We start from the raw sequence: 54,957 nt of genomic DNA, 5'->3' as shown, positions 1-54,957 counted from the left end.
ATCACGCCGAACCCGGCGCAGCGCCTCGATGCTGCGCTCGTCGACCATTCCGCGGGCCGAGCCGATGTAAAGCAGGCTTCGGATGGCCGCCTCGCGCGGGCCGCCTTCGCCGATCCTGGACCTCAGCTCGGCGATGCGCGCCTCCAGCATGGCCCGGTGCTCGGCGGACATCTCCCGCCGGCGCGAGAGCTCCGATTTCGGATCGATCCCGAGCGCTGCCTGCAGGGCCGGCGAGCCGTAGAGATTGAGAAAGACCGTCTCACTCAGCGCTTCCGTTGCGTCGCGCCAGCTATCGAGTGCGTGGACGATCTGTTTGGACATTTGCTCCTGGAACGCCAGGAACGGGTTATCCTTCGACACCGGCTTGCGCTTGTCCTCGATCTCCTCTGCCACAGACTTGACGGTGGCCATCAGCGGGTTCTGGCTGCTGAAGGCCTCGTACTGCAGCCGCAATGGATGCAGGCTGCGCATCGTCTCCGCCAATTGCGGGCTCACGACTTTCTTGATCCAGGGCTGGACGAACTTCCGGTAGGCCGCCAGATTGATCTCGGAAACGCTCTTGGCGGCGGCGAAACGCCGCTCGTCCTCCGGCGAATTGCTGCCCATCGCCCGAATGTCATCGAGCGTCCGCGCCTCGCAGCGCATGACCCACTTGCCGACGACGAGATCGGAGCTCGTCGTCTCCTCGTCCTTGGCCTCGAAGGTCGCCTCATAGAGCCCCGGCGGCAGCACATCGATCAGATCGATGTTTTCCGAGAATTCCGCATGCTCTTTCTTGGCGACGCCGCCGGAAACGAAAATACCGAGATGGCCGACGCTCTGGTGGACGGTATAGACGATGGTCTGCCCATAGGCCCTGATCTCGTCGACATCAGCGTAGCAATCCAGAATCCAGTCCAGCGCCTGCTGCGGGGGTGTGACGTTGTCACCCTCGGAACAGAACACCAGAATGGGCGATCGAATGTTTCGGAGATCGACCTTCTGGCCGTCGGACATCTCGATCTTGCCCGCGGCCAGGTTGTTGCCGATGAACAATTCATCGACGATGAATTGGATTTCCTCGGCATTCAGATTGACGTGGCCGCCCCACCAGCGCTCGAATTCGAGATAGCGGTCCGCTTCGGTGTCGACCTTGGAATAGACGTTGTACTGCTTGGTCCAGAGCGTGTTCGACGGATTCTGGTTCTCGAAGTTCTGCACCAGCCAGGCGCCGTCGAACTTGCCGGCGCCGAGATCACTGGCAAGCGCGGTCAGCCAGCTTCCCCCCAGCAGTCCGCCCGAATAGCGCATCGGATATTTGCCGTGCACTCCGGCCCAATAGGCCAGCGGCGCGCCGGCGATGATGATCGGCCCGAACAGCTCCGGCCGCAACGACGCCAGGATCATCACGGCCCAGCCGGCCTGGCAATTGCCGATGACGCACGGTTTGCCGTCGGCCTTGGGATGCAGACTGATGACCTTCTCGATGAACAGCGCCTCGGCGCGGGCAATGCGCTCGATGGTCTGGCCCGGCATCGGCTCGGGCAGGAAGCCGATGAAATAGCAGGGGTGCCCCGCTTTCATCGCGACGCCGATCTCACTGTCGGCCTTGAAGCCGCCGATGCCGGGGCCGTGTCCGGCGCGTGGATCGACCACGATGAACGGCCGCCGCTCGGAATCGATCTCGACGCCCTTCGGCGGAATGATGCGGACCAATGCGTAGTTGACCGGCTCGTCGAGCTTGCGGCCGTCAATGATCAGCTCGGCGGCATATTGCAGGACGTGCGGAGCGGTCTGCGCGACGTGCTCGCGATATTGGTCTCCCCGTCGGCGCATAATGTCCAGGAACAGCACGCTTCGCTGTCCCGCGTCGACCAGATATTCGACCGCCGAGGCCACGAGCCCGGACAGGGGGCCACCCGGTAGATTTTGAGTTTCCATCGACATGTTCTGACCTCTCTCGTCCGCGCATCCATTGAGAGCCGCGGAGCGACGGGATACGTTGACTTAGGTCAACGGTCGGCCTGATCGAGACAGCGTCAGCAGACCTGCCGTGGTGACGTCGGGTTGAAGCCGACGGCGAGCACCATCAACTCCTCTCCCGGGAGAAGCTGGCGCAGCGTCCTCACGGGCGCACCTCGCCCCCGTCCTTCTTGAGCCAGATGTTGATGCTCACCAGCAGCACCCAGAACGGGAAGACGACGAGGCTCCAGTCGATGTAGTAGCTTCCGATGAGAAGGATAGCAGCGGCCGCATATCCGCCATAGGCGAGCCAACGCGGCGTGAGCCCCGTGTAGAGGGCGATGGTCGACGTCGTCATCATGAACACGGAGGCGGTCTTGACGAGGTAGATGTTCACCATTCCGTAGGCCAGGCCGCGGCCGAAATGAAAGGTCGCGGAATTGATCAGCACATTCGGCGCCGCGTGGAAGGCCAGAATGACGGCGCCGATGACAGCGGCGGCGGCAAACAACATCGCGAGCAATAGCACAGCGCTGCCGAAGAAAATCGTCGCAAAGAACTGGTCCTCGCGCTCGCCGAGCCGGTCGCGCAGAAAGCCGACGAACCACAGGAAGGCCACGCCTGCGAAGGGCACCAGGTTCAATGCCAAGGCGACGTTGCTGGTCCCGCCATGCAGCCACGCACCCGGCTCGAGCGGATCGGCCGGCACGGACCGCCGCATCAGCCAGAACACCGCGAGAAGCAGCAGCGAAAACAGAATCCCCGCCGCGGCCGCCACGCGCGGAGCTCGCAATTTCGCCCGCGTCAATCCGGTTGCTTGCGTGATCACGAGACCGCCCGCCCCTTTTCGTCCGAGGCTGCCGGGCTCGCCAGGCCGTGGTGATGCGACAAGCCGAGACCCTGCCGATCCTCGATGCGGGCCGCGGCGCGGTCCTGCGCATCGAAGCTCGACCGCTCGATCCCGGAATCGAGATGACCGAGGTAATCGCGAACGAGTTTCGCGCGGTCTCCATCGACGCACTCGGCGAGCTCGGCGAGTGCGGCGCGCAGGCGGCGCATCACCTGGATGGAGGTCGACCCGAACTGCCGGATCTCGTCGAAGGCCAGCGCGAGGTAGTCCTCCCAGGTCGGCATCCGATAGATCACTCTTAGAACGCCATCCTCATCGAAGGCCTGACAGGCATCCAGGTCACATTTGGCCAGCCGCCGCAGCAGATCCTCGATCTGGTCGATGGCCTGCACGGCGGTCGTGGGGTCGTTGATGGCCGGAGACAGCGCCTTGATCGCGACATCGACGAGAAGCCGCATCGCATATTTCGGGTCCTGCTCGAACGTGCGCTGCTCGTCGAGATGAACGCATGCACTCAGCTCCTTCTCCATCACGAGACTATTGGCTCCGTGAGCATGCAGGATCACGCTGTCTTCGAGCAGCGTGTCCCCTACGCCGCACTCTATCATGATGAGACCGTCCATCCGGCAGGCAAGGCCAACCAGCCCGGCGATGTCGATCGACGTCACCGACTGCGGATTGCCGATATGCTTAACCGTCAGCGCCGGCGCACAGGTGGGTCGTTGCGCTGGCGCGGCGTTGCCGGACGTGCGCCACGGGACCGCCTGGTACGCGCTGACGATGACCTGCCGGCCGATATCGCCCAGCGCCTGCAGCACCCGTATGATCTGGAGATTGTTCAAACGCTGGACGAGTTGCGCAAGCATCAACACGCTGGCGACCAGCATGGCCGCGACGATCGCGGCTGAAAGAAATGGCACGCCTTGAGCACCCTGGCGATCGACCCAGGCCAGCGTGGCGAGACTGTACATGAACGTCGCGACGAACATGCCGAGCGAGTGAAACAGCAGCCGGTCGCGCGCGAACCAGACGACCAGGCGGGGCGAATAGACCACGGCGTTGAACTGGACCAGCACGAAGGCGATCGAGAACACGATGCCGGTCAGCGCCATCATGCCCGAGGCAACTGCCGACAAATAGGCCTGTGCGGAGGAGGTCGACAGGTTGAGACTGACGGCCAGGAACGTCGCTTCCAGGCGCGGCACCAGGAAGCCAGCGGCGACGCTCGCAATCGCATAGAGCGTGGGTATCAGCCAAAGCTGCATGCCGCCTCCTTTCACGATGCCCGAATGCCGTCTGGACGGCCGGGCAAGCGACAGCATCCCCGCGCCTTGCGGTCGGTTTGTTGATCTTGATCAACGGTGCCTGACGCAAGCATGGATCAATGAGGGCTCATCGGGCGGACGAAGCGCTCGTCGCGACGGCGCGCCGCGCGCAACGAAGATTGGACCATGAATTCCGCCGCCGATCACGCGCCCTCCTTCGAGACCGCCACCAGCCAGTGGATTCACGTCGTCGGCATCGGCATCGAAATTTTCGGGGTGTTCATCATCGTCATCGGGATCATCTGGTCGGCGCGATACATTTTTGGACAAAACGTCGAGTCCCGCTACGACAGCTATAAGATCAGCATAGGACGATCGCTGTTGCTCGGCCTCGAAGTGCTGGTTGCCGCCGATATCGTGAAGACGATTGCGATCGAGCTGACCTTCGTGAGCCTCGGCCTGCTGGCCGGATTGGTCGTGGTCCGCACCTTCCTGAGCTGGACGCTGACGCTGGAGATCGAAGGCCGCTGGCCTTGGCAGCCGGAGCGCGAGGCCGCGGACCGGGCCCGAGGTCGATAAGAGCAGTTCCCCAATTAGGTGTTTGCTGGCTTTCTAATATCGCTGGCCCCAAGGACAGAGTTGCTTTGGCTATCGAATACCGAGCCATGAACGTCGGGAGCCTCTTACCTTTTGCTTCCGGAGGGACGTAACTCCCGTCGTCTCCATGCCGTACAATTTCTCCCCTGGGAATCTCGCTCGGTGCCAGACGATTTGTTCAACCGGAAAGTGCCGTTATGCCTGATCGCAGCCGCTGACCTTCACCTCGTTCGGCCGCCATGGTGGCGCAACCGAATCGATGGGCTCCGGGCTGACCGAGCTGGAGCTGATGAAAAAGGGCCAGTGGTCGTCAACCAGAGCGATGGTGAACTACCTGCACGGCGACGACGAAGCCAAGCAGCAGAGTCAGCTCAAGCGGATCAGGAAGCGCGGGAAGTGGGCTTGATCGCTCGTGGGCGGCTTGCGAACAGACCGCGAAAATTTGTCGGAAGTGATTCAGCCCGGCTTGTCGGAAGTCGGAATCGTTCGCGGGTTAAATAACTGAAAAGATTGGAGCGGGTGAAGGGAATCGAACCCTCGTATTCAGCTTGGAAGGCTGCTGCTCTACCATTGAGCTACACCCGCGCTACGGGCTCCCTAACACGGCCGGGCGGCGGTCTCAACTGCCGAGGACGCCGCTTTCCGGCGTGTCCTCAACCTTGCGAGTGGCCCTGGTTCCTTCCGGACCCGCCGCCCCTTAACAGCGGCGGCAATGCCGCCTATATTGAAGCCTTCCGAAACCAATGAAAGGAGGTGATCCAGTGTCTCTTACCAAGCGCTGTCACCTCGCTGGGGTCGCCCGCTAAGCTCTGAATAAAGGCTTGGCATCGGGGCGCTCTCAGCCCTGGACCAGCGAGCACGAGATCGGGCGCGACGGGGCTTCCCCGCCGCGCCTTTTTCGTCGGTCGCGCGGCTCAGGCCGGCGACTCGCTCGCAAGCACCTCGCGAATCTTCTCCGACAGCTCCGACTTCCGGTAGGGCTTTCCGAGCAACGCGACGCCGGGATCCAGATGCCCTTCGTGGACGATGGCATTGTCGGTGTAACCGGAGGTGAAAAGCACCCTCACGCCGGGCCGGCGCAGCCGGACGGCGTCGGCCAATTCCCGCCCGTTCATGCCGCCGGGCATGATGACGTCCGTGAACAGGAGATCGAATTTGGCGCCTTGGTCGACCAGCACCAGCGCCGATGCGCCGTCGCCGGCCACGAGCGTGCGATAGCCGAGGCTGCCGAGTTGGGCAATGACATAGCCCTGCACCAGCGGATCGTCCTCGACCACGAGGATCGTCTCTTGCCCACGTGCCGTGACGAGCGGCTGAACCGGCGCCGTCCTGGCCGGTGCCTCGCCCTTCGACCGCGGCAGGAACAGCCGCATCACCGTGCCAACTCCCTCCTCGCTCTCGACGGCGACGGTGCCGCCGGTCTGGCGTGCAAAGCCGTAGACCATGCTGAGCCCGAGCCCAGTGCCGCGACCGACGCCCTTGGTGGTGAAGAACGGCTCGAATACCCGCTCGCGGATGTCGGCCGGGATGCCGTGGCCGGTGTCGCTGACCGCGATCATCACGAAGGCGCCGCGCACGGCATCACCGCTCGTGTCGTCGAGCTCCCGGTTTGCGGTCTCGAGGGTGAGCCTGCCGCCCCCCGGCATCGCGTCACGTGCATTGACGGCGAGGTTGACGATCGCGGAGGAGAGCTGCGAGGGATCGGCCATCGCGGACCAGGCGTCGTCGGCGAGCCGCGTCTCGATCTCGATATGCTCGCCGAGGGTCGGCTTGAGCAGCTTGACGGTCTCGACCACGAGGGCGTTGACGTCGATCTCGCGCGGTTCCAGCGGTTGGCGGCGCGCGAAGGTCAGGAGCTGCGAGGTGATCTCCGCGCCGCGCGCGGCCGCATCGTCGATCAACTGCGCGATCGCGGCGAGCTCTGGCTTGTCCGCGAGCCCGTCCCGGATGATCTCGATGGTGCCGGTGATGACCGTGAGCACGTTGTTGAAATCGTGCGCGACGCCGCCGGTGAGCTGGCCGATCGCGTCCATTTTCTGGGACTGGCGCAGCCGCTCCTCGGTCTCGTGCTGCGCGGTGAGGTCGGTCGCCGACCCGCGATAGCCCATGAAGCGTCCGTCGGCGGCGAAGATCGGCTGGCCGTTGACGCTGAAATGATGCATCCGCCCGGCAGTGTCGCGCCCGCGATATTCGAACTTCCGGAACGGCTCGTGACGGTCCAGCGTTGCCAGGTGCGCGCGCCATTTCTCGGGCTCGGCGTCGGGTCCGAACGCGGCATCGGTGCGGCGCTTGCCGATCAGCGCTTTGGGGTCCATGCCGAAGGCAGCCACCCGGTCGGAGATGTAGGTGAAGCGATGATCCGGACCGGTCTCCCAGAACCAGTCGGAGGCCGTCTCGGCATAGTCGCGGAAACGCTGTTCGCTCGCCCGCGCGTCCTCTTCGGCGCGTCGGCGGATGCTCAGGTCGCGCTCGAGACTTGCATTGGCCTCGCGCAGCTCGCCATAGGCCCGCTCGAGGTTGGCGCACATGGCGTTGAAGGCGTCGACCATCTTGTCCAGCTCGTCGGCATCGTAGGGCGCTCGGCGCTCGAGGCGCAAAGGCGGCGGCGGCCGCGCCAGGTTGTATTTGCTGACGAACTCGGCGATGGCGACCAGATGCCGCGTCACCAGCAGATGGACCATGTAGATGATGAACAGCGAGACCAGGAATGTCTTCGCTGCCTGGCTCACCAGAATGACCAGCGCCCGGTTGAGCAGATGCTGATAGACGTCGGCCAGCGTCGCCTCGACGTGGAGCACGCCGATCTCACGTGCGGCCCCCTGCACGCTGTAGTTCAAGGGATAGTCGCGCGTCACCGCCGAGCGGGCGCTGGGCTCGCCGACCGCAAGACGGATCGGATTGGGACGATCGGCGATCTCGCGCACCTCGGCGGAACGGATGTCGGGCAGCCGCAGGATGCCGTCGAGCTGGAGCTTGAGCTGGTTCTGGTCGAGATTCCACAGGCTCTCGCCGAGGCTGTCGGTCGTGCTGCGGCCGATCTCGTCGAGACGCGTCTCGATGAGCCCGACCTCGCGGTCGTAATCGAGATAGAGCTGGAGCGCCGTCAGCGTCAGCGTCACGGCGGAAGAGAACAGCAGCACGGCGGCGAGCAGCCGCGGCCCGACGCCGCTGCGCGACCAGTTGAAGAGCCGCGACAGCAGCGATGCGAACATCGGAGGCGCGAGCACGGCGCCGATGCCGGTCAGACCGGGCTTCGCAGCCGCCGGCGCGATGGCGGGGCTGCGCTTGGGGTCCTCGTCACCTGCGTTGGCCATGCACCACGTCCCCGAAATGGCGGCTCTGCTCCGGTCCACCGGCTGCAATCTCGAGCCATCCAAGAGTTGAGACGCCTGCCTCGTCACCCGATGCGCGCAATCACCCTTTCGGCCCTTGGGCGGATTGAGGTCGACGGGTCATGTCTTGCGCCCAACAGCAGGATTCCGGCGCAAACTACCACTCCGCATGCTAGAATAACATCGGTGAAAGTCCGGAGTCGCTCGCAGGGCAAGCGGTAACAATTGCCGGCCCCCGGGTGCCCACTTCCGGTAGATCGCGCGGGCGTCCGAACCCAGTGGTAGCAATGCACGACCGAAGGAAACGCTTGATGTGGCGGCTAGTCTTCGCTTGCCTGTCATTGCTCGCGGCCGGTCCGTCGGAGGCGCAGGACTTGATCCGGCTGGCGCGCATCGCCGACATCCCCGATCAATATGTCGGCGGCGAGATGCTGCGGGCTGTCTACGCCAAGCTGAACATCAGGCTGGAGTTCGAGGACGTCCCCGGCAAGCGCGCGCTCGCGCTGTCGAGCGCCGGCGCGGTCGACGGCGAGATCCAGCGGATCGGAACCCTCTCGCGCGACTACCCGACGCTGATCCAGGTCACGCCGGCGATCAACTACATCGAGCCCGCAGTATTCACGACCAAACTCCGGTTCGACGTCGCCGGCTGGGATTCGATCAGAGACTACAGCATCGGCATCGTCCGCGGCGTCGGCTCTTCGGAGGCGGGCACGCGCGGCATGGCCCGCGTCACCGCGACCACCAGCCTCGACAACATGGTCAGGATGCTCGACGCCGACCGTTTCGACGTGATGGTCACCGACCTCTTCAGCGGGCTTGCCGCGGTGAGGAAACTCAATCTGCAGGCCAGGATCTACCCGCTCGCGCCGCCGCTCGAGCGGATCCACATCTACCATTACCTGCACGAACGACATCGCGATCTGGTGCCGAAGGTCGGCAAGGTGATCGCTCAGATGGAGGCGAGCGGCGAATTGGCGGCGCTGCGCGAGGCCTTGGTCAAGCAAGTCCTCGGCACCCAATGACGGCCGTGCGTCAGCCGGTGCGAAGCCGCTCGCGGAGCGCGACGGCTGCGATCAGCATGCCGACGCACCAGGCCACGACTGCGCGGTGAGGCTCTCCGCCGAGCAGCACGGTGAAGAGGCTCGTCAGCAGGCAGGGCACGATGGCCTTCCCCTTCCGGCTCGTCAGTGCGAGCAGGAACGGCATCGCCGCGATCGACATTTGCAGGGCGTCCATGCTGGAAACGGTGTCGTCAGGCTTCAGAAGCCGCAGACGCCGAGTGCACGCGCGCGCTTACCGCGCCGGCTTTCCACGATGCGCTCGCCGCCATTCTCGGCCGAGCTGCCGTAATAGCGATGATGGCCGCTTTGGTCGTGCAGATCGGCCGTTTCCGATTGTCCGGCCCGACGCGCGTCGCAGATGATCTTGCAAACCGTCTTTATCGTGTGGCCCGACATTGCCGCCTCCAGCAGAAATCTTGTTGTTTGTGGTCATCAGTCGCGACCGCTTCCGGCGGCGTTCACGCGGCAAGGGCGCAATCGGGTTTCGGGACGGTTTCGTCGCTTGCGGGCCACGCAATATTTTGCTTCGGGATTGTCGGCACCACCTGCGGTGCTACGTCCTTGGGATCTGTGCAGGAAAACAACGAGGTGACGATGCTGTACGCCATCCTGGCCTACCATGTGGAAGACGAGCTCTTGTCCTGGACGCCGGAGCAGGACGCTGCGGTCGTGGCCAAGGTCATCGAAGTCCAGGCACCCTTGCGGGCAAGCGGACAGTTTGGGCCGGCCGCCCGCCTGGATGAGACCCGAAAGGCCCGCACCTTGCGTGGCCCGGGCGCGGGCATGGTGCTTGACGGCCCGTTTGCCGAGACCAAGGAGCAGCTTCTGGGCTTCCACCTGATGGAATGCTCCACCGAGGAGGAGGCGATCGCGGCGGCGCGGAAGCTGCGTGCGGTTAATCCGACCGCGGTCTACGAAATCCGCCCGGTCAAGCTTTACGTGCCGGCCGATGGGTTCGGCGCGACGTCCGGGTGAGGCCCAGCCTCACGCGCTCGGCCCGGTCCGCGCACCGTAGAAGCGCTGGATCACGAGCCCGCCGAAGGCGATGAACCAAACGAAAGGCGCGACGCGGGGCGCGAACGCCGCCACGATCGTGCCCGGAATGAACACCAGCAGCGGAAACAGCGAGGCCATCATCTCCTGTCGCCAGCCGCCGAGGATGGTCCACCACAGCCAGGCGTTGAGGCCGGCGATCGCGGTCAGGTGCAGGCCGTAGAGCACCGCGACCGCGCTGCTCATGCCGTAATTGGTGTAGAGGCCGTTGGTCACCGGCAGCAGCACGATCGAGAGCAGGAAGAACAAATTCAGGATCACCCCGCCGCGGCTGCCGACGGGCTGACGCGCCAACCGGCGGTGATGGCTGATCCAGAACACGCCCGCGATGATGAAGCTGAGCGCAAAGCCGGCGAGCTTGCCGGAATAGACGTGGGCGAGATCGCCCCAGCCGGGCGGGCTGGTGAACACCGCCGCCTTGGGCAGGTCATAGGCCAGCAGCGTCATGGCGACACCAAAGATGGTGTTGCTCAGCGATTCCAGCCGCCGCATCTCGAACTGGTCGGGCTTGAGCTCGGTCATGTCGGCATGCGCTGCTGGAACTTCGGGCCGTCTTCCCCTAAATCCTAATTCCGGTTCCGTCCAGCCGCATTGCGATTCGCCCCGAGATCGCCGACTCTCGCCCTTTCACCGGGGCGATTCGTGGCGACATATCTGGACACGCTCAATGCGGAGCAGCGCCGCGCCGTGGAGCATGGCGTGGCCGATGGCGCGACCGTGGGCGCTCCCCTGCTCGTCATTGCCGGCGCCGGCTCCGGCAAGACCAACACGCTGGCCCACCGCGTCGCGCATCTGATCGTCGCCGGCGCCGATCCGCGCCGCATCCTCCTGATGACGTTCTCCCGCCGGGCCGCGGCCGAGATGGCCGGCCGCGTCGAGCGCATCGCCCGCAAGGTGCTGGGCGAGAACAACGCCGCGATCATGCGCGATGCGCTGACCTGGGCCGGCACCTTCCACGGCATTGGCGCGCGTCTGTTGCGCGAATATGCCGAACGGATCGGCGTCGATCCTTCGTTCACCATCCACGACCGCGAGGATTCCGCCGACCTGATGAATCTGGTCCGGCACGAGCGCGGTCTGTCGAAGACGGAGAGCCGCTTTCCGGCCAAGGGCACCTGCCTGTCAATCTACTCGCGCTGCGTCAATGCCGAGATGGAGATCGAGAAGGTGCTCGGCCAACACTATCCCTGGTGCGCGGGCTGGGCCGCGGAGTTGAAGGGCCTGTTCGCGGCCTACGTCGAGGCCAAGCAGGCCCAGCACGTGCTCGATTACGACGACCTCCTGCTGTACTGGTCGCAGATGATGAGCGATGCGCCGATCTCGGAAGAAATCGGCGGCCGCTTCGATCACGTGCTGGTCGACGAATACCAGGACACCAACCGCCTGCAATCCTCGATCCTCTTGGCGCTGAAGCCCGACGGACGCGGACTCACCGTGGTCGGCGACGACGCGCAGTCGATCTATTCGTTCCGCGCCGCCACCGTGCGCAACATCCTGGACTTCCCGCAAAGCTTCTCGCCGCGCGCCGAGCTCATCACGCTCGACCGCAACTACCGCTCGACGCAAACCGTGCTGGCGGCGGCCAACGGCGTCATCGGGCTTGCGCGCGAGCGGTTCACCAAAAACCTCTGGACCGACCGCACCGCCTCGCACAAGCCGCAGCTCGTCACCGTCCACGACGAGGCCGACCAGGCGCGCTATATCGTCGAGGAGGTGCTGGCGAACCGCGAGCAAGGCGCGCTGCTCAAGCACCAGGCGGTGCTGTTCCGGACGTCCTCGCATTCCGGCCCGCTGGAGATCGAACTCACTCGCCGCAACATTCCTTTCGTCAAGTTCGGCGGGCTGAAATTCCTCGACGCAGCTCACGTCAAGGACGTGCTGGCGCTGCTGCGCTTTGCCGAGAATCCGCGCGACCGCGTCGCCGGTTTCCGCATCATGCATCTCTTGCCAGGCATCGGGCCTGCCACCGCGCAGCGCGTGCTCGACCAGATGGCGGAGAGCACCGATCCGCTTCACACGCTCGGCCAGCTCCCGGTGCCCGCACGCACCGGCGCGGACTGGACCGACTTCGTCCGCACCGTGGAGAACCTGCGCTATTCGGAATGGCCGGTCGATCTCGAACGCGTGCGGCTCTGGTACGAACCGCATCTCGACCGCATCCACGAGGATTCGGAGACGCGCCGCGCCGACCTGATGCAGCTCGAGCAGATCGCGAGCGGCTATGCCAGCCGCGAAAAATTCCTGACCGAGCTCACGCTCGATCCGCCGGATGCGACCAGCGACAAATCCGGGCCGCCCTTGCGCGACGAGGATTATCTGATCCTCTCCACCATCCACTCCGCCAAGGGCCAGGAGTGGAAGTCGGTGTTCGTGCTCAACGTCGTCGACGGCTGCATGCCGTCCGATCTCGGCGCTGGCACCAGCGCCGAACTGGAAGAGGAGCGCCGGCTGCTCTATGTCGCGATGACGCGCGCCAAGGACGATCTGCACCTCGTCGTTCCCCAGCGCTTCTTCACCCACGGCCAGGCCGCCAAGGGCGACCGCCACGTCTACGCCTCGCGCACCCGCTTCATCCCGGAGCAGCTGGTCCATCTGTTCGAGCGCACCGCCTGGCCGAAGGCCTCGGCGGGGGCGGCGCGATCCGCGGCGCAGGGCCCGAAGATCGACATCGGGGCACGGATGCGCGGGATGTGGCGGTAGTGGCTGGAGCGAGATGAGATCAGCCTCGATTGCAGCAACGACGGAGGTGCGCTCCCTCCCCCGCTTGCGGGGGAGGGTTGGGGAGAGGGTGTCTCCGCAACGGGACACCCCCCAGAGGAGACAACCCTCACCCGGCGCGCGGGACGATGCTCCGCATCGCCCGGGACGCGCCGACCTCTCCCGCAAGCTTGCGGGAGAGGTGAACCTCTCCGCGACCGCTCGATTCAACCCAAAACGATTCCGATTTAGGCATCCAACCGGTCGAATTGGACCTTCCCCGCCTTCATCACCAGCGGGATGTGCTCGCCCTGGCCCAGCAGGCAGGCGACGTCGCGCAGCGGATTGCCGTCGACCACCAGCAAGTCGGCGATCGCTTCGGGCGCGATCCGGCCGAGCTTGCCCTCCATGCCGAGCACCTCGGCGCCGATCACCGTCGCGCTGGCGATGACGGCGCGCGGACCGAGAATCTCGGCGCGGATCCGGAATTCGTCGCTCTGGAGACGCTGGGACGGACCGAGCAGGTCGCTGCCAAATCCCATCTTGACGCCGGCGTCGCGATAGATCGCGAGCGAACGAAGGCCCGCGTCGCGGACATCGGCGATCTTGGCAACGCTCTCGGGCGGCAGGCCGTATTGGGCGCCCTCATTGGCGAGCGCCTCGTAGGTGACGAGCGTCGGCACCACATAGGCGCCCTTCTCGGCCATCAGGCGCGCGGTCTTGGCATCGACCAGATTGCCGTGCTCGATGGTGCGCACGCCGCAGCGCACCGCGCGCTCGATGGCGGCGGCGGTGTAGGCATGGGCGAGCACATAGGTCTGGCGCCCGCGCGCCTCCTCGACGATGGCGCGGATCTCGTCCTCGGAGTAGCCGAAGGCACCGACCGGGTCGGTCGGTGACGCAACGCCGCCGGACGCCATGATCTTGATCTGGTCGGCGCCCATCTGCAGTTCTTCGCGCGCCGCCCGGCGCACGCCATCGACACCGTCGGCAACGCGCGCCAGCGCGCCGACACGCACGCAGCAGGGACACGGCGCGTCGCTGGCGAGATAATCCGAACGCGCCCGCATGTCGCCATGCCCGCCGGTCTGGCTCAGTGCGCGGCCGGAGACGAACAGCCGCGGGCCGTCGGTGAGGCCGGTCTCGATCGCCTGCTTCATCGCATGGCCGGCGCCGCCGGCGTCGCGGACGGTGGTGAAGCCACGCCGCAGCATGCCGCGCAGCAGCAGCGTCGAGCGCAGCGTTACCAGCACGTTCGGCATGTGCACCTGCTGCGACAGGTTGAGCTCGACCGCCACCGCATGCACATGCAGGTCGATCAGACCGGGCATCAGCGTCTTGCCGTTCAGATCGATGGTGCGATCGGCGGTGACCTGAAGCGGCCGGTCGGAGACCTCCTTGATCACATTGTCCTCGACCAGCACGTGATGTCCTTCGAGCAAATCCGGCTGAAGCGGATCGAGCAGAGCGGCATTCGTGAAGAGGATGCTGGGCATGGCGGTTTCCTGTCCGGTCAGGACTGTGTGAGCAGCGCGGGCAAAGCGAATTGGGCGAATGGGAGACACGCAGCGACATCGTCCGCGCCGTACCAGCCCGCCCCATGCAGCAGGTTGAGCGAGCCGAGCGTGCGCCCGCGCCAGCGCACGGGCATGTTGAGCACGCTCTCGCAGCCGAGCGACGCGATCAACTCATGATCAGCGAACACGTTGCGCAGATCATCCCGGGTGCGGCCGATATAGGCCTCGCCGCGGTCGAGCACCGCCTCGGTCCACGGACCCGGCGCGAGGCGCTTGCGCCCGCCCGTCGGGTAAGGTCCGGGAAGATTGGAATAGATCCGCGCCGCTTCCCCGGTGTCGTCGTCATAGGTCAGGATCGTGAACAGCTTGTGCCCGATCGCCGATTTCAAGGCGTCATCCAGCGCCGCGAACAGGGCATTCGGCTGATCCACCCTGCCCTGCGCCGCCGCTACAGCGCAGAGCAGCGGATCGGCTCGGCGTGTCGTCTCCCTCATGCCACTTCGCCCGCGGCAATGTCTTCCAGTGAACGGCCGCGCGTCGGCACGCCCATCACCACGACGGTCAGCGCGCCGATCAGCAGGACGCTGGTGGTAATGCCGAACACGCCGGCAAAGCCGAAATTGGGATAGAGGTAGCCGACCAGGATCGGCGAAATGATCGCGCCGATGCGGCCGATCGCCGAGGCAAGGCCGGCGCCGGTGGTTCGCACCGGCGTCGGAAACACCTCCGCCGTATAGGCATAGACGCCCGCATAGGTGCCGTTCATGAAGAAGGACAGCAAGATACCCGCCACCATGATGTGCTGGTCGCTCTGCGCAAAGGCGAGCCCGAGCGCGCTGGCGCCGCCGAGCACCATGTAGCACGCAATGGTCGCCTGCCGGCCGATCCGCTCGTTGAACCAGGCGGCGCTGAAATAGCCCGGAATCTGCGCGCAATAGATCGCGATCGAATAGGCGAAGCTCTTGGTGATGCTCATGCCGTTCTGGACCAGCAGGCCGGGGATCCAGACGAAGAAGGAATAATAGCTGAAGGTGATCGCGAGCCACATGATCCAGGTCATGATGGTGATGCGCGCCTGGCGGCCGGCGAGCAGCGCGGCGAAATTAGCAAGCAGCGTTCCTCCGGCTGCGGGAGGACTGACCGCATCGACGACCGGCTGCGGCAGCACGCGCCCCTCGCGTGCGAAGCCGGATTCGATCCTGTCGAGCACCGCTTCGGCTTCCTTCGCCCTGCCCCGGCTTTCGAGCCAGCGCGGCGATTCCGGCAGCGCCCTGCGCCACCACAGCAGCATCACGACCGGCACGGCCGTGATCACCAGCACGATGCGCCAGCCGTTCTCATAGGCGGGAACGATGAAGTAGCCGAGCAAGGCGGCGGCGACGAAGCCGAAGGAGAAGAAGCCGGCCAGTGCACCGGTAAAGCTGCCACGGAAGCGCCGCGCCACGAACTCGGCGAGATAGGGCGCGATGATCGCGCTCTCCGCGCCGGTGCCCATGCCGGCAACGACACGGGCGGCAAAGAAGGACGGCCAGCTGTCCACCGCCGCGCTGACGATCGATGCGACACAATAGAGCGCCAGCGCCGACATCATGACCGCGCGGCGGCCGATCAGGTCGCCGAGCGTGCCCGCCAGCAGCGCGCCAAACAGGAAGCCGATATAGGTGCTGCTGCCGAGCACACCGATCTGCACGCTCGTCAGATTCCAGGCGGTGCGCAGCACCGGCAGGATGAACGCCAGCACGGCCGCGTCCATCGCGTCGAACATGTAGCCGAGCCCGCCCATCAACAACAGATGCGTGTGGAAGCGCGCGTATGGCAGGCGCTCGATGCGCGCCGAGATCATCGACATGAAAGTCCCCCTCTGCTGGCGGCCCGGCACTCCGCGGTGGGGAACCATAGACAATGAGATATTATCGTCATAATTTATAATTTTGATCTGTTACATCACTGTGGTGAATGTCCTGTCGTTCCGATCGCTCGACCTCAACCTGCTGAAAGTCTTCGAGGCGCTGATGACCGAGGGCAGCGTCACGCGCGCCGCGAGCGCGCTGACGATGACGCAGCCCGCCGTCAGCAACGCGCTCGCGCGCCTGCGCGCCGCGCTCGGCGATCCCCTGTTCGTCAGGTCCGGCACCGGCATCCGTCCGACCCAGCGCGCCGTGGTGCTATGGGAGCCGATCGGCGAGGCGCTCGAAAGCGTCCGCGGCGCGCTCGACGAGCAGGTGTTCGATCCGCGCCGCGCGCAGACCGAATTCAGCCTGTCGATGTCGGACTACGTCGCCTCGCTGGTGATGCCAAATCTCCTCAATCATTTCGGCAAGGTCGCGCCCAAGGCGCGCGTCCACACCGTTCCCAACACCATTTTGGAGATCGCAGATCAGCTCGAAGACAATCGCGTCGATTGCGTGCTCAGCGTGTACGTCAACGAGGCGCAACAGCCGGCCGCCATCCGCTCGCGCTCGCTGTGGACGGTCTTTCATGCGGCGCGGCCATCCGCTCGCGGCACAAAAGCGGCTGAGCACGCGCAGCTTCCTCGGCGCAGGACATGTCGATGTCAGCCTCGCCGGCAAGACCTTGCCGTCCTACGACCTCTTCCTCGCCTCGCGCGGCCTGTCGCGCAACTTGGTCGCGACCGTCAATCACTACAGCGCCGCCTACGAGGTCGTGCGCCAGTCCGACCTGATCGCCGTGCTGCCGAGCGACCTGCGCTCGCAATCGCGCCACGCGCCGTTCTTGCACGCCATGCCGCTTCCGCTTCGCGCGCCGCCGCGCATCGTCAGCCTGTTCTGGCACCAGCGCAACGACACCGTGCCGGCGCAGCGCTGGCTGCGCGAGACCTTGGTGGGGCTGTTCGCCAAATCCGACTGAAACGCGGCCCCGAGCCCGACACGATCCAAAAAGGAAGCGGTGGGTTTCTCGAAGCCGCATTGTTGCACCAGCCACCGCGGCCTAGCTCCACCGCAAACGATCCCCTCCCACAGTGGACAGGCGCAAGCTGCGCCCACAGAGACCGCAGGCGTGCCGACGATGCGAGCAACCTGGATCGGCTCTGCCATTCCCGCCACTCTTGGAAGACAGCGAAACAGGATGGCGGGTTCGGACATCGTGTAAGCCGGATGGTGTCTGCGCCTCAGAGGAGCGCAGACCTAGGTGCTGGAAGCCGAAGTCAGGCCGTGTCTGCATCCCGGTGCTCCAGATGCTTGCGAACGCGACAGCGGCCGGTTTGGTTCGCGCGATACGATGTGTCACGCTACTTCGGCAAAAGCTATTGACCCGTCCAATGGCTAAGGCAAGATAACCAAACCCACAGTGTGCGCACGCATAACCTTCTCATCGAACACCGCGCTAAGGGTTCAACGGCAAGGGGAGATCATGGGCTTTATCAACATAGGCTACAGCACCTTGCTGGCTAACCATCCAAGCATGACCGACGATTTCAAGACAATGATCAACGGCTCCATAAAGAAATTCCACGACGAACCAGGGCACAAGAATACGTGCGCTTCGAAAATCAGCTGGGCATTCAACCATGTCGACGGTCACTATATCAATTGCGATGGCGACTATGGAAAAGGTGGCGTGCTCGTCAAAAAAGTTCGGTGTCTTATGGACAACGACGGTTGGGAGTATATTTTTTCGACGCTCGATCTTCGGCAGTACCTCAATAACAGGTATGGTTCCGGACAGATGTTTTCGAACACATCCAAAATAGGGAGCCGAAAGGGGGTGATCATCTTTGAACCGACAGACACCAGCACCATCGGTCATACTGACATCTGGGTAGACGGGCAGATACACGATGCTGACTTGTACTTTGGCAGTTGGTATTCGGCCGTGACAAATGACAGGGTCTTTTTTTGGGACCTCAATTCGTAACGCAGTGACGACTGACGCTTCTTGGCGAATGCCCGGCCGGAGGCTGACTTCAAATATTTCTCAAAGGCAACGGCCTGCTGCTCATCCGAGAACGCAACATAAGTCTTGAGCTCCCACCGAGTGAATTTTGACGTGGAGCAACGTCACCAGCATTGTGCTTTTTGAGGCGAGCACGAAGATCGGACGTCAGGCCGACGTGATAGCGTGACAGCCTTCGCTCACTTCACGTCACCTGCACTGATGCTGGCTTGCCTGGCCGTAGCTCGCGAAGCGAGCGAAGGCTGGTGGGGGAGGCAGGACTCGAACCTGCGAAGCCATGAGGCGGCTGATTTACAGTCAGCTCCCTTTGCCACTCGGGACACTCCCCCGCTCGACGGCAGCACAATCGGGCCGGACCTTGCCGGCGGACCGAAGACGGCCATGGAACGTGAAGGCCGCGACAGCCCGGATGGGGGCGCGACCGGGCGCGTTTATGGGCGATGCGGTGGGGCAAAGTCAACCGAGGCGAACAGCTAAAATCGCCCTCGCGGGCACTCAAATTGCCATATTCCGGGACCCGTGACACAAGCGAGCCCATGAAGGATCGAAAATTCGCACCTAGGGGTCCCCGCGGCGGGGCTAAGCCCTTCAACAGGCCCGGGAAATCGGCCGGCCGGCCGGCTTGGCGGGACCGCGATTCGCACTCCGACGGGCCCGTCATCCTCTATGGCTGGCACACCGTCACCATGGCGCTGGCCAATCCTCAGCGCCGGATCCGCAAGCTGACACTGACCGAGAACGCAGCGAAGCGGCTTGCGGACGAGAACATCGCGACCCCAGTCACGCCCGAGATCGTTCGGCCTCAGGAGATCGACCGTCTGCTGTCACCCGACGCCGTGCACCAGGGCCTGCTCGCCGAGGCCGATCCCCTGCCCTCGCCCGATATCGAGACCCTGAAGCAGGAGGGCATGGTGCTGGTGCTCGACCAGATCACCGACCCCCACAATGTCGGCGCCATCCTGCGCTCGGCCGCAGCGTTCGCGGTCAAGGCGATCGTCACCACCGCGCGCCACAGTCCGGAAGCGACCGGCGTGCTGGCGAAGGCCGCCTCCGGCGCGCTCGAATTGGTGCCAATGGTCACCGTGCAAAACCTCGCCCGCGCGCTCACTGCGCTGAACGAGCGCGGCTTCCAGACCGTCGGCCTCGACAGCGAAGGCAGCGAGGACCTCTCGGACGTCGCGTTGCGCGAGCCGCTCGCGCTCGTGTTAGGGGCCGAAGGAAAAGGTTTGCGGCAATTAACCCGCGAGACCTGCAGCGTCGTGGCGCGGCTCGACATGCCCGGCGAGATCAAGAGCCTCAACGTGTCGAATGCCGCCGTGCTCTCGCTCTATGTCGGCGCAAGCCGGCTGGGGCTGATGAAGCGGTAGTGCGTCGCGTTACATCGGAAAGCAAAACGCCCGGCCGCATCGCGCGGACGGGCGTTTCGTAGCTCAACCGATCAGAGATCAGTAATAGCGGCGCAGCACGCGGCGACCGCCGTAGTACGGCGCCGGCGCGTAACGGTGGGCGTAGCCGTAGCGCGGAGCGTGGCCATAGTGCACGCGCGGCAGATAGCCGTAGCGCGGGCCGTAGCCGTAGCGGTACGGACGATAGTACGGGCGGTGATAGGGAGCCACGGCGGCGCGATAGCCGTAACCGTAATTGGCGGGCGCGACGACCGCGTCTTCACGGTAGGTCGGATACGGCGCGAAGGCACCCGGGCCGGTGTAGGTCGGGCCCTGGTTGACGTAGTAATACTGCGTGGTCGGCTCAGCGAGACGCTCATAGGCGGCGCCATAGCCGTAGCCATAGCCGCCGCAGCCGGTGTTGCAGCCGGAATAGACCGGCGCGACCGGCTGGCACGGATCGAAGCCGCAGGCCGCGGCCGGCGCTGCTCCGACGAACATCACGGCAGCCGCCGCGACCAGTCCCGAAATCATCTGACGCATTACTCTCTCCTGTTAATTTCTGTTTGTTGGATTTTGACGTTTCTTAACCCGGCGGCTTGCCGGGGACTTGGACATGCGGCCGCGGTCGCGGAGGCCGCGGACGATCGTTGATCTCGGGCGCGAGGATCACCGGCGGCGGATCGACGGGCACATCCATCTGCGGCGGCAGCGGCGCCGATTGCGCGCCCCAGCTCTGGTGGTAGCTCTCGGCGGGCTTGGGCAATTTGCGGTTCGCGGGCGGCTCGACCTCGAGCCGGCCATAGCCAGGCCGCAGGCCCAGTGTCGGATAATAATGGCCGACATCGTCGGGCTGCCGCTCGGCGATATAGCGTCCGCCATAGATCGTGGGCTGTACCTGCTGGTTCTTGCCCAGGCCCCAGACGCCCTCGACGACGGCATAGGACGCGTCGATATTGTTGATGATGATCGGCACGCCGGGCCGGCCGGGAACGACGACATCGAAGCCGCCGGCAGAAGCCGTCGCAGGCAGTCCGATCAGAAAAGCGGCGAGCGCCACAGCACGCATGAGGAGACCCCGGTTATGCGGCCGCAACCTATCCGATCGCGGCGCAGAGAGGGTTAAGGTCCGCTCACCAACTTCCGGTAAGCCTAATGCGTAAGGATCGCGCGCCGCTCAAATGCTGCAAAGCCGGCTAGCGAAGTGTTAACGGCGCATCGCGCCGCCGCACGGAACCGCGCCGTGCGCTCACATCCGTTTGACCTTCACCTTGCGAAAATCCACCGGTTTCATCGGAACGTCCGGCGCCGCAAGCGTTTAGCCCCCGTCAACAAAATGGGAGCCAACAACCATGAACATCAAACTTCTTGGAGCGACGGCGATTGCGGCGACCATGCTGGCAGGCTCTGCCATGGCGCAGGCCGTCGTCACCAATCCCGGCCGCTGCTCGGCGCAATTCCCCAACGCCAACTGCCAGAATCTCGGCCCTGGAAACCCGTACACCGATCGCGGCTATCGCCACCATCGCCGCGTGTCTTACCGCCAGACCAATGGCGATTGGAATAACGACTGGAACAGGAGCCGCACCGGTTTCTGGCCGACTGACGTCGCGGCCGGCGTAGCCGGCGCCGCAATCGGCACCGCTGGCGCGATTGCCTCAGCGCCGTTCCGCGCCTGGGACAATTCCTATGCCTACGACAATTCGTGGGACAGCCGTGGCTGGGACACCCGCACCTACGCCCAGCGTAACGGCTTCGTCTGTACGCCCGGCACCTGGTTCAAGGGCGAAGATGGACGCCGGCACATCTGCCAGTAAGGCAATCTAAATCGATGCGAGAGATCAGGCGGCCCCGAGGGCCGCCTGATTCATGTCGGCGGCGACGACCTTCGGGTTCTGGCACTTTCCGATCAAGTCTGGTATTGCGGCGCGCACGGGTGGACAGCCCCGGCCCATGCCGGCCCTGCCCGCGTCTTTCAGGCGTCGCCGGCTTAGCTCAGCGGTAGAGCAGCGGTTTTGTAAACCGAAGGTCGGGGGTTCAATCCCCTCAGCCGGCACCACCTTCTGACGCCATCAGCTCGAGCGCTTCGCAGCGCTGCCTTGCTGGAAGTGCTCGGCACCTGTGATCTCCACCCAGCCATGTTTCGACTGCTCGAATACCGATCTGACCGGCGCCGGGAAGTCCGGATCCGCGATCGCGCCAACGGCAACAGCGATCATCCCAGGCAGATGATCGGCTTGCCAATAGACCGTTGAGCCGCAGTCAGGACAGAAATAGCTGCGGACCTTGCCGCCGCTTGCGGCGGTCCGAACGTAAAGCTTTGACGCTCCAGAAATCGTGACGGTCTCTGCGGCGTAGAAAACACCGACACCGAACGGCGCGCCGGTCCGTCGCTGGCAGTCGAGGCAATGACAGGCGACGACCAGCTGCGATGGTCCCGGAAGCGACAACGAAAGCGCACCGCAGCTGCATCTGGCATCGATCATCGATTTGCTCTCCCCTCTGGACGGATGCGAATTGAAAAGGCGGCGCCATCGCTCACCCTCCGTCATTGCGAGGAGCGCTTGCGACGAAGCAATCCAGACTGCCTCCGCGGAAAGACTCTGGATTGCTTCGCTGCGCTCGCAATGACGCGCTTGAGGAGGCGGCCTCGTCTCATCTCCAAACGCGTCGCTGCGCGTCCGGGACACGACGGCTCACTCCGTCCCGGCCTCGAACGCCAGCAGCACGTTGCCGGCGACGCCGCTCCATTGGCCGTAGCCGGAATTGGTGTAGAGCATGCCGCCGGCGATGACGGGCCCGGGGCCGTCGATCGCACCGCCATGGGCGGGGACGCTGTTCACCGCCTTGAAATCCTGTGCGGTGTCGAACTCCCACAAGAGCTTGCCGTCGGTGGCGTAGGCGCGCAGGAAGCCGCTGACGCCACCGGAGAATACGACGCCCGGGATCAGGCTCACCGCCGCCGAGAGCGCTGGGCTACATTGCGGGCGGTCGCCGCAGGCGACCGGCGGCACCTCCATCACGACTTTCCCGCTGGCGAGATCGAGGCCGAACAGGCCGCCGCCTTGTGTGGAATCGAGTTGCCGCGTGCCGTCGCGCTTGAAGCGCACGTCGGAGTTGGCGACATAGATGCGCTCCCCGTCCGCGGCCGAGCCCCATTCGCTGCCGCCGAGCGAACCGCCCTTGCCGATCCGGGTCTGCCACAGGATCTTGCCGCCGTCGTCCGGATCGAGCGCGTGCACGACGCCGGACTTCTGCGCGATGGCGAGCACGCGCCTGCCGTCGCGCAAGGTTGCTAGGATCGGCGACTGGCCGAAATCGTGATCGGGCCCGTGCTCCTCGGGACAATTGGTCTTGTCGGCAGTGAAGCAGGCGACGACGAAGGCGTCCTTGGGCGTGGCCTGCTGTTTCCAGAGCAGCTTGCCGGTCGCGAGCTCGAACGCCAGGATTGCATCGGCGGTCGCGGCCGGCGGATTCGAATAGGAATTGCTCGTCGCGACATAGACCGCGTTGCGCTTGGCATCGATCGTCGGCGCCGACCAGATCGCGGCGCCGGACGGACCGAACAGCTGCGTGCCCCTGGCATTCTTGCCGGTCGGATGCGGCACTTCCGGAATCGTATAGGCCTGCCAGATCGTCTTGCCGGTCGCGGCGTCCAGCGCCACCACGCTGCCGCGGAAGGTGCAGCATTCGTAACTGGCTTGCGAGCCCGCGGCCTCCTCGATCGAGGACACCGGCACGTAGAGCACGCCGGCATGCAGCGTCGGCGCGCCGGTGATGCGCGCGGCCGCATGTTCCTCCACCTTCGTCTTCCAGATCAACGCGCCGGTCAGCGCGTTCACGGCATAGGCGTTGGCACGCAAATCTCCGAAGAAGATCGCGAACTGATCGGAGCCCGGAAGCGGTGCAAAGCTGACCGCGGCACGCACCGCCGCGTCAAGCGCCAACGTCCACAGCGTGCAGCCGCTTCGCGCGTCGAGCGCGTGCACCGTGCGATCGGGACCGCCGATGAACAGCAAGCCGCCGACAATGGTCGGCGGCGCAAAGGACACCGAGCTCCCCGGAAACGCATAAGCCCATTTCAACCGCAAATGCGGCACCTGCGCCGCGGTCAGCCCGGCCATGTCGGCCGGCTGGAAGCGGCTGTTGCCGGCATCGACGCCCCATCCGTTCCAGCGCGGACCGTCGAGGGCTTGCGGAAAGCCGCTCACCTGCTGCGCGCAGCGGCCGTCCGCGTCGGCTGCAACACCGTCAGCCGCGATCTTGCCGGTGACGAAAGACGCTATCGCGCGGCGTTCGGCGTCGCTGCGGTCCTTTGCCATCGCCGCCATGCTGCCGGAGGTCAACGCCCCCAGCACATGGTCGAACGACATCGCCTGCAGTGCGACGCGACCCGGCACGCGGGCCTGCGCATCGCCGTCGTGGCATTGCGCGCAATGCGTTGCATACAGCGCGGCCCCGTCCTGCTGCGCCAGCGCCGGCGCGCTGCACCAGATCAACAGCGCGGCCAGGACAGCACGTACGCTCATGGTGGGCTCCGGCAGGTCACCGCGATACGAGATCGCGACACAACCCAAAGTCTATCGCCGGGGAGATTGCGGAGGCAATGGGCGTTGCACCCCGCTTCTGTCACTCATCCGTGGCCATGCGGTCGCGATCCGGCAACTCGTCCAGCCGCCACAGTCCGAGGCTCTTGTCGCGCCAGCCGCCGTCACCCTCCTCGCACCGCTCGTTGATCAACTCCCGCGGCGCGGGCCAGTCGAACGGCGCCTTCGTCATGTTGAGCGCGCGCCAGTCGCCGTCCTCGCAATCGTAATTGTTCTCGACTTCCGGAAACGTCGTGGCGAGCAGGAATTGCGCGCCGCTTTCGCGAAAACGGGCGGTGACGCGGGCGATGTTCTGAAAACTCAGATGCACCAGACAGTCCCGGCACAGGATCAGATCGGCGCGCGGCAGGGCATCGCGCGTGATATCGGCAGCCAGGAATCGGCCGGCCAGTTCGCCCCTCGCCACACGCCGGTTGTTGGCCGCGATCAGCGACGGCACGATGTCGATGCCGATATAGTCGAGATCGAGCTTGATGCGGCCGATCCAGCCGGCATCGCCGCAGGGCGCATCGAGCAGCGAGCGCGCGCCGAGCCGTTGCGACAGCGGCGGCAGCGCGTCCCGGATCGCGGCGGTGGCCGGATCCTCCGAGCCGAGGCCCGACACCGAGCCGGCGGCGCCCCAGAGATTGGTCCGCTCGATCCGCTCGAACCGCGCAGTGAGATCGAGGCCCGCGAAATTGTCGCGATCGGCGACGAAGCGTTCGTGGGCCAGCACGGGGGGACGATTGGCGATCATGTGATGGGCGCGAGTCCAAATTCCGACGCGGGACATTATACAGCGAACTCCGCCGGTGCCGTTACGGCCATCGTGATGACGGCCCTGTCGTCCGTCATCGCATCGGCATTTCTGCTGGCGCTATAGACGGCATGAGCGACCCGAATACAGGACCGCATCGGAACCAAGGGCGTGCGTCGTTCGTTCTCGATCCATGCGGATCCGGGAAGAAAACCGAAACATGTTTCTGCTGGCGACGGTGACGCTGTGCTGCGGCGCCGTGGCCGGCACATTGACGCTGCTCGAGCCGGTATTTCAGCCGGCCTCCGACCGGCTGGTCGCCGAGCGGGCGGTGATCGACGTGACCCGGATATCGGATCAGACACCGGTCCGGGTGGTGGGCGCGCCGTTCGAGCCCAACGTCAACCCGCGCCAGCGATAGCGCTTAGCGCGGCGATGCCTCCGTGCCCTCCTCGGGCCGGCCATGGGCACGCGCCAATTCCTCCGCGAACGCGATCACCTCCGCCCGCTTGTCGGGCGGTAGCGACAGGAACGCACGGATGAGCCTCAGGCCCGCCACTTCGTCCGACCGTTCTTTTCTGGAATCCATGCGCCTAATGTCGGGCGACCGGGAAAAATATGCAATCCCCTTGCTGACGACCTTGATTCGGCGCAGCCGCTTTGCTGGAATGGGGCACCGCTGAGGTGGACCATGAAGTGGATCAGGGAGCGCGACGCACTAATCGCGCAGACGATGGCCTTCGTTCAATCGGTGACCGGCAGGAAGGATGACCTCCTTGGGCCGGACGCGCCGTCGGATTCTTCGGCGGCAACCGTCGCGGTCGAGGCCGTCATGGTCGAGATCAAGCCGCCACAGCCCCCTCCGCAGCCTCAGCTCATCCAGCTTTCGCCGCAGCGGGCGATCGGTGACTTCCGCACCGAGATGCAAGCCCGCATCGCCAATTTCCGCAAGCATCAAGAGCGGTTCGAGCGCGAGCGCGAGGAATATTGTGCCGAAACCCTGACCAAATTGCGCGCCGCCCTCCGCGACGCCCCCGGCCCACTGGCCAAAAAGTAAGACCGCCTCCCGTCAGAGGGCCTACAGCCAAGACCTACAGCCAAGACCTACAGCCAAGACCTACAGCCAAGACCAAACCAGCCAAAGATTAGCCGCGCAGGCGCCGAATAGCGCCAGCGTCAGCGGCAGGAGCATGTGCCCGCAGGAGGTCTTCAGGTCGCTCGTCATGGCGGAAAACATCCGCTGATTCCGCCGAATGAGTCCCAGGGATTCTTTTTTTCGCGATTCAGGACTCGTTAAGGACTCAGGCCCCGGCAGCCTCGATCACGGTCCCGTGATCGCCACTCACCTGGAACCCGTCGGCATATAAGGTCGTTAACGGGCTTTCCGGGAGCGGGAAGAGATGCCCTACGCCTTGTTTTGCAACGATGCCCAGATCAGCAAGGCATACCCGAGCGAATCCGACATCTGGCAGCTCGCGCAGCGGAGCGGCCTGGTCGTGGACGTCAGCGCCGACGAGGACCGTCCAGGGCCGCGCCGGGTGCTCGACAATGATTACGAGATCAAGCCCTGCCGGGCCGCCCAGGGCGAGGACCCTGCCAAGAACAAGGCCGAGGCCGAGCGCCAGTCCAGGATTGAGCTCGAGCTGAATTCCTGAGGGGCTGCCGGTGGAAGCCGCAGAGTGATCAGGGCGTTGCGGTTGCCAGCGAGGCCTGCTCACCAGCCAGTGCCACGCAGGCTTTGCGGCGATGCAGCCCGCGGATCGCGCCGGTGACCTTCAGCACCTTGCCCGACGGACAGGACGCGTCCTTGACGAAAGCCACCTCGTAAGGTGCCAGCATCAGAGGCTCGGTTTTGAGGATTGTCTGTGCAGAGCACGGCAGGCAGAAAAAGCACGAGAGCACCACTGCCGACACCAAGATACGCATGTCCGTCGTCCCACCAGCCCGGTAATTCTCATATAACGCGTTCCGGAGCGCGAGTTCCGTAAGCGGCAAAAATTATTTTTGCTTTACCCGAGACCCATGACGCGCGTGAGAAGGCGCGCGCCGGAATGTTCGTTTGCAAATGACGCGCCAGATGGTTCACGCATTGCAAATGCCGGGCTGCCCGACCGGGCGCCGGGGGACAAACGAAAGGCCGGCGGAGCCGGCCTTTGCTAGAAGCGTGATCGCGATGGAAGGGTCAGTAGCGCGAGGCCGCCGGACCGCCCCAGCCGAAGCGGTAGTTCACACCGACCTTGACGGTATGCTCGTCCTCCCGGCCGCGAACGCCGACGACGTCGGCGGGACCGGAGGTGAAGGTGGTGCTGCCGAAATTATAATACTGGTACTCGGCCTTGGCGGACCAGTTCGGCGCGAACATGTATTCGAGGCCGGCGCCGACGGTGTAGCCGTCCTTGCTGTTACCGGTCGCGGTGAAGGCCTGCGGCACGCCGGCGATGTTGACGCCGAGATTGTTGTTACGCCAGGCGTAACCGCCCTTGGCGTAAAGCAGCGTCGGTCCCCAGGTGTAGCCGATCCGGCCGGTCACCGATCCGATCTGATCGGTGTTGGAGGTCACCTGCGTGCCCAGCGGGAACGTGACACCGTTGTTGTTGGTCGGCAGCCAGGAATACTGGGCCTCGATACCCACCACCCAATTGGGGGCGAACTGATAGTCGAAGCCGCCCTGCACGCCGCCCATGAAGCGGGCGTCGCTGGACTGGAAGCTGCTGTCGCCGGCAAACGCGCCGCCGACATGACCGCCGATGTAGAAACCGGTCCAGTTATAGATCACCTGCGGCGGCGTATAGGCCGGCGCCTTGGTGTAGGTGCGCGGCTGCATGTCCGCGGCTGCAGCCGGCGCGGCCAGCGCAAGCAAAGCGGCTGCACCCAGCAAAATCGATTTCATGATCATCCCCGTTCTTTCATTAACGACACTCAGGAAACAACGTGGCGTGAATTGGGTTGCTTCGCGGCGATGCCGGAACGCTGATCGTTCGTTACTGTGACGGGGTGGCAACATCGCGATTTTGTTCCATCCGCCGCCCCGCGCCTGACTGTTTTTGTCGCCTGCGCAGGGCCTGCCGTAGCAATTGGTCGCAAGACAAAACCGCCCCGTTCAAAGCTCGCCGAAATGTGATCCAACCGCTCCGGCGATCATCGTTCTAGCACCACGCCATGAAGGCGGGCTTTGCGCTATCGCGTCATCTTTTCGAGTTCCGGAAAGGATACGTAAACCGCGCCGGCACAGAGCTCGCTGGTCCGGTCGACGACGCGGTCCGCTCGTCCGTTGACGAAGATCACAGCGCGTTCCCGCATGGCCTTGTAGCTGCCATCGGTCTCGCGCGGGGTGAAGTGCAGACAGCTCACATACATTTGCCGACCGCCGACTTCGCGCTGGACCGGCTCGGCCATGCTGGCCTCGCGCACGCCGACCGGATTGTTCAGATAGGTGCGCATCAGGGCCAGCGTGTCGCTGCGGAAATTGTCGGGAAACGGTTGCGGCCCTCCAGCCTGGGTCCCGCCGATGAAGGTTGGACGGTCACCATCGCTGCCGAAACAGGCCGCAAGCGCCAGCGGCAAGGCCAGGATCAATGCCGGACGCACAGTATGTTTCGCCAATCGCCCCACAGGTCACGCTCTCCGCTCGATCAGACTCGGAGACGTTCTAGCCGCTAGGTTGTGCAAAGGGAATTCCGTCCGCGGGGCCTTGCGAAGAACGCACCGTCCCGCCGCCGGCGTCTAGCGCTTTCGCGCAAGGCGCCGAGACGGCGGGATGGCCCTGAAGTCCTGGCGCGGCGGCGGGGCAATGCTTGGGATGCCGCCGCGCGCAGGATCAGTCGTTAGCTGCGCTTCTCGGTGGTCGCCGGCTTGGTCAGGTCCGGCTGCGCCTTCAGCGACTTCTTCGACGACAGATGCTTGTGGTGATGGCGATGCGTGCGCACGGCCTTGTGCTCGTCCGGCGTGACCGCCGCGTTCGCATTCATCGCCTTCGACTTGGTATCCACCTTGGCGTTGGCCTTGACGTCGGCCGGCTTGACGGCGGCGTCCGGTTTTGCGGCGGTGGTGGACGCCTTGGTCTGGCTCTGGTCCGCCTTGATGACAGGGGCGGTCGTGGTGGTCTTGCCGGCCTCGGCGGCGAAGGCCGGGGCTGCGATCACGGAAGCTGCGAGCAAGGCTGCGGAAATGGTCTTCAGCATGGTGGTCTCCTCTTGGAAGGATCTCGAGGCGGCGCCCTCTCGCCTACCCTTCGATCGTAGGTCGGAGCCTAGCGGCGGCGCACTGAACCCAATCTGAAGCCCCTTGCAGGCTTCCGTTCATCTCGATGACAAGTTTGTCATCTGCGCCAGGGCGAATGGATCGTGCGATGCGGGAATGTTTTGGCGAGACGGGTGTTCCGGTCTTCGGGCAATCGTGTAGGATCGCCACGTTCCATACGGGAGAATTTAGATGCGCAAACTCGCAATGCTTGTCATGCCGGGACTGGTTGCCATGTCGCTGGCGGCCGCACCGGTGCTGTCCAGCGCCTATGCCGCCGGCGGTGACGAGCCCTCGTCGCCGCCGAAGTCGGACTCCTCGACCAAGAAGGGCAAGAAGAAGAGCTCTTCCGTCAGCGATCCCAAATTCCTCGCCGCCTATCGCACCGCTTACACTGCGATCTACGACAACCACGACTATGCCGGCGCGATCGGTCAGTTGAAGTCGCTGGCGCGCGACGACGTCGCCGACGTCGCCAATCTGATCGGCTACTCCTATCGCAAGCTCGGCGACTACCAATCGTCGAAGGTCTATTACGAGCTGGCGCTGAAGGACGATCCGAACCACGTTCGCACTTGGCAGTATTACGGCCTCTGGCAGCTCGAGCAGGGCAACCGCGAACAGGCGCAGTATCATCTGAACAAGATCGCCTCGCTCGCCGGCACCGACAGCTCCGAATATCGCTCGCTTGCGGCCGCGCTCGACAAGCCGACCGGCGCGACGCTGGTCTACTGAAGCCATCGCAACTTCGAACAGAGTCAACGGGCATAACCTTCGGGTTGTGCCCGTTCCGCTTTCTCGGCTAGCCTCTCGCACCAACCTTCCCCGCAAATCGGTGTGCAATGGATAAATGGCTGCGATCCGCGATCGACTACATCGGACCCTGGATTGAATTCCAACTGACGACAATCCAGCAGCCAGGCGTCGTCGTTGCGTTCGCCCATCGCGGCGAGATCGTCGCCGAGCATGCGTTCGGCCTCGCCAATCTCGACACCGGCGAGAAGCTCACCCCGCGCCACCGCTGCCGGATCGCCTCCCATTCCAAGAGCTTCACCTCGACCGGCATCATGAAGCTGCGCGAGCAGCGCAAGCTCCGGCTCGACGACACGGTCGGCCAATATGTCAGCGGCCTGCATCCGCGCGTCGCCGAGACCACGATCGCACAAGCGCTGTCGCACAGCGCGGGGCTGACGCGCGACGGCGTCGATTCCGGCCAGTTCATCGACCGCCGCCCCTATCTCGCCGCGAAGGAACTGCTCGCGGAATTGAAGCTGCCGACCGCGATCGAGCCCGGCACCCGCTTCAAATATTCCAATCACGGCTTTGGCCTGCTCGGCCTCGTGATCGAGGCGATTGCGAAGGAGCCCTACTCCGTCTGGATCAAGCACGAAATCATCGAGCCCGCAGGGCTTCGCGAGACCGAGCCGGACGCGCCGCTTCCGAAAGGCGCGCCGTTCGCGCGCGGCCACACGCGCAAAGTGCCGCTGGGCGAGCGCTGCGTGATCCCCGGCGACAATCCCACCAACGCGATGGCGTCCGCGACGGGCTTCGCCGCCACTGCCGCCGACACCGCCCGCTTTTTCGCGCAGCTCGCGCCCAATGCGAAGAAGAGCCTGCTGTCGGCCGCAAGTCGCCGCGAGATGACGCGCCACCATTGGCGCATCCCGCAGAGCTTCGAGGGCTATTACGGCCTCGGCGTCAACGCCGGCAGGACCGACGGCTGGGACTGGTTCGGCCATGGTGGCGGCTTCCAGGGCTATATCTCGCGAACCTGCGCGATCCCGGACTGCGAGCTTTCGATCAGCATCCTCAGCAACTCGATCGACGGTGGGGCACCGTTCTGGATGGACGGCGCGATGCAGATCCTGCGCGTCTTCAAGACCCGCGGCGCACCCGACCATCGCCTGCGCGACTGGGCCGGCCGCTGGTGGACGATCTGGGGCGCGACCGACCTCGTCCCAGCGGGCAACCGCGTGCTGGTCGCCAATCCGCAGTTCAACAATCCGTTCATGGATGCCGCCGAGATCGAGGTCACCGGCCGCGACACCGGCAAGCTCGTCTGGGCGGCCGGCTATTCCAGCCATGGCGAGCCGGTGCGCCGGATCCGCGACAAGCGCGGCAAGGTCGGTGACATCTGGATCGCCGGCGCCAACGTCAAGCCTGCGAGCGTGGTGGCCAAGGAGATCGCACGTCGCTATCCGCCGCGCAAACGGAGGCCTACTCCCTGATCAGCGCCTCGACCTCGCTGCGAAACGCCTGCCGCGAACTACCTTGCGAATAGAACATGTGGCCGCCGGGATAGACGACGAACTTGACTCGCTGCGTCGCGAAGGCCGGCATCTGGTCGAGCACCCGCTTCGATCCGAAATAGGGCGTGGCAAGGTCGAACAGGCCGTGCGCGACCAGCACGTTCAGCTTGGCGTCGGTGGCAAGGATCTGGCGCAGCTCGGAGACCGATTGCGGCGGGTTGATGCCATGGCCGAAATCCCAGTGACCTTCCACAGTGCCGTTCAGGACCTCGTAGGAGCCGTCGGGCTTCCAGTTGAGCTTGCGCGAGAGCACGTCGACCGCGGCGCTCGTCAGCGGCGCCTGGAGCGCATCGCCCGAGGGGTCGCCGAACCGCGAGCTGCTCGAATCCGGGTAGGGATCGAAGCCGCGCACGGAGCCGTCGTAGCGTCCCGTCACCTTGCCGTTCTTGCGGTCGAGCTCGCGGCGGAACTCACCGACGTCGAAGCGCCCAGCGAGGCGGCGGCTCACCGCCTGGTCGATGCCGGTGAGCGCGGCGACCTTGTCGGCAAGACGATTGGTCGCCTCCTTGTCCGCCTCGCCCTTGACGAGGTCGGCCAGAAATTCGCCGCGCGCATAGGCCTCGACGTCGGCGAGATCGGCGCGCTTGACCGGCCCTTTGGCTTCGCGCGCCACCGCCACATAGCTCGGCAGCGTCGCGACATATTGCAGGAGGCTGGTGCCGGCGAACTCGCGGAAGTCCAAGAGCGGCGACACCAGGATCAAGCCCCTGACGCCGACGCCGTGCTGGATCTGCAACTGCCGCACCACCTTCGGCCCGCGGATGCCGCCATAGCTCTCGCCCGCAACGTATTTCGGCGAGGTCAGCCGGTCGTGCTTTTCCAGCCAGCGGCGGATCACGAGCGCGATCGCGTTGACGTCGCCGTCGACGGAATAGAACGACTTGCGCGCGTCTTCGCCGCTCGCGACGAAGCGGCTGTAGCCGGTGCTGACGGGATCGATGAAGACGAGATCGGTGAAGTCGAGCCAGGTCTCGGCGTTCGGCTTCACCTCGGGCGGGGCCGACGGCGACAGCGCATCCCCATCGAGCGGCAGTCGCCATGGACCGGCCGCGCCGAACTGGAGCCACGCCGAGGACGCGCCGGGTCCGCCGTTGAATAGGAACGTGACCGGGCGCGTGGCGCGGTCGGCGCCGTCGAGCTGATAGGACGTATAGGCGATGTCGGCCAGCGGCTCGCCCTTGCCGTCGAAGACGCGAATGGAGCCGGCCGTCGCAGCGAAGTTGAGGGTGCGGCCGGGCAACTCCAGCGTCTGCTTCGTGGTCGTATCCGGCGGGAGACGGTGCGGCTCGGACGCCGACGGAGAAGCCGGCGTCGCACCTTGCGCATTGCCGGCGCGTCCGCCCTTCTGTCCCGCCGGCGCTGCCGCCTCGGAGCGCGGCTGCGGCGGATCGTCCGCGCGCGCAACGCTCGCCAGCGCGACCGCAGACACGGCCAGCACGAGCCCGGTTCGTCGCAGCGTCGGCAAGATCATGACCATGATCGTTCTCCCTGCCCGGCTGTCATAGCCGAAACGCACCGAAGCTAGCGCGGAATTGCGACGGTTTGCGGGACCACCGGCGATGGCGCAATCCCCGCCGAGCTCAAATCAACCCGTTTTGTTCTCCGGATCGACCATCACCCGTTTGCCTTGGGAGGCGGTCATCCTCGACAATGGAGGTCTACCTCGTATAGACGAGCCCGGCGGAACTTCCTCCAGCCAGGCCGTGCCCGACAAGCCATGACCAAGCCCAAGCGATACGACCGGATCGCCTTCGTCGCCAGCCCGAGCAGCGAGGCGCAGGCCGCCTTCGGCCAGCTCACCAGGGACTATGGCAATTGCGACCCCAAGGAGGCCGATATCGTGGTCGCCCTCGGCGGCGACGGACTGATGCTGCAGACGCTGCACCAGAACATGCACTCCGGAAAGCCGATCTACGGCATGCATCGCGGCACCGTCGGCTTCCTGATGAACGAATACTCGACGCACGATCTGCGCGCGCGGCTCGAGGCGGCACATGAATCCGAGATCAATCCGCTTCTGATGCGCGCGACCGACGTCAACGACCGCGTCCACCTGCACCACGCCATCAACGAGGTCGCCCTGTTCCGGCAGACCTACCAGGCGGCGCGCCTGCGGATCATGATCGACGAGCGTGAGCGCATGCCCGAGCTGATCGCCGACGGCATCATGGTGGCAACGCCGGCCGGCTCCACCGCCTACAATCTGTCCGCGCAGGGACCGATCCTGCCGATCAACGCGGCGCTGCTGGCGCTCACCCCGATCAGCGCCTTCCGCCCGCGGCGCTGGCGCGGCGCCCTGCTGCCCAACACGGCCTATGTCGTCATCGAGGTGCTGGAGGGCGACAAGCGACCGGTGGCAGCGGTCGCCGACCACGACGAAGTGCGCGACGTTCGCCGTGTCGAGGTCTTGTCCGACAAGACCATCTCGATGCGCATGCTGTTCGACCCCGGTCACAGCCTGGAAGAGCGCATCCTGCGCGAGCAGTTCGGCTACTAGAACCGCCCCCGGCCCGCCGCCGCGGCTTCGGTCGCAACCCTTCGTTAACCCCCGCCACGATATGGTTAACGAAGGTTGACCGTATTGGCCCGGGCGTCATGTTCCGTATCGACTTCAACAAGCTGCGCTTCCTCGTCTGCGACGACAACCCGCACATGCGCCGCATCCTGCGCACGCTGTTGCATTCCTTCGGCGCGCGCGAAGTCTATGAAGCCGAGGACGGCGCCACGGCGCTCGAAATGTACAGCCATTACGTGCCCGACATCGTCATCACCGATTGGGCGATGCCGATCTTCGACGGACTCGAACTCGCGCAAATGATCCGGCAGCCGGAATCCAAGGGCAACCCCTACGCGCCGATCATCATGCTGACCGGCCATTCCGAGAAGCGCCGTGTCACCGTCGCGCGCGATGCCGGCGTCACCGAATTCCTGGCCAAGCCGATCTCGGCCAAGGGGCTCTATCAGCGCATCCTCAACGTGGTCGCCAATCCCCGCCCCTTCATCAAGACCAAGACCTATTTCGGGCCCGACCGGCGCCGCAACACCAACTCCGCCTATATGGGTCCCGAGCGCCGCGTCGGCGAAAAGCACGAGGTGCTGCAACAGCCCTCGCTGCTCGACAAGGCCCGCTCCTCCATCTAGCGCAACGTCTTCAGACCGAGGCAGGCATCATGGCGAAGAACAGCGCAAAGGACATCGAGGTCAAGGCCTTCGCCACGCATCAAATCATCACGCAGCCCAACCCGCTGCGCAAGGTGCTGCGCCGCGTCGAGGAAAAGGACCTGGACGATCCGGTCGCCCGCGCCGAGCAGGCGCTCGCGGGCCTCTCCAGCGAGTTCAAGAACTGGATGACGACCGAGGTCAACCGTCTGTCGGCCGCCTACGTCGCCATCCGCAATGACGGCTTCACCAAGGAAAGGCGCGACGAGCTGTTTCACGCCACCCACGACATCAAGGGCGACGCTGCCACGTTCGGCTTTCCGGCCGCGGCGGGAGTAGCCGAGAGCCTGTGCCGCGTCATCGAGCACGCGCCTGATCTGGAAAAGGTCCCGGCCGAACTGTTCACGCACCACATCAACGCCATTCTCGCCATCGTGCATGAGAATACCAGGCTCGACAGCATCAGCGTCTCCGCCGAGCTCAGCCGCCGCCTGCGCAAGATCGCGGACGACTATCTCGCGCACGTCAACCGCGACCGCCCCGAACATCTCGAGGTGATCCTGGCGCCGAGCATCGCGCCGGCGGAGTAAGGTTCAGCTCTCTCCTCGTCATTGCGAGGAGCACTTGCGACGAAGCAATCCAGAATCTTTCCGCGGAGAGATTCTGGATTGCTTCGCTGCGCTCGCAATGACGGAATGTGAGGGCTGCTCTATCCCCACGATCGGTCTCGTAGGGTGGATTAGCGTAGCGTAATCCACCTCTTCAATGTCCGCAGAGACAGAATTGGTGGGTTACGCCGACGGATTGCGCTTTGCGCAGCCGTTCGGCTAACCCACCCTACGGCATCTCGCTACGCCGCAATCAGATCGTCATAGACGGGATCGACTGCATCATCCACGACCAACTCGTCGCAGAAAAGCCGCGCCTCTTCCCGTGCCGATTCCGTGGCGAAGCGGCGCAGCAGGACCATCAGCGGCTCGGTGGCGCCGCGGTCGGTCTCGCAATGGGTGAGCACGCGCTCGACCATGCGGCGGCGCAGCCGTGCCGCGCCGTCGTCGCTGTCGACGAAGCCCTGCTCGTGGCAGGCATCGAGCGCGACCTGGAACGCCGCAAACGTCGCTTCGGGAAGCCCGGCGCGCCGGAGCAGCGCGTACAGGCTGTTGCCGCCGCGGTCATGCAGCAGCCCGGAGACGCGCGCCAGCGGCAGATCGGCAAGCTCGGCCAGCGCCGCGTCGAACAGATCGAGATTGCTCGACAGCAGCGCGCGCAGGATCAGGCCGGCGGTCAGCTGGCCCGTGACGCGCAAATGATGCACCAGGCCCTGCATGTCCTCGCCGCGCGAGCGCGCCGCGATGTTGATGGTGGAACGGTCGCGCGCCTCGATCGTGATGCGGTCGGCACGATCGGCGCTCAGCCAGTTCCGCGCCACGACGAATTGCGCCAGCGTCTCGGAGAGTTTCGCCACCAGCGCGGCGCGGGTTGCGGACGGCAGGTCATCCAGCACCAGCATCGCCTCGCGGATCGCGGCGAGATGGCCGTGGCGCTCGACGATGCGATTCCACGAGAACGGTGCAAGCTCGGCATGGGGATTTTCGATCAGCTCGAGCGCGGCCGCCGCGCAGCCGACTTCGGCGATGGCGGCGCACACCGAGACCGGCAGCGCGATGCGGCGGGCAATTGCGCATTGCACCTCGTCATTGCCGGTGGCCACGATGTCGACGAGATCGGCGTCGATCAAGAGCGGAGAATGTTCGAGCACCGGCAGTGCGACGGTCGGCTGGTCCGCCGACAGCGCCCGCACGATCGATGCCGGCGCGTCAAGACTGCGCGCAAAGGCCTCGGCCATCGCCTGCCGCACCAAGGGCGAGGGATCGTCGAGCTGCATCAACAGCGCGCCTTCGGCGGCAATGCGGTCGTCTGTCGAAAGGTCTGAGATCAGCCAGGCCCGGGCCAACGCCCGTGTTGCCTCGGCCCGCTCGCCGGCGGGTGCCGTCCTGATCCAATTAATGAACTGCCGAACAATCATGCTGCTTCCGGCTTACACAACAAACGAAAATGGTGACGGCTCGTCACCTGCAACACAAAATAAACCACGACGCTTAACAAAGCGTTCACCATAACTGGCTGGTTTTATTGATGATTTATTAAGGGCCGGGAGGCCACTGCGCTCGCGTGCCCCGGACGCAGCGCAGCGCTCCTTCAGCGATGCGCTGCAGAGCCGGGGCCTAGAATCTTCGACAGCAGTGGGTGCGGCCTGGGTCCCGGCTCTGCGGCGCATCGCTGACGCGCTGCCGCCCGGTCCGGGACACGAGAGTGAGTTTCTAGCTCGAGAACGTGCCGCTGCGATCGCTGAAGAGATCGAGCGGCTGCGGCGGACGCACGTCCGGCGCCGCTGACGCGACCGATGTGAGCGAGGCATTGTTGCCCCATAATTTCTGCACGGTGGTCGAGACCGGCTGCGTGGCATCGCCGGGCTGATAGATCGAGCGGAATGCCGGCGCGGTCGGCGCATTGTCCGCGACCGAAGTTGGCGATGTCGCACTGACGGGCGTCACCGCGCGTGTATTCGGGAAGGTCTGGAGATAGGCGGCGTTGTCGATGACAGGCGCGCTGGGCTGCACGCCGTTTGCGCTCGCGACCTCGGTGGTCGACGGCGTGCCGCCATACATCGCCATCGCGCTGCGGGTCACTTTCGAATTGGCTGCGCTGGCATAGCGCGCGTCCAGCACCGAATAGACTTCGGAGACGCTGCGGGCGCGGCCATCCTTGGCGTAGAAGATCGAACGATTGGCGGACGCCGCGTTGGGAAACAGCCGCGCACCGACCGCTTGCGGATTGTCCTCGGCATTGGCGATCAGTTTTGCGGCTCCGCCAACGCCCATGAAATGCGCCATGTAGAGTTCGCTGTCGCTCGGCCTGCGTCCGAGCAGGCCGGTGAGCTTGAAGCTGTTCGACTGCGTCAGCGCCGCCGCCATGCTGGAAGCGGCTTCCGGATCGTCGCGCAGCTTCATGATCGACCGCTTCATCGCGGGATCATCGACGGTGTAGCCGCCCGACGACGTCCTGGTGATGGCGTCGGAATAGTTGCCGTAGCCGAGCTGGGTGCCGGCCTCCTTCACGGTGCCGAGCCAGGTCTGGTCGATGAACTGGTAGAGCCCATGCGCGGACGAGGTGGTGGCCCCTGCCGTGGGATCGAAATCCGATTCCATCTTGGCGGTCGTCAGCATGTATTGGAAGCTGACGCCGGTGATATTCGAGGCCTGCTTGATCGCACCGGCGACGCGCGCCCGCGACGGATCGAGACCGGCCGTCTGCGTGGCACTGGAATTGTCGACCGACATGATGAAGTGCCCGCCCCACGCGGCGTTGAGCAGCGCCGGCAATTCGGACGCCTATCGTCTCACCGTGGGACAGGTATGGTTAATGCGGGGTTAATTCCGCCCTCTCGGTCATTGCGGGGCATCGCGAAGCGATGAGCCCGGAATCTCGAGATTCTCAGGTGCGCAATTGCGCACCATAGTTCGGCTCTTCGAGCCGCCCCGGAATGACAGCGAGCTATTTCTTATAGACGTCGCTGGGATCGAACAGCCGCTCGGCATCGGTGAAGACCAATCTCGCCCCGCCGCCCTCAGCCTCGACCTTGCGATAGAAGCACGACCTTCGCCCGGTGTGGCAGGCCGCCCCGATTTGCTCGACACGGATCCAGACGGCATCCTGGTCGCAATCGGTGCGCATCTCGATCACGCGCTGGGTTTGACCGGAGGTCTCACCTTTTCGCCATAAGGCATTGCGCGAGCGGCTGAAGTACCAGGCCTCGCCGGTCGCGATCGTCTTGCGCAGCGCCTCGTCGTTCATGTGCGCGACCATGAGCACCTCGCCGGTGGCGACGTCGGTCGCGACGCAGGTCACGAGCCCTGCCGCGTCGAACCGCGGCTGGAAGGACAGGCCTTCCTCGATCTCATGGGAGTGAGCGGACACGGGCGACCTCGCCGATCTATTCGCGAGGTCAGCGCGTGCCTCGCACCAGGGACAGGAAACGGGCCTGCTCCGCCGGATTGTCGCGGAACATTCCGGTGAAGCGGCTGGTGAAGGTGGAGGCGCCGTGCTTGGCGACACCCCGCACCGACATGCAGGTATGCTCGGCCTCGATCAGCACCGCAACGCCGCGGGGCTTGAGGACCTCGTCGATGGCCGCTGCAATCTGCGCCGTCAGGTGCTCCTGGGTCTGGAGTCGGCGGGCGAAGATGTCGGTGAGGCGGGCGAGCTTCGACAGGCCGACGACGCGCTCCACCGGAGTATAGGCGATGTGCGCCTTGCCGTAGAACGGCATCATGTGATGCTCGCATTGCGAGGTGAACTCGATGTCGCGCACCAGGACGAAATCGTCATAGCCGGCGGTCTCGCCGAAAGTGCGGTCGAGCACCTCGGCCGGACATTGGTGATAGCCCTGATACAGCTCGTCGAAGGCCTCGACGACCCGGCGCGGCGTGTCGAGCAAGCCCTCACGCCCGGTGTTCTCGCCGATATAGGCGAGCAGCGTCTTCACCGCCGCTTCTGCTTCAGCGCGCGCCGGGCGTGGCTGGTCGGCGCGGACGGCGGCCGCGAGGAATTCAGCGGGATCAAGCTCGGCCGGACGGCTCTCGAGCTGCCGGTCCGAGGGCTTGCCCGGGCGGATGGATTTGATTGTAGCGTCCATATCGACTCCGTTCGACGGCCTTGACGGCCGGAGTGTCACCGGCAGACGGGACGGGCAAGCCGCCGGACGCCTGAAGAGAACAGTTTTGGGCGCAAAAAGTCTGCAGGCTGCAATGCCGGCCGCGCAGTTCGAAATCGCCGCCGGCGTGCTGCTGGACTGTTTTTCCACCAGTTCCGCCCCTATATAGGACCGTGGACGCCGCCCGCCAAGGCCGATCGGGCGCGGAAGTGCTGGACTCCATCACATGCTGAACGACATCTACAACAAGCGGATCATCGAACTGGCCGGAAATATTCCGCGCCTCGGACGGCTGCCGGACCCCGACGCGTCCGCCACCGCCCACTCCAAGCTGTGCGGCTCGACCGTCAAGGTCGATCTCAAGATGACCGGGGACACCGTCACCGACTTCGCCCATGACGTGAAGGCGTGCGCGCTCGGACAAGCCTCTTCATCCATCATGGCAAGTCGGGTTGTCGGCTCGACTGCGAGCGAACTCCGTGAGTTACGCGAAACCGTTCGCAAGATGCTGAAGGAGAACGGCGCGCCTCCTCAAGGCAAATGGGAGGAGATCAAATTCCTCGAGCCTGTCCGCGACTACAAGGCGCGCCATGCCTCGACGCTGCTGACCTTCGATGCCGTGGTTGACGCCATCGGCCAGATCGAGGCCAAAGCCAAGCAGCCGGCTGCGGCGCAGGGCTGAGCCCTCCTCGTCATTCCGGGGCGATGCGCAGCATCGAACCTGGAATCCAGAGATCGCCGGTCGAGATTCTCAGGTGCGCAATTGCGCACCCTGGTTCGCGCTACCGCGCCCCGGAATGACAACCAGGACGTAAGAGCTTACTTCGAAGGCGCCGCAACTGGCGCAGCCGCGCCGCCCGTCCGCACCACGGCTTCCGCTGTCTTGGTCGACTTGGCCGGCTGCTCGGGTTCCACGCCGAACCTTGCCTGCGTCTTCGGGGCAAGCTCCGCCATCGCCGGCGCGGAAATGTCCACATGCGGCAGCACGTCGGCAACGAGATCAGTCGTCACGAGATTGGTGAGCTTGAGCTCGCCGGCGTCCAGCTCATGCAGATCTTCCCAGGGCGGAACACTGAGCGCGAGCGACAGCAGATCGCCCGCTCCGCCCATGTCGAACGTGTATTTGGCGAGACGGCCGATGTCCCGCTCCACGATCATCAGATCCTGCGCGTTGTAGCTCGCCGCCTTGGCATCATCGGCGCGGTCGCCCATCCAGATCTGGTGGACGCGGACATGGGCAGCTTCTGGCACGTAGCGCTTCTTGCCGGCCAGCAGCAGGAACACGCACATGGATTCGCAATAGGCCTCGGGCGCGACCGCCGGGCGGGCCGACTGCCCGCCGCGCAGGCTTACGCCGACGGTGGTCAGGAGTCCGAGATTGCGGAAGCGTCGGCCAAGGGTGATTGCGTCATTGACGGAACCGCCGCTGGAATCGAGTACTACTGTGGCGCCGCCGAGCTGGCGTCCGCGAGAAAACTCCTCGAAATCCTTCGGGGTATCGGCGGTGATGATGCCGACCGCGCTGACCCAGCCGCGGCAATTCGGCTCGCAGGCGATCCAGTTGAATTTCATCGGCAGCTTGCGCTCTTCCAGCGCAGCGCCGGCACGGGCAGATGATCCGAACGTCGCGACGGCGCCAGCCAGCACGACTCCACAGACGGCGGTTCCCACCAGCAACCAGCCGCGAAGATTAAGGGAGTTCAGAAGTCTCAATCTGGTTCCTTCCCCAAGCCCCTAAGGTCCCTAACAATCCTTGGTAGCGCCCTCTGAGTCCATCATACAGGCGTATGTTCTACACGTGGACGTCACAAAAATGGTATCCGTGGGAATACAGATCGTCCACAGGTACTTGCTGCACTGCTCCCAAAAAGCATACAAAATATGGCGCATAAACAACAGCTTACAGTTCCATGCGCCGGAACCATGCAATACCTCGCTCACCATGACATCATTGTGCACATGAAGCATTCAGCCTGCGGGCATTGTTCCGGTCCGGTTGAGGCGGCGCTGCGGCTCCCTCGCCGCTTCGGCCGGGTGCTGATCTGGCTCTACCGCCACACGCTGTCGCCGCTGGTTGGTTACAATTGCCGGCATCTGCCGACTTGCTCCGTCTATGGCGACGAGGCAATTGAACGGTTCGGGCTGTGGGCCGGCGGCTGGATGACGCTAGCAAGACTGCTGCGCTGCAATCCCTTCGGCACGTCAGGCATCGACAACGTGCCGCTCACCACGCCGCAAGGCGCGCGCTGGTATCTGCCATGGCGCTATGGCCGCTGGCGCGGCGTCAATGCACCCTGAGCTTGCGATGCTTTGCGCGGCGGGAGCCTGAGTGGAACCTTGGACTTTACTTGCGCGTTGTTTTGATGCTCCCCCCGGGAGGAAACAACAATGCGCTGGAAAATCAGCCCTCATTTTCACAAGCTTGGGCCCGCCCCCGGCTCCAGGCGGCACCACGACCCCCGAACCATGGACCTGCTCGCGATCGTCGCCTTGCTGGCGCTCGTGCTCGGCTCCGGTTGGTATCTGGCAACGAGTCTGGCGACGCCGACGAGCACGACGGCGTTCATCGTGCCGGGCCAGAACGTGCACTGGTAATTACCGGAACCAGTAGAAGCGCCCGGGCGGCGGCGGGATCGGCTCCGGCGGTCGCAGTCGTTTCGGACGCGGCGGCTTTGGCATCGGATCGGCCGACGAGGTCGCCTCCCCGCCCGGCGGCGTTTCAGTGCCCGGCACCCTCACCGCCAGCAGCAAATTCGACTCGTGCATCCGCCAGCGGTAGCCGACGCCAAAATCGATCGGCTGGGCCCGTGTGAACAACTCGGCGTAGCGCTCCTGGTAGCGGCCGGGGAATTCGTCGATCGGCCCGAGATAGCGGCCGAACGGGAAGAACCGCCACTGCCGTGCGCCGTAGTTCGCAAGCGGAATGCCGGAATCGTCCTGGATGATGGTGGCGCTGTTGGCGAGCAGCCAGTCGCGGACCACCGCGAAGTCGCTCTTGTGCAGCAGATAGGATGCGCTCTTGAGCAGGCTGTTGCCGGGCCCCAGCGTCTCGCAGAATTTCAGGAATCCGGTGTTGCGCGCGCCGGCGTTGGAGAGGTCGGTCGAGAAGTAATACAGCGTGCGCGCTTCGCCATCGCTGCCGGCGAAGGTAATGCGAACGCCGCGCGTCGCGTTACGTCCCGGATTGTCCTCGCCGAGATGCAGCCCTCCCTTGTCATCGAGCGCGACCATCTCGACGTTGCGGATGGTCTTGCCCGAGCGCGCCAGGAACACATAGAGGATCGGCAAGGTGCCGTTGACCTGGTTGGCATGCAGGTCGACCTTCATCTGCTTGGTGATGAAGAAGGAAAAGCTCAGGATCGAGCCGAGCGAACGCTCGACATTGTAGAGCGCGGCCCCGACCGAACCGTGCGGCAGCCGCGTCAGATCGGGCACAGCGCCGACCGGCTCCAGCGCACCGAGCACGTAGGTGCTGGCTTTGGAATAGAAGGCGTTGGCATAGAGGAAATCGGGGCCGCTGAACATGTAGAACATGGTCGGCCGCGGCGCGGCGAGATTGACGTCGGCCCAATCGCGGATCTTCGAGAGCTGGCGCTGTTCGAGCTGGGTGAAGGCGCCGTCGAAGAATTGGGCATGGCGCTGCCAGCCCGGCTCCTTCGTGAGCGGCAGCAGCGGCGAGTCCGCCGAAGGCTGCATGCCCGCAAGGAAGCGCGCGGTGTCATCGAAAGTGACGTCGGCGGCGCGGGCGGACGAGACGGCCGCAGCCAGCAGGGCAACAGCGACGGCGGCAATTCGGAGAGGTCGAAACATATCTATTCGCGATGGTGTGAATTGCCGGCGGCGACCGGCCGCTTGCGGAAAACGGCGTAAATCAACAGGCCCGAGAGCATGACGAGCATCCCCGAGAGCGACTGCACCGGCCGCTCGGTCAACAGGTAGTACATCATGAACGCGGTCACGAGCAGGAAAACCAGCGGCGTGAAAGGGTATCCCCAGGCGCGATAGGGTCTCGGCAAATCGGGGGCGGTGATGCGCAGCTTAATGACGCCGGCGACCGTGAAGAACGAGCAGAACAGCAGCGCGAACTGGATGAAGTCGAGCACCGCCTCGAAGCTGCGCGTGAACAGCAGCAGGTTGGCGACGGCGAGCTGGAACAGGACGGCATAGGCCGGCGCGCCGCTCGCCGATCGCTTCGAAAACACGCGCAAGGCCGGAATGTCCTCCCCCATCGTCATCATCACGCGCGGGCCGATCCACATCATCGCAGAGATCGAGGAGATCAGGCCGACGCAGATCATCGCACCGACGATGCGGCCGCCGAGACTGCCGAAGATCGCGCTGCCGGCGACACTCGCAACATCGAGCTGGCCGGCGAGCGCACCGACCGGCGTGGAATAGAGGAATACCGCGTTCAGCGCGACATACAGCACGAGCACGATCAGCGTGCCCGTCAGCAGTGCGCGCGGCAGGCTCTGCTGCGGCGTGTTCATCTCGCCGATGATGTAGGTCGCGGCATTCCAGCCCGAGAACGAATACATCACGAAGACGAGCCCGATCGCGAACGGCCCGCTGACGATGTGGGCGAGATCGCCCGGCTGCGGCGTGAAGGCGATCGGTTGCGGCACGCCGATGACGAAGCCGGCGACCAGGAAGGCGACGATCAGCGCGACCTTGATGATGGTCGAGATCAGTTGGAAGGTCGAGGAGTGCCTGACGCCGGTCAGTTGTACGAGCGAGACCAGCCACACCACGGCGATGGCGAGCGGGATCGGCGGCAGATCGGGCACGACCGATTTGGCGTATTCGCCGAACGCCATCGCGGCGAGCGCGACCGGCGCTGCGAAGCCCACCGTCGCCGACACCCAGCCGGCGAGAAAGCCGAAAGCCGGATGATAGGCACGGCCGAGGAAATTGTACTCGCCGCTCGAGCGCGGAAACATCGCCCCGAGCTCGCTATAGGCGAACACCCCGCACAGCGCGACGATGCCGCCGACGGTCCACAACAGCAGGATCGAGAAGCCGGACGGGATGTCCTTGACCTGGAAGCCGAGGCTGGTGAAGACGCCGACCCCGATCATGTCGGCCACGACGATGGCGGTTGCGACCAGGACCGAGACCCCGCTTCCGGCCAGCCTGCCAGTCCAGGGGGCAGTTCCTGCATCTGATGCCGTCATCGGGGTCCTTAACCTCAAGGCGTCCTGCCTCGCGGGCGCATCGTGCAGTTTGGCCCAGTCAATTCAAGCAGGGTTAACAAGGGTTAAATGAGGCAGCGGAAACGGGGTACTTGAGCACCGCTATTGCCGTTACCGATAGAAAAACCTGCGTACGCCCCGGAAAGTCCCGTCCCCCTTCCCCACAATCAGGACACGATTGCGTGGTCCTTTTGAGCGTTCCGGATGTGGGGAAGTTTCTCCGGACGCTTAACGTCGCCTAAACGCCGGTCGGCTCAATTGTCTAGAGATTGCCGATGGACGTGACTTTGGGGTCATGGGTGGATGGTCGGGGCCGTTCCGAAACTGAGAGCTGATGGTCGTGCCGATCGGACACCGTCCGGTCGGCGCGGTCGTGTGCTCCGGGCCGGCCTGATCTCAGCCTTGGTGCCGCTGTCGCTGACGCTGGTTCAATGCGGCAAGGCGCCGAACCCGACCGCGCTTGCGGCGAACTCGCAGGCCAATGTCCAGGGTGTCAATCAGGTCGTTGCGAAGACAAACCAGCAAGTTGCGAGCGGCGACACGTTCGAGGATCGCTTCCCGGCCCCGCAGTTTAAGGAGCGCTTCCCGTCGGCGAGCGAGAGTCTTCTGCAACGGCAGATGTCGGACTTCTCGCCCAAGCGCGCGGTGCAGCAACAGCCGCCGGAGCAAGCGCCCTATAAGGTCGCCTCGCTCGAGCCGCAGGTCCCCTACAAGCGCCCCGCCCGCGAGGATCTGACCACCCTCGTCAGCATGAAGTCGTCGGCCTTCCCCTATTTCGGCAACAACCCCGCCTCCGACGCGCCGTTCCTCAACATTACCAAGGGTGACCGCCGCGGTCATCGCAGCTATTCCGGTCGCGTGTTCTGGCAGGACGAGACCTACAATGACAGCCGCGTGCTGGTGCACGTGCCCGAGCATTTCGACGTGCGCAAGCCCGGCGTGATCGTGGTGTTCTTCCACGGCAACGGCGCAACGCTCGAACGCGACGTGCGCGATCGCCAGCTGGTGCCGAGGCAGATCACCGATTCCGGCGCCAATGCCGTGCTGCTTGCACCGCAAATGGCAGTCGATGCCGCCGATTCCAGTGCCGGCAAGTTCTGGCAGCCGGGCGGCTTCAAGCGCTTCATGGCGGAATCAGCCGACCACCTCGCCCGCGTCACCGGCGATCCCAACAGCGCGCGCGCCTTTGCCAACATGCCGATCGTGATCGTCGGCTATAGCGGCGGCTTCCTGCCGACGGCCTGGAGCCTGGAGGTCGGCGGCATCAGCGACCGCGTCCGCGGCGTCGTGCTGCTCGACGCCGTCTATGGCGAACTGGACAAGTTCGCGTCCTGGATCGAAAGCCACCGCTCCGGCTTCTTCGTCAGCGCCTACACCCGCCACACCGCGCGGCGCGACCGCGAGCTGATGAGCGTGCTCCGCCAGAAGGGCATCAGCGTCGCCGAGGACATGGATGGGCCACTCCGTCCGGGCAGCGTGGCGTTCGTCGAGACCGCCGACGGCATCACCCATCGCGACTATGTCACCCGCGCCTGGACGCGGGATCCGCTCAAGGACGTGCTGGTGAAAATGGCGGCGACGCCCGCACTCGCGCTGACGCGCGTTGCCTCGAGCCGCTAGGCTTGCAGGCTGCTCAGCCGGATCAGCAGCTGAGCCTATGCCGGCACAGCATCAGCTCTTGGGCAGCTTCGGAATGCTCTCGGCAAAACCGTTGAAGCAGGTCAGCCGCTCGTCCTCTTCCTTGAAGAATCGGCAATCGGCGTAGCCCTTGGCCTTCGCCGGCTTCGGCTTCGGGGCCGGCGGTATCACGGCGTCGTAGCAGTTGAGGCGGTCCTTTGTGCCATCGTCGATCTCGAGACAGGCCTGGAGCCGCACGGCGATCGACTGCGGCTTGCCCTTCGGCGCCGCGGCCGGCTTCGCCGCCGCCTCCTTGGTCCCTTTGGGCTTGACCTGCACCAAGGGCTTGTCCCCGACCATCGGTGGCTTGTCGGCTTGCGCGAACGCGGAGGCTGAATAGAGCACCGCGGCAACCGCCAGAATCATCCTCATTTCAGTCAACTCTCTTTGGTCCCCATGACCGGCCTTCTAGCGCTCCCGCGCGCTGTTTGCCAAGCACCTTGCGCACACCAAACGCGGGAGTCAGGCCGTGACGGCGGCCGGATGGGGCCGGGTCAGGACCACCAGGATCAGCGCCAGCACGACGAAACCGACCGCGACGAAGCCGAGCGCATGCAGGAGCTCGCGGGCGAACAATACTCCGCCGATGGCGGAGCCGACCGCCTGGCCGATATAGAGGACGGAGGTGTTGAGCGCGACGGTCGCCGATGCCAGCGACGGCGCGGCGGCGACAAGCCGTACCTGCTGCATCGAATTGGTCGAGGCAAAGCCGAGCCCCCAGATCGCGACCCCGCACGTCATGACAGCAAGCGTACCGGCACCGAGCGCCCAGCCCGTGATCCCTGCCAGCAGCAGGCAGGTGAACAGCAGCGAGGTCCGATAGGGACCGGAGGTGTCGACGATGCGGGTGGCGATGACGACGCCGAGGAAGCCGCAGACACCGTAGAGCGCGAACACCATGCCGATCGCGTCGGGTCCGGCGCCGGTCAGCTTGTTGAGCAGCGGGCCCATGAAGGTGAACACCACGAACTGCCCCGACATTTGCAGCATGGTGATCGCAAGCAGCAGCAGAATTGTCTTGGCGCGGCCAACCTCGGCCCAGGTCTTCAGGTCCACCGGCACGCCCTTCAGTCCTGCCGGTAGCCGCAGCAGCAACAGCAGGAAGCTGAGACAACCGAGCGCGCCGATCTCGCCATAGGCTGCCCGCCAGCCATAGCGGCTGGCGATGAAGGTGATCAGCGGAAGACCGACGGCGGCAGCCAGCGACCAGCCGAGAAAGATATACGCAATGGTGCTGCCGCGCCGCTCGGCCGGCACGATCAACGCCGCCGTGCCCGCGGCCTGCGGTGTATAGAGCGCACCGACCGCGAGCATGACGAGACGGATGACGAGGAGGCTGGTGTAGTCGGGCGCAAAGGCCGAGGCGAGATTGCCGAGAGCGAGCACAGCGAGCGTCGTGGTGAGCAACGTCCGCCGTTCGATGCGGCTGGTGAGCCAGGCCGTCAGCGGCGAGCCGATGCACAGCATCACTGCGCCGAAGGTAATCAGCAGTCCGGCGGCATGAATGCTGATGTCGAGGCCCCTCGCCAGCTCCGGCAGCATGCCTGCGGGTGCCAGCACGGAGCAGCCGGTGACGAGATTGCCAAGCATCAGGGCGGTTGGCGCGAAACGGCCGGCGGCGGGGGAGCTTTCCATGCAAATGCATGTAGCGTGCGCCCGCCAGCCGTTAAAGACCGTTGCGCGAAATAGTTGGTGCAAGGTCCCGGCTTTGCGCGCCGATTTCTTGGAATTGCCGGATTGCGCAGGCCGAATCGCCTGATATATCGCTCGTTCCCGCTTACCTGCGCTCGTTCGCAGGAGTGAGCCTCAGGAGAAAAGCAATGACCGACCAGCCCAAATCCGAGTCCGGCTTCCAGTACAGCCTCTCCAATCTCAAGCCCCTGACCCCCGCCGCCAAAGTCACCCTCACCTTCCCCGACGGCGCCCAGCGCCAGTTCGACCAGGGCATCACCGGCCTCGATATCGCCAAGGGCATCTCGCCGTCGCTGGCCAAGCGCACGGTCGCGATGGCGCTCGACGGCGTGCTCACCGACCTCAACGATCCCATTGACGCCGACGCCAAGATCAAGCTGATCACCCGCGACGAGCCGGAAGCGCTCGAATTGATCCGCCACGATTGCGCGCACGTGCTCGCCGAAGCCGTGCAGACGCTGTGGCCGGGCACCCAGGTCACCATCGGGCCCGTGATCGAGAACGGCTTCTATTACGACTTCTTCCGCAACGAGCCGTTCACGCCGGAAGACTTTGCCGCCATCGAGAAAAAGATGCGTGAGCTCATCGCGCGCGACAAGCCTTTCACCAAGGAAGTCTGGGACCGCGAGAAGACAAAACAGGTGTTCCGCGACAAGGGCGAGGCGTTCAAGGTCGAGCTGGTCGATGCCATTCCCGGCACCGAGCCTATCAAGATCTACTATCAGGGCGACTGGTTCGACCTGTGCCGCGGCCCGCATATGACCTCGACCGGCAAGGTCGGAAATGCCTTCAAATTGATGAAGGTGGCCGGCGCCTATTGGCGGGGCGACAGCAACAATCCGATGCTGACCCGCATCTACGGCACGGCCTTCGCCAAGCAGGAGGACCTCGACGCTTATCTCAAGCAGATCGAGGAAGCGGAAAAGCGCGATCACCGCAAGCTTGGCCGCGAGCTCGACCTCTTCCACTTCCAGGAGGAAGGTCCGGGCGTCGTGTTCTGGCACCCGAAGGGCTGGACCATCTTCCAGCAGCTGATCGCCTATATGCGCCGCCGCCTGACCGGCGATTACAGTGAGGTCAATGCACCGCAGATCCTCGACAAGGTCTTGTGGGAGACCTCGGGCCATTGGGGCTGGTATCGCGAGAACATGTTCGCGGCGCAGTCGGCCGGCGACGAGGCCGAGGACAAGCGCTGGTTTGCGCTGAAGCCGATGAACTGCCCGGGTCACGTTCAGATCTTCAAGCACGGCCTGAAGAGCTACCGCGACCTGCCGCTGCGCCTCGCCGAGTTCGGCGTGGTGCATCGCTACGAGCCGTCCGGCGCCATGCACGGGCTGATGCGGGTGCGCGGCTTCACCCAGGACGATGCGCACATCTTCTGCACCGAGGATCAGCTCGCCGAGGAATGCCTGAAGATCAACGATCTGATCCTGTCGACCTATGCCGATTTCGGCTTCACCGGCGATCTCACCGTGAAGCTGTCGACCCGGCCGGAGAAACGCGTCGGCACGGACGAGATGTGGGATCACGCCGAACGCGTGATGGCGACGGTGCTGCGCGAGATCCAGTCGCAGAGCAACCACATCAAGACCGAGATCAACCCTGGCGAAGGCGCCTTCTACGGGCCGAAGTTCGAATACGTACTGCGCGACGCCATCGGCCGCGACTGGCAATGCGGCACCACGCAGGTCGACTTCAACCTGCCGGAGCGGTTCGGCGCGTTCTACATCGACCATGACGGCGGCAAGAAGCCGCCGGTGATGGTGCACCGTGCGATCTGCGGCTCGATGGAGCGCTATATCGGCATCCTGATCGAGCACTATGCCGGCAACTTCCCGCTCTGGCTGGCTCCGGTGCAGGCGGTGGTCACCACCATCACCTCGGAAGGCGACGAGTACGCCAAGCAAGTGCTGGAACAGGCACGGCGCGCAGGGCTTCGGGTCGAGATCGACCTGCGCAACGAAAAGATCAACTACAAGGTCCGCGAGCACTCGCTGGCCAAGATCCCGGCGCTGCTCGTGGTCGGCAAGAAGGAGGCCGAGACGCATTCGGTCTCGGTCCGCCGGCTCGGCAGCGACGGCCAGAAGGTGATGACGACCGCCGAGGCGATCGCCGCGCTGGTCGACGAGGCCACCCCGCCGGATGTCCGGCGGGCGCGGGAAGCGGTCTGATCCCTGAAATCGATCTAAATTCGCTTCCGGTTGCGGGCGTGCATGCTTAACTCGGTATGGCACGCCCGACGACCAGTTGAAGAGGATATCGCAGTGCCCGACGCCATTGAACTCCTGAAAACCCGCCGCTCGGTCAAGCCGCGCGAGATGACCGGGCCCGGCCCTTCGGCGGCCGAACTCGAGACCATTCTCACCATCGGCGCGCGCGTACCCGATCACGGCAAGCTGGCCCCCTGGCGCTTCATCATCTTCGAGGGCGACGCGCGCCTGCGCGCCGGCGAGGTGATCGCAAAAGTCTTTGCGCGGAAGAATCCCGGCGCGCCGGCCGCCGACGTCGAGACCGAGCGCAAGCGCCTGATGGATGCGCCGCTGGTGATCGGCATCGTCAGCTTCACGCGGCCCCATCCGAAGGTGCCGGCGTTCGAGCAGGAATTGTCGGCGGGCGCCAGCGCCATGAACATCGTCACCGCCGCGACCGCGCTCGGCTACGGCGCCTGCTGGCTGACCGGCTGGTTCTCGTTCGATCGCGACGTGCTCGATGGCCTCGGCCTCAAGCCGGATGAGAAACTCGCCGGCTTCATTCACGTGGGCACGCCGACCAAGCCGAGCGAAGACCGTCCGCGACCGTTCCTTTCGGAAATCGTGACGCGTTTTTGATCGATGTCGTGTTGACGCCTCTGACGTCTTGCGGCTTTGATCCCGCCGAGGGAGGAAGGTCGGATGAAGCGTCGTGATTTTCTGGTCGGGGCCGCGCTGCTCGCCAGCTCGATGGCACGAAGCCGGGCCGCCGACATCCCTGCCCCGTCGCCGGACGGGCTCGACCGCATCACTGCTTTCTTCGACAACGAGGTGGGAAGCGGCCGGCTGCCGGGCGCCGTGATTTTGGTGCAGCAGCACGGCAAGCCGGTCTACCTCAAGACCTTCGGCGTGCGCGACACCCGGACCGGGCTTGCGATGACGCCCGACACGATCTTCGCCATCCATTCCATGACCAAGCCGATCACGTGCCTTGGCGCGATGATGCTGATCGACGAGGGCAAGCTCGCCCTCACCGACCCCGTGTCGAAATACATACCGCTCTTTGCCCGCACCAAGGTCGGCCTCGAGGTCACCGAGCCGGACGGCAAGCTGGAACTCGACCTCGTGCCGCCGGTCCGTCCCGTCAACATCGAGGACCTGCTGCGGCACACTTCGGGCATCAGCTATGACTATATCGGCGGCAAATGGGTCGAGCAGGCCTATCAGGCCGCCGACATCTTCGAAGGGCAATTCAACAACAGGGAATTCGCCGATCGCATTGCCAAGCTGCCTCTGGCGCGGCAGCCGGGAACCCTGTGGCGTTACGGCCATTCCACCGACGTGCTCGGCAGCGTCATCGAGATCATCTCGGGCCAGACGCTGTACCAGTTCCTGAAAGCACGCATCTTCGATCCGCTCGGCATGAACAGCACCAAGTTCGCGCTCGCGACCGAGGATGAACTGGCGCGGATGGCGCGGCCGCTGCCGAACGACTTCATCCTGCTCGCCGGCGAGCGCGAGCGTCTCGACCATCCCGAATGGCAATCCGGCGGCGGCGGCCTGCTCTCGACCATCACCGACTATCAGCGCTTCTCGCAGATGCTGCTCAATGGCGGCTCGTTCGCGGGCCGGCGCTATCTGAGCCCCGCGGCTTTCAAAGCGATGACGACGGATCATATCGGGCCCGGCTCTGGCGTTGGACGCGACTACTTCTATTTTCCCGGTGACGGCTTCGGATATGGCTACGGCCTTGCGGTACGGACCGATCCCGGCAACGCAAAACCGCCGCCGCCGGGCTCGCTCGGCGAATTGAAATGGGACTCAGGGAGCGGCACCTATTTCGGTGTCGATCCCAAGCTCGACATGGCCTACCTCATGATGCAGCAGACCCAGACCGAGCGCGGCCGCATCACGCCCGCCTTCAAGGCGCTGGTCTATGATTGCTACCCTGAGGAGCTACGCCGCCCGTGAGGCGCGCTGGCCGAAATCCGCGAGCAACTTTGCGATCTCCGCCGCGGGCCGCGCGGCGCTGAACAGAAAGCCCTGCACCTCGTTGCAGCCTTCGGCGCGCAGCCAGTCGAGCTGGTCCTCAGTCTCGACGCCCTCCGCAGTCGTGGTGATGTTGAGGCTGCGGCCAAGACCGGAGATCGCACGCACGATCGCGCCACAATCGGGACGCTCTGCCAGATCCTTCACGAACGAGCGGTCGATCTTGATCTTGTCGAACGGGAGGCTCCGCAAATAGCTGAGGCTGGAATAGCCGGTGCCGAAATCGTCCATGGAGATGCCGACGCCGAGCTCGCGCAACTGATGCAGGATGGCGAGATTGGCATCGGTCTCGGCCAGGAAGATCGATTCGGTGATTTCGAGCTCGAGCCGCCTCGGCGACAAACCGGACTGCGCCAGAGCCGAGATCACAACCTGCACCAGGTTACGGCTGCGGAATTGCGCCGGCGACAGATTGACCGCGACCTTGACGTCGGCAGGCCATTTGACGGCCTCGGCGCAGGCTTCGCGCAGCACCCACTCCCCTAACTGGGTGATGAGGCCGATGTCCTCGGCGACGGGAATGAACTCCGCCGGCGAGATCATGCCCTTGTCCGGATGGCGCCAGCGCAGCAGCGACTCGAAGCCGGAGATGCGGTCGGATGCGATCGTCACCAGCGGCTGGTAGTGCAGCTCGAACTCGCCATTGGCGAACGCCCGGCGCAGATCGAGCTCCATGTCGCGGCGCTTCTGCGCCTGCAGGTCCATCTCACGCTCGAAGAAATGGTGCACGCCGCCGCCGTCGGACTTCGCCCGGTACAGCCATGTCGGCATTGCGCATCAGTTCCTCCGGAGTCGTGCCGTCGCCGGGCGACAGCGCGATGCCGATGCTGGCGCCGATCACCATCTCCTGACCGTCGAGATCATAAGGCGCCTTCAGCATGTCGATCAGCAGGCCTGCGCAAGCGCTGGCCTCGTTCGGCGAGACGTCGGCGCCGAGGATTACCGCGAATTCGTCGCCGCCGAGCCGGGCCGCCAGGTTGGTGCCGCGAACCGCATTGGTCAGGCGTTCGGCGACTTCCTTGAGCAGGCGGTCGCCCACGGGATGACCGAAGGAATCGTTGATGTTCTTGAACAGGTCGAGATCGATGTAGAGCACGCCGACGCGCCTGTCCCCGGCCTGATCCAGGGCCTGCTTCAGGCGCTCCCGGAAATATGCGCGGTTCGGCAGGTCGGTGAGCCCGTCATGGTGAGCCATGTGCGCGATGCGCGCCTCGGCCTTGCGCCGCTCGGTGATGTCGACCACCGCGACCAGATAACCGTCGCGGTCGTCGAAGGCGACGCGGCGGCCGAAGGTGAGCACTTCGATCTCGCTGCCGTCGGCGCGCAGGTGCCGCCAGTTGCGCGAGGAATGGTAGGCGTCGCCGACCCGCTCCAGCGCCTCGGCGTGGCTGTCCCACTCGTCCTCCGGCCAGATCTCGTGCAGCTTCATGCGCAGGAAGGTGGCGCGGCTGTAGCCGTAATGCTGGACGGCGGCATCGTTGACGCCAAGGAATTGCTTGGTCTGCGCGTCGAACACCCACATCGGCATCGGGTTGTTGTCGAACAGCAGGCGGAAAGAGGCGTCGCGCCGCTTCAGCGCGGTGACATCGGAGATCGTCAGCGAAACCACGTCGGCGAACGCCGTGGCACTGAGACGGAGGTGCCGGCCCTCGCTCTCGATCTCGAGCTGCTCGCCGCGGCCGCCCGCGACGGCCCTGAGCAGAAAGTCCATGATCTCGCGCAAGGCCAGCAGCGTGGTCCCCTCGCCAATTCGGCGCCACAGCAGGCTTCCGGTCGCGACCTTCAGGAGCACCCCCGCGCTATTGTTGTGATGCACGATCTGGAGATCGAACGGGTTGCCGCCGGCGTCGCGCAAGGTGGCCAGCGAGATCACCGCATCGTCGGTCGAGGCGAAGATCGCGTCCAGCAGATTGTACTGCGCGCCGCGCTCGTTGATATAAGCGCCGACCAGCGTGGCGCCCCAGCGCGAGGCCGTCGGCAGGGCCAGCACGTCGTAGGTCCGCACCATGCCGTCGCGCACGCAATGCGCGCTGGCCTGATGCGGCCTTCCGTTGGCCAGCGCGCTCGTCGCCGCTTCCGACAGCGCAGTGGCGCAATCCGGCGACAATTCGGCGACGGGAATGTCCCAGCGCTCCTCGCCGAGCCATTTCTGCACGTAACGTCCGCTGCGCGACAGTTCGAGCACTCCGTCGTTCTTCAGCAGCGCGATGTGATCGGCGAGCCGTCCAAGACTGCCGAGCATGACGTCCTCGTAGCGCGGCAGCCGCTCGCCCGGCTTCAACGCGGCACGCCATTTGCGCTGGAGCACCGGGATGTCGTCGAACATTTCGGCGGCCGGTTTTCCCGACACTTTCTTGGCAGCATTCATGGCAGTCCCCAACGCACTTTCAGGGCGCATCCAATGCAGGCGCACTTAACGACATGTAAAGAGCGCGCAGGCGCGGGTTCCGTTCGGCGATTATGACAGTTTTAAGTCAGGCGTTGGTTAGTGCGTGTTAGAGACTATGACAGTGGTGCGAAGGCGATGCGCGCGTGTCCCGGACGCGCTGCAACGCCCTTCGCGTTGCTCCGCAGAGTCGAAGCGGGCGCTGCTCCGCGTCCAGGGCACGAGAGCGGAGTTGGACGCGCAGCTGCCTCAACATCGTCATTGCGAGCGCAGCGAAGCAATCCAGAATCCCTCCTCGGAAAGACTCTGGATTGCTTCGCTGCGCTCGCAATGACGGAGCAAGCGGAATCGAATTCGCACTACGGCTGACATCTCGATTGCAGGCACACCTT

53 protein-coding genes, 3 tRNA genes and 3 pseudogenes (1 of these 59 cut by a window edge) are annotated in these 54,957 nt (G+C 64.8%); 25 read left to right on the top strand and 34 right to left on the bottom strand.

Features of this window, described 5'->3' with window-relative positions; translation table 11 throughout:
• The 3 genes from UNPA324_RS07210 to UNPA324_RS07200 form a co-directional block, all read right to left on the bottom strand.
• Positions 1-1,926 carry the 5' portion of a DUF3141 domain-containing protein gene (locus tag UNPA324_RS07210; protein WP_141934180.1) on the bottom strand. 294 nt of this gene lie to the left of the window's left edge, so only the first 1,926 of its 2,220 coding nucleotides appear in the window; its start codon is at positions 1,924-1,926; its stop codon lies beyond the left edge, outside the window.
• 178 nt (positions 1,927-2,104) lie between these two features.
• Positions 2,105-2,719, bottom strand: a complete 615-nt coding sequence (locus UNPA324_RS07205; RefSeq protein WP_246667134.1) for a hypothetical protein — start codon at positions 2,717-2,719, stop codon at positions 2,105-2,107.
• 47 nt (positions 2,720-2,766) lie between these two features.
• Entirely contained in the window at positions 2,767-4,056 is a 1,290-nt protein-coding gene (locus UNPA324_RS07200; RefSeq protein ID WP_164936272.1) for a DUF2254 domain-containing protein, read from the bottom strand.
• Between the two features lie 186 nt (positions 4,057-4,242).
• Between UNPA324_RS07200 and UNPA324_RS07195 the strand changes: the two genes are divergently transcribed.
• Together UNPA324_RS07195 and UNPA324_RS07190 are read left to right on the top strand one after the other, a co-directional pair.
• Positions 4,243-4,635 (top strand): DUF1622 domain-containing protein, encoded by a 393-nt coding sequence (locus UNPA324_RS07195; protein ID WP_128919548.1) that lies wholly within the window; start codon positions 4,243-4,245, stop codon positions 4,633-4,635.
• Between the two features lie 277 nt (positions 4,636-4,912).
• The gene (locus UNPA324_RS07190; RefSeq protein WP_181769324.1) at positions 4,913-5,059 is read left to right on the top strand and encodes a hypothetical protein; all 147 of its coding nucleotides are present in this window, start codon (positions 4,913-4,915) and stop codon (positions 5,057-5,059) included.
• 105 nt (positions 5,060-5,164) lie between these two features.
• Here UNPA324_RS07190 and UNPA324_RS07185 read toward each other — a convergent pair.
• Both UNPA324_RS07185 and UNPA324_RS07180 read right to left on the bottom strand, forming a co-directional pair.
• Positions 5,165-5,238, bottom strand: a tRNA-Gly gene (locus tag UNPA324_RS07185).
• Positions 5,239-5,567: 329 nt separating this feature from the next.
• Positions 5,568-7,967 (bottom strand): ATP-binding protein, encoded by a 2,400-nt coding sequence (locus tag UNPA324_RS07180; RefSeq protein ID WP_141934177.1) that lies wholly within the window; start codon positions 7,965-7,967, stop codon positions 5,568-5,570.
• Between the two features lie 329 nt (positions 7,968-8,296).
• Between UNPA324_RS07180 and UNPA324_RS07175 the strand changes: the two genes are divergently transcribed.
• A complete protein-coding gene (locus tag UNPA324_RS07175; protein WP_164936271.1) occupies positions 8,297-9,010 on the top strand; it encodes a substrate-binding periplasmic protein in 714 nt (237 codons plus the stop codon).
• A gap of 10 nt (positions 9,011-9,020) precedes the next feature.
• On the opposite strand, the gene UNPA324_RS07170 is transcribed toward UNPA324_RS07175, so the two are convergent.
• Together UNPA324_RS07170 and UNPA324_RS07165 are read right to left on the bottom strand one after the other, a co-directional pair.
• A complete protein-coding gene (locus tag UNPA324_RS07170; RefSeq protein WP_141934175.1) occupies positions 9,021-9,224 on the bottom strand; it encodes a hypothetical protein in 204 nt (67 codons plus the stop codon).
• A gap of 23 nt (positions 9,225-9,247) precedes the next feature.
• Complete coding sequence (locus UNPA324_RS07165; RefSeq protein WP_128919544.1) at positions 9,248-9,445, bottom strand: hypothetical protein; 198 nt, start codon at positions 9,443-9,445, stop codon at positions 9,248-9,250.
• 198 nt (positions 9,446-9,643) lie between these two features.
• Here UNPA324_RS07165 and UNPA324_RS07160 point away from each other — a divergent pair, with 198 nt between their 5' ends.
• Positions 9,644-10,024 carry a YciI family protein gene (locus tag UNPA324_RS07160; RefSeq protein ID WP_128919543.1) on the top strand — a complete coding sequence of 127 codons (381 nt, stop codon included), beginning with the start codon at positions 9,644-9,646 and terminating at the stop codon, positions 10,022-10,024.
• Between the two features lie 9 nt (positions 10,025-10,033).
• On the opposite strand, the gene UNPA324_RS07155 is transcribed toward UNPA324_RS07160, so the two are convergent.
• Entirely contained in the window at positions 10,034-10,624 is a 591-nt protein-coding gene (locus tag UNPA324_RS07155) for a TMEM175 family protein (protein ID WP_128919542.1), read from the bottom strand.
• Between the two features lie 120 nt (positions 10,625-10,744).
• Between UNPA324_RS07155 and UNPA324_RS07150 the strand changes: the two genes are divergently transcribed.
• Entirely contained in the window at positions 10,745-12,802 is a 2,058-nt protein-coding gene (locus tag UNPA324_RS07150; protein ID WP_128919541.1) for an ATP-dependent helicase, read from the top strand.
• A gap of 245 nt (positions 12,803-13,047) precedes the next feature.
• Here the strand turns inward: UNPA324_RS07150 and UNPA324_RS07145 are convergent, their stop codons facing one another.
• The 3 genes from UNPA324_RS07145 to UNPA324_RS07135 are packed head-to-tail and all read right to left on the bottom strand — an operon-like array spanning position 13,048 to position 16,165.
• Positions 13,048-14,295 (bottom strand): metal-dependent hydrolase family protein, encoded by a 1,248-nt coding sequence (locus tag UNPA324_RS07145; RefSeq protein ID WP_141934173.1) that lies wholly within the window; start codon positions 14,293-14,295, stop codon positions 13,048-13,050.
• 17 nt (positions 14,296-14,312) lie between these two features.
• A complete protein-coding gene (locus tag UNPA324_RS07140) occupies positions 14,313-14,810 on the bottom strand; it encodes a GAF domain-containing protein (protein WP_128919539.1) in 498 nt (165 codons plus the stop codon).
• Positions 14,807-16,165: an MFS transporter gene (locus UNPA324_RS07135; protein WP_128919538.1), complete on the bottom strand. Its 1,359-nt coding sequence runs from the start codon at positions 16,163-16,165 to the stop codon at positions 14,807-14,809. Before UNPA324_RS07135 ends, UNPA324_RS07140 begins: the two co-directional genes overlap by 4 nt.
• 163 nt (positions 16,166-16,328) lie before the next feature.
• Between UNPA324_RS07135 and UNPA324_RS36065 the strand changes: the two are divergent.
• Positions 16,329-17,184 (top strand): annotated as a pseudogene (locus UNPA324_RS36065) (LysR family transcriptional regulator).
• A gap of 504 nt (positions 17,185-17,688) precedes the next feature.
• Positions 17,689-18,192 carry a T6SS effector amidase Tae4 family protein gene (locus tag UNPA324_RS36130; protein WP_128919537.1) on the top strand — a complete coding sequence of 168 codons (504 nt, stop codon included), beginning with the start codon at positions 17,689-17,691 and terminating at the stop codon, positions 18,190-18,192.
• A 14-nt stretch (positions 18,193-18,206) separates the two neighbouring features.
• On the opposite strand, the pseudogene UNPA324_RS35595 reads toward UNPA324_RS36130, so the two are convergent.
• Together UNPA324_RS35595 and UNPA324_RS07115 are read right to left on the bottom strand one after the other, a co-directional pair.
• A pseudogene (locus tag UNPA324_RS35595) lies at positions 18,207-18,403 on the bottom strand (GIY-YIG nuclease family protein); the annotation flags it as partial.
• Between the two features lie 71 nt (positions 18,404-18,474).
• Positions 18,475-18,560: transfer RNA gene (locus UNPA324_RS07115), tRNA-Tyr, on the bottom strand.
• Positions 18,561-18,767: 207 nt separating this feature from the next.
• Here UNPA324_RS07115 and rlmB point away from each other — a divergent pair.
• Entirely contained in the window at positions 18,768-19,598 is an 831-nt protein-coding gene (gene rlmB, locus UNPA324_RS07110) for a 23S rRNA (guanosine(2251)-2'-O)-methyltransferase RlmB (protein ID WP_164936270.1), read from the top strand.
• Positions 19,599-19,676: 78 nt separating this feature from the next.
• Here rlmB and UNPA324_RS07105 read toward each other — a convergent pair whose 3' ends face one another.
• Entirely contained in the window at positions 19,677-20,159 is a 483-nt protein-coding gene (locus UNPA324_RS07105; RefSeq protein WP_128919535.1) for a hypothetical protein, read from the bottom strand.
• Positions 20,160-20,202: 43 nt separating this feature from the next.
• Positions 20,203-20,685 (bottom strand): hypothetical protein, encoded by a 483-nt coding sequence (locus UNPA324_RS07100; protein WP_128919534.1) that lies wholly within the window; start codon positions 20,683-20,685, stop codon positions 20,203-20,205.
• Between the two features lie 283 nt (positions 20,686-20,968).
• Between UNPA324_RS07100 and UNPA324_RS07095 the strand changes: the two genes are divergently transcribed.
• Together UNPA324_RS07095 and UNPA324_RS07090 are read left to right on the top strand one after the other, a co-directional pair.
• Positions 20,969-21,433, top strand: a complete 465-nt coding sequence (locus UNPA324_RS07095) for a hypothetical protein (protein ID WP_128919533.1) — start codon at positions 20,969-20,971, stop codon at positions 21,431-21,433.
• 167 nt (positions 21,434-21,600) lie between these two features.
• Positions 21,601-21,675, top strand: a tRNA-Thr gene (locus UNPA324_RS07090).
• Between the two features lie 13 nt (positions 21,676-21,688).
• Here UNPA324_RS07090 and UNPA324_RS07085 read toward each other — a convergent pair.
• The 3 genes from UNPA324_RS07085 to UNPA324_RS07075 all read right to left on the bottom strand — a co-directional run bounded on the left by UNPA324_RS07085 (position 21,689) and on the right by UNPA324_RS07075 (position 24,959).
• Positions 21,689-22,102, bottom strand: coding sequence for a GFA family protein (locus UNPA324_RS07085; protein WP_128919677.1), 414 nt, complete (start codon positions 22,100-22,102; stop codon positions 21,689-21,691).
• A 210-nt stretch (positions 22,103-22,312) separates the two neighbouring features.
• On the bottom strand, positions 22,313-24,145 hold the full coding sequence (locus UNPA324_RS07080) for an outer membrane protein assembly factor BamB family protein (RefSeq protein ID WP_128919532.1): 1,833 nt from the start codon (positions 24,143-24,145) through the stop codon (positions 22,313-22,315).
• A gap of 100 nt (positions 24,146-24,245) precedes the next feature.
• Complete coding sequence (locus tag UNPA324_RS07075; protein ID WP_128919531.1) at positions 24,246-24,959, bottom strand: class I SAM-dependent methyltransferase; 714 nt, start codon at positions 24,957-24,959, stop codon at positions 24,246-24,248.
• Between the two features lie 220 nt (positions 24,960-25,179).
• Here UNPA324_RS07075 and UNPA324_RS07070 point away from each other — a divergent pair, with 220 nt between their 5' ends.
• Positions 25,180-25,380 carry a hypothetical protein gene (locus UNPA324_RS07070; RefSeq protein ID WP_181769323.1) on the top strand — a complete coding sequence of 67 codons (201 nt, stop codon included), beginning with the start codon at positions 25,180-25,182 and terminating at the stop codon, positions 25,378-25,380.
• Between the two features lie 3 nt (positions 25,381-25,383).
• On the opposite strand, the gene UNPA324_RS35045 is transcribed toward UNPA324_RS07070, so the two are convergent.
• On the bottom strand, positions 25,384-25,548 hold the full coding sequence (locus UNPA324_RS35045; protein ID WP_164936269.1) for a hypothetical protein: 165 nt from the start codon (positions 25,546-25,548) through the stop codon (positions 25,384-25,386).
• Positions 25,549-25,791: 243 nt separating this feature from the next.
• On the opposite strand from UNPA324_RS35045, the gene UNPA324_RS36060 reads away from it, so the two are divergent.
• Together UNPA324_RS36060 and UNPA324_RS07060 are read left to right on the top strand one after the other, a co-directional pair.
• Positions 25,792-26,016 (top strand): hypothetical protein, encoded by a 225-nt coding sequence (locus tag UNPA324_RS36060; RefSeq protein WP_347338751.1) that lies wholly within the window; start codon positions 25,792-25,794, stop codon positions 26,014-26,016.
• A 343-nt stretch (positions 26,017-26,359) separates the two neighbouring features.
• On the top strand, positions 26,360-26,614 hold the full coding sequence (locus tag UNPA324_RS07060) for a hypothetical protein (protein WP_128919528.1): 255 nt from the start codon (positions 26,360-26,362) through the stop codon (positions 26,612-26,614).
• A gap of 28 nt (positions 26,615-26,642) precedes the next feature.
• On the opposite strand, the gene UNPA324_RS36055 is transcribed toward UNPA324_RS07060, so the two are convergent.
• From UNPA324_RS36055 to UNPA324_RS07040, 4 genes are all read right to left on the bottom strand, one after another.
• The gene (locus UNPA324_RS36055) at positions 26,643-26,885 is read right to left on the bottom strand and encodes a DUF6719 family protein (RefSeq protein ID WP_128919527.1); all 243 of its coding nucleotides are present in this window, start codon (positions 26,883-26,885) and stop codon (positions 26,643-26,645) included.
• A gap of 256 nt (positions 26,886-27,141) precedes the next feature.
• On the bottom strand, positions 27,142-27,849 hold the full coding sequence (locus UNPA324_RS07050; protein ID WP_181769322.1) for an outer membrane protein: 708 nt from the start codon (positions 27,847-27,849) through the stop codon (positions 27,142-27,144).
• A 287-nt stretch (positions 27,850-28,136) separates the two neighbouring features.
• Entirely contained in the window at positions 28,137-28,571 is a 435-nt protein-coding gene (locus UNPA324_RS07045; protein WP_181769321.1) for a hypothetical protein, read from the bottom strand.
• Positions 28,572-28,783: 212 nt separating this feature from the next.
• A complete protein-coding gene (locus UNPA324_RS07040) occupies positions 28,784-29,140 on the bottom strand; it encodes a His-rich protein BRANT (RefSeq protein WP_128919525.1) in 357 nt (118 codons plus the stop codon).
• A gap of 250 nt (positions 29,141-29,390) precedes the next feature.
• On the opposite strand from UNPA324_RS07040, the gene UNPA324_RS07035 reads away from it, so the two are divergent.
• Both UNPA324_RS07035 and UNPA324_RS07030 read left to right on the top strand, forming a co-directional pair.
• Positions 29,391-29,933, top strand: a complete 543-nt coding sequence (locus UNPA324_RS07035; protein WP_141934169.1) for a tetratricopeptide repeat protein — start codon at positions 29,391-29,393, stop codon at positions 29,931-29,933.
• A gap of 107 nt (positions 29,934-30,040) precedes the next feature.
• A complete protein-coding gene (locus tag UNPA324_RS07030; protein ID WP_128919523.1) occupies positions 30,041-31,426 on the top strand; it encodes a serine hydrolase domain-containing protein in 1,386 nt (461 codons plus the stop codon).
• Here the strand turns inward: UNPA324_RS07030 and UNPA324_RS07025 are convergent.
• Positions 31,416-32,984, bottom strand: coding sequence for a S10 family peptidase (locus UNPA324_RS07025; RefSeq protein WP_128919522.1), 1,569 nt, complete (start codon positions 32,982-32,984; stop codon positions 31,416-31,418). The two genes, UNPA324_RS07030 and UNPA324_RS07025, sit on opposite strands and share 11 nt — an antisense overlap.
• Before the next feature lie 240 nt (positions 32,985-33,224).
• On the opposite strand from UNPA324_RS07025, the gene UNPA324_RS07020 reads away from it, so the two are divergent.
• From UNPA324_RS07020 to UNPA324_RS07010, 3 genes are all read left to right on the top strand, one after another.
• On the top strand, positions 33,225-34,004 hold the full coding sequence (locus UNPA324_RS07020) for an NAD kinase (protein WP_128919521.1): 780 nt from the start codon (positions 33,225-33,227) through the stop codon (positions 34,002-34,004).
• Positions 34,005-34,102: 98 nt separating this feature from the next.
• Entirely contained in the window at positions 34,103-34,648 is a 546-nt protein-coding gene (locus UNPA324_RS07015; RefSeq protein ID WP_008549760.1) for a response regulator, read from the top strand.
• Positions 34,649-34,677: 29 nt separating this feature from the next.
• A complete protein-coding gene (locus UNPA324_RS07010; RefSeq protein WP_128919520.1) occupies positions 34,678-35,256 on the top strand; it encodes an Hpt domain-containing protein in 579 nt (192 codons plus the stop codon).
• Positions 35,257-35,516: 260 nt separating this feature from the next.
• Here UNPA324_RS07010 and UNPA324_RS07005 read toward each other — a convergent pair whose 3' ends face one another.
• From UNPA324_RS07005 to folE, 4 genes are all read right to left on the bottom strand, one after another.
• A complete protein-coding gene (locus UNPA324_RS07005) occupies positions 35,517-36,692 on the bottom strand; it encodes a DUF2336 domain-containing protein (protein WP_128919519.1) in 1,176 nt (391 codons plus the stop codon).
• Between the two features lie 295 nt (positions 36,693-36,987).
• Complete coding sequence (locus tag UNPA324_RS07000) at positions 36,988-38,049, bottom strand: lytic transglycosylase domain-containing protein (RefSeq protein ID WP_128919518.1); 1,062 nt, start codon at positions 38,047-38,049, stop codon at positions 36,988-36,990.
• Between the two features lie 172 nt (positions 38,050-38,221).
• Positions 38,222-38,644: a phosphoribosyl-AMP cyclohydrolase gene (hisI, locus tag UNPA324_RS06995; protein WP_128919517.1), complete on the bottom strand. Its 423-nt coding sequence runs from the start codon at positions 38,642-38,644 to the stop codon at positions 38,222-38,224.
• A gap of 28 nt (positions 38,645-38,672) precedes the next feature.
• Positions 38,673-39,362 carry a GTP cyclohydrolase I FolE gene (gene folE, locus UNPA324_RS06990; protein WP_128919516.1) on the bottom strand — a complete coding sequence of 230 codons (690 nt, stop codon included), beginning with the start codon at positions 39,360-39,362 and terminating at the stop codon, positions 38,673-38,675.
• A 244-nt stretch (positions 39,363-39,606) separates the two neighbouring features.
• Here folE and UNPA324_RS06985 point away from each other — a divergent pair, with 244 nt between their 5' ends.
• A complete protein-coding gene (locus UNPA324_RS06985) occupies positions 39,607-40,062 on the top strand; it encodes an iron-sulfur cluster assembly scaffold protein (RefSeq protein WP_128919515.1) in 456 nt (151 codons plus the stop codon).
• Between the two features lie 137 nt (positions 40,063-40,199).
• Here UNPA324_RS06985 and UNPA324_RS06980 read toward each other — a convergent pair whose 3' ends face one another.
• A complete protein-coding gene (locus UNPA324_RS06980) occupies positions 40,200-41,093 on the bottom strand; it encodes a COG3904 family protein (protein WP_164936267.1) in 894 nt (297 codons plus the stop codon).
• A gap of 246 nt (positions 41,094-41,339) precedes the next feature.
• Here UNPA324_RS06980 and yidD point away from each other — a divergent pair, with 246 nt between their 5' ends.
• Complete coding sequence (yidD, locus tag UNPA324_RS06975) at positions 41,340-41,678, top strand: membrane protein insertion efficiency factor YidD (RefSeq protein ID WP_128919514.1); 339 nt, start codon at positions 41,340-41,342, stop codon at positions 41,676-41,678.
• A gap of 90 nt (positions 41,679-41,768) precedes the next feature.
• Entirely contained in the window at positions 41,769-41,975 is a 207-nt protein-coding gene (locus UNPA324_RS06970) for a hypothetical protein (RefSeq protein ID WP_128919513.1), read from the top strand.
• On the opposite strand, the gene UNPA324_RS06965 is transcribed toward UNPA324_RS06970, so the two are convergent.
• Complete coding sequence (locus tag UNPA324_RS06965; RefSeq protein ID WP_128919512.1) at positions 41,976-43,190, bottom strand: hypothetical protein; 1,215 nt, start codon at positions 43,188-43,190, stop codon at positions 41,976-41,978. It lies immediately after the preceding gene.
• Between the two features lie 2 nt (positions 43,191-43,192).
• Complete coding sequence (locus UNPA324_RS06960) at positions 43,193-44,554, bottom strand: APC family permease (RefSeq protein ID WP_128919511.1); 1,362 nt, start codon at positions 44,552-44,554, stop codon at positions 43,193-43,195.
• A gap of 321 nt (positions 44,555-44,875) precedes the next feature.
• Here UNPA324_RS06960 and UNPA324_RS06955 point away from each other — a divergent pair, with 321 nt between their 5' ends.
• A complete protein-coding gene (locus tag UNPA324_RS06955) occupies positions 44,876-46,192 on the top strand; it encodes an alpha/beta hydrolase (protein ID WP_128919510.1) in 1,317 nt (438 codons plus the stop codon).
• A gap of 51 nt (positions 46,193-46,243) precedes the next feature.
• Here the strand turns inward: UNPA324_RS06955 and UNPA324_RS06950 are convergent, their stop codons facing one another.
• Both UNPA324_RS06950 and UNPA324_RS06945 read right to left on the bottom strand, forming a co-directional pair.
• Positions 46,244-46,621 carry a hypothetical protein gene (locus tag UNPA324_RS06950; RefSeq protein ID WP_128919509.1) on the bottom strand — a complete coding sequence of 126 codons (378 nt, stop codon included), beginning with the start codon at positions 46,619-46,621 and terminating at the stop codon, positions 46,244-46,246.
• Positions 46,622-46,711: 90 nt separating this feature from the next.
• The gene (locus tag UNPA324_RS06945) at positions 46,712-47,884 is read right to left on the bottom strand and encodes an MFS transporter (protein WP_128919508.1); all 1,173 of its coding nucleotides are present in this window, start codon (positions 47,882-47,884) and stop codon (positions 46,712-46,714) included.
• Positions 47,885-48,069: 185 nt separating this feature from the next.
• Between UNPA324_RS06945 and thrS the strand changes: the two genes are divergently transcribed.
• From thrS to UNPA324_RS06930, 3 genes are all read left to right on the top strand, one after another.
• Entirely contained in the window at positions 48,070-50,112 is a 2,043-nt protein-coding gene (thrS, locus tag UNPA324_RS06940; protein WP_164936266.1) for a threonine--tRNA ligase, read from the top strand.
• 93 nt (positions 50,113-50,205) lie between these two features.
• The gene (locus UNPA324_RS06935) at positions 50,206-50,769 is read left to right on the top strand and encodes a nitroreductase family protein (RefSeq protein ID WP_181769320.1); all 564 of its coding nucleotides are present in this window, start codon (positions 50,206-50,208) and stop codon (positions 50,767-50,769) included.
• Positions 50,770-50,832: 63 nt separating this feature from the next.
• The gene (locus UNPA324_RS06930; protein ID WP_128919506.1) at positions 50,833-52,101 is read left to right on the top strand and encodes a serine hydrolase domain-containing protein; all 1,269 of its coding nucleotides are present in this window, start codon (positions 50,833-50,835) and stop codon (positions 52,099-52,101) included.
• Here the strand turns inward: UNPA324_RS06930 and UNPA324_RS06925 are convergent.
• A pseudogene (locus UNPA324_RS06925) lies at positions 52,087-54,547 on the bottom strand (putative bifunctional diguanylate cyclase/phosphodiesterase). The gene UNPA324_RS06930 and the pseudogene UNPA324_RS06925 overlap by 15 nt on opposite strands.
• Positions 54,548-54,957 lie beyond the last annotated feature (410 nt).

Origin of the sequence: Bradyrhizobium sp. UNPA324, assembly GCF_006658635.1 — a bacterium.
Taxonomy (GTDB): Bacteria; Pseudomonadota; Alphaproteobacteria; order Rhizobiales; family Xanthobacteraceae; genus Bradyrhizobium; species Bradyrhizobium nanningense.
This window is presented reverse-complemented; position numbering and strand designations above follow the sequence as displayed.

Excerpts from the sequence above, each read along its gene's own strand:
- UNPA324_RS07200 (WP_164936272.1), bottom strand. The coding sequence starts at position 4,056 with ATGCAGCTTTGGCTGATACCCACGCTCTATGCGATTGCGAGCGTCGCC.
- UNPA324_RS07195 (WP_128919548.1), top strand. The coding sequence starts at position 4,243 with ATGAATTCCGCCGCCGATCACGCGCCCTCCTTCGAGACCGCCACCAGC.
- UNPA324_RS07190 (WP_181769324.1), top strand. The coding sequence starts at position 4,913 with ATGGGCTCCGGGCTGACCGAGCTGGAGCTGATGAAAAAGGGCCAGTGG.
- UNPA324_RS07180 (WP_141934177.1), bottom strand. The coding sequence starts at position 7,967 with ATGGCCAACGCAGGTGACGAGGACCCCAAGCGCAGCCCCGCCATCGCG.
- UNPA324_RS07175 (WP_164936271.1), top strand. The coding sequence starts at position 8,297 with ATGTGGCGGCTAGTCTTCGCTTGCCTGTCATTGCTCGCGGCCGGTCCG.
- UNPA324_RS07170 (WP_141934175.1), bottom strand. The coding sequence starts at position 9,224 with ATGGACGCCCTGCAAATGTCGATCGCGGCGATGCCGTTCCTGCTCGCA.
- UNPA324_RS07165 (WP_128919544.1), bottom strand. The coding sequence starts at position 9,445 with ATGTCGGGCCACACGATAAAGACGGTTTGCAAGATCATCTGCGACGCG.
- UNPA324_RS07160 (WP_128919543.1), top strand. The coding sequence starts at position 9,644 with ATGCTGTACGCCATCCTGGCCTACCATGTGGAAGACGAGCTCTTGTCC.
- UNPA324_RS07155 (WP_128919542.1), bottom strand. The coding sequence starts at position 10,624 with ATGACCGAGCTCAAGCCCGACCAGTTCGAGATGCGGCGGCTGGAATCG.
- UNPA324_RS07145 (WP_141934173.1), bottom strand. The coding sequence starts at position 14,295 with ATGCCCAGCATCCTCTTCACGAATGCCGCTCTGCTCGATCCGCTTCAG.
- UNPA324_RS07140 (WP_128919539.1), bottom strand. The coding sequence starts at position 14,810 with ATGAGGGAGACGACACGCCGAGCCGATCCGCTGCTCTGCGCTGTAGCG.
- UNPA324_RS07135 (WP_128919538.1), bottom strand. The coding sequence starts at position 16,165 with ATGTCGATGATCTCGGCGCGCATCGAGCGCCTGCCATACGCGCGCTTC.
- UNPA324_RS36130 (WP_128919537.1), top strand. The coding sequence starts at position 17,689 with ATGGGCTTTATCAACATAGGCTACAGCACCTTGCTGGCTAACCATCCA.
- rlmB (WP_164936270.1), top strand. The coding sequence starts at position 18,768 with ATGAAGGATCGAAAATTCGCACCTAGGGGTCCCCGCGGCGGGGCTAAG.
- UNPA324_RS07105 (WP_128919535.1), bottom strand. The coding sequence starts at position 20,159 with ATGCGTCAGATGATTTCGGGACTGGTCGCGGCGGCTGCCGTGATGTTC.
- UNPA324_RS07100 (WP_128919534.1), bottom strand. The coding sequence starts at position 20,685 with ATGCGTGCTGTGGCGCTCGCCGCTTTTCTGATCGGACTGCCTGCGACG.
- UNPA324_RS07095 (WP_128919533.1), top strand. The coding sequence starts at position 20,969 with ATGAACATCAAACTTCTTGGAGCGACGGCGATTGCGGCGACCATGCTG.
- UNPA324_RS07085 (WP_128919677.1), bottom strand. The coding sequence starts at position 22,102 with ATGATCGATGCCAGATGCAGCTGCGGTGCGCTTTCGTTGTCGCTTCCG.
- UNPA324_RS07080 (WP_128919532.1), bottom strand. The coding sequence starts at position 24,145 with ATGAGCGTACGTGCTGTCCTGGCCGCGCTGTTGATCTGGTGCAGCGCG.
- UNPA324_RS07075 (WP_128919531.1), bottom strand. The coding sequence starts at position 24,959 with ATGATCGCCAATCGTCCCCCCGTGCTGGCCCACGAACGCTTCGTCGCC.
- UNPA324_RS07070 (WP_181769323.1), top strand. The coding sequence starts at position 25,180 with ATGTTTCTGCTGGCGACGGTGACGCTGTGCTGCGGCGCCGTGGCCGGC.
- UNPA324_RS35045 (WP_164936269.1), bottom strand. The coding sequence starts at position 25,548 with ATGGATTCCAGAAAAGAACGGTCGGACGAAGTGGCGGGCCTGAGGCTC.
- UNPA324_RS36060 (WP_347338751.1), top strand. The coding sequence starts at position 25,792 with ATGGTCGAGATCAAGCCGCCACAGCCCCCTCCGCAGCCTCAGCTCATC.
- UNPA324_RS07060 (WP_128919528.1), top strand. The coding sequence starts at position 26,360 with ATGCCCTACGCCTTGTTTTGCAACGATGCCCAGATCAGCAAGGCATAC.
- UNPA324_RS36055 (WP_128919527.1), bottom strand. The coding sequence starts at position 26,885 with ATGCGTATCTTGGTGTCGGCAGTGGTGCTCTCGTGCTTTTTCTGCCTG.
- UNPA324_RS07050 (WP_181769322.1), bottom strand. The coding sequence starts at position 27,849 with ATGAAATCGATTTTGCTGGGTGCAGCCGCTTTGCTTGCGCTGGCCGCG.
- UNPA324_RS07040 (WP_128919525.1), bottom strand. The coding sequence starts at position 29,140 with ATGCTGAAGACCATTTCCGCAGCCTTGCTCGCAGCTTCCGTGATCGCA.
- UNPA324_RS07035 (WP_141934169.1), top strand. The coding sequence starts at position 29,391 with ATGCGCAAACTCGCAATGCTTGTCATGCCGGGACTGGTTGCCATGTCG.
- UNPA324_RS07030 (WP_128919523.1), top strand. The coding sequence starts at position 30,041 with ATGGATAAATGGCTGCGATCCGCGATCGACTACATCGGACCCTGGATT.
- UNPA324_RS07025 (WP_128919522.1), bottom strand. The coding sequence starts at position 32,984 with ATGGTCATGATCTTGCCGACGCTGCGACGAACCGGGCTCGTGCTGGCC.
- UNPA324_RS07020 (WP_128919521.1), top strand. The coding sequence starts at position 33,225 with ATGACCAAGCCCAAGCGATACGACCGGATCGCCTTCGTCGCCAGCCCG.
- UNPA324_RS07015 (WP_008549760.1), top strand. The coding sequence starts at position 34,103 with ATGTTCCGTATCGACTTCAACAAGCTGCGCTTCCTCGTCTGCGACGAC.
- UNPA324_RS07010 (WP_128919520.1), top strand. The coding sequence starts at position 34,678 with ATGGCGAAGAACAGCGCAAAGGACATCGAGGTCAAGGCCTTCGCCACG.
- UNPA324_RS07005 (WP_128919519.1), bottom strand. The coding sequence starts at position 36,692 with ATGATTGTTCGGCAGTTCATTAATTGGATCAGGACGGCACCCGCCGGC.
- folE (WP_128919516.1), bottom strand. The coding sequence starts at position 39,362 with ATGGACGCTACAATCAAATCCATCCGCCCGGGCAAGCCCTCGGACCGG.
- UNPA324_RS06985 (WP_128919515.1), top strand. The coding sequence starts at position 39,607 with ATGCTGAACGACATCTACAACAAGCGGATCATCGAACTGGCCGGAAAT.
- yidD (WP_128919514.1), top strand. The coding sequence starts at position 41,340 with ATGAAGCATTCAGCCTGCGGGCATTGTTCCGGTCCGGTTGAGGCGGCG.
- UNPA324_RS06970 (WP_128919513.1), top strand. The coding sequence starts at position 41,769 with ATGCGCTGGAAAATCAGCCCTCATTTTCACAAGCTTGGGCCCGCCCCC.
- UNPA324_RS06965 (WP_128919512.1), bottom strand. The coding sequence starts at position 43,190 with ATGTTTCGACCTCTCCGAATTGCCGCCGTCGCTGTTGCCCTGCTGGCT.
- UNPA324_RS06960 (WP_128919511.1), bottom strand. The coding sequence starts at position 44,554 with ATGACGGCATCAGATGCAGGAACTGCCCCCTGGACTGGCAGGCTGGCC.
- UNPA324_RS06955 (WP_128919510.1), top strand. The coding sequence starts at position 44,876 with ATGGTCGGGGCCGTTCCGAAACTGAGAGCTGATGGTCGTGCCGATCGG.
- UNPA324_RS06950 (WP_128919509.1), bottom strand. The coding sequence starts at position 46,621 with ATGAGGATGATTCTGGCGGTTGCCGCGGTGCTCTATTCAGCCTCCGCG.
- UNPA324_RS06945 (WP_128919508.1), bottom strand. The coding sequence starts at position 47,884 with ATGGAAAGCTCCCCCGCCGCCGGCCGTTTCGCGCCAACCGCCCTGATG.
- thrS (WP_164936266.1), top strand. The coding sequence starts at position 48,070 with ATGACCGACCAGCCCAAATCCGAGTCCGGCTTCCAGTACAGCCTCTCC.
- UNPA324_RS06930 (WP_128919506.1), top strand. The coding sequence starts at position 50,833 with ATGAAGCGTCGTGATTTTCTGGTCGGGGCCGCGCTGCTCGCCAGCTCG.